Origin of the sequence: Pseudoalteromonas gelatinilytica, assembly GCF_001641615.1 — a bacterium.
GTDB classification, from domain to species: domain Bacteria; phylum Pseudomonadota; class Gammaproteobacteria; order Enterobacterales; family Alteromonadaceae; genus Pseudoalteromonas; species Pseudoalteromonas gelatinilytica.
The window spans coordinates 778908-836578 of sequence record NZ_LRRU01000020.1 but is presented as its reverse complement, the minus strand read 5'-3'; the positions used below and the strand labels follow the sequence as shown (position 1 = coordinate 836578).

Genomic DNA, 57671 nt, shown 5'->3' with positions numbered 1-57671 from the left:
CATCTCGCCCAAGACGTAAGCCCGCTGCGGATAGTTAATAGCAGTAAAAACAAAAAACGCGCAATTGCGCGTTTTTTGTTTTAAATGAGTTTAATGCAATATAAGGTGGCGACACCAATAAAGAGTGTCACGGTGACACTTAACAAAGTGCCCAGCATGACATACTCAGTAAGTTGTTTTTCGCTACTTTCTTTTAAATCACCGAATCGAAAGATAGATTTGGCCGCCAGTAGAAAGCCCACGCCGCCGTATTCACCTAACAAGATAAAGCTCAACATTAACACTCGCTCGAGCAAGCCAATAAAATGCCCCGCGGCAGGAATGCTGCCTTCATTGTTTATCTGAATATTGATTTTCTCTAGCATCATGCGAATAAACACAGAGCTTGGGTTAAGCACCAATAAATAAGCTGCAATAACAAACAAAGTATCGAGGGCAATCAGCTTTTGCCACGCTAAGCTATAAAATTCATTCTTATCACTAAGCCAAATGCTTAGCATTACAATCACAACAAGATGCGCCAACTGGTCGAGTAAAAACGGCACCACGCCTTTATTTGAATATGACTTTGCCAAGTCAATGACATAGTGGCTTAGCATAATCGCAACCGTTGCTAACAATACACGAGAGAACTCTTGCCAGCCATAAGTGTATTCCCATAGTGTGAGCACAGCTAAAGAGGTCACGCCGTGTGTTAATACGTGCAAATAGAGTTTACTGGCACGAAAGTGACGGTTGTTTCTGTCGTGTACCCAGCTCATTGGTTGCCAATAAAAGTCTGCAAGTAAGTGGCCCAATACTAATGCGGTGAGTAATAGAGCAAAACTGGTCATAACAATCCTTTGAGTGTGGTTTGGCTGTAATTTATAAAGCGCTCGATAAGTTGATAATGCGCCAGGTTGAGTAACTTCGTGACATTCTCTCGGCTAGTATTAAGCTCTTTAGCAAGCTCTGCATGGCTGTTGTTCTCGGCGGTTAAATAATAAAACAGGGCATTGGCCTGCTTTTGACTCATTTTTTCAAGCAGGACTTCGACAAGCGCAATATTAAGCGCAAAGCCTTCTTCAAGGGCGTTATTTTCAATATTTAACACTAAGCGTTGCTGGCCGATGTTATCTAAACCACGACCAGATAAGGTATAAGCACTGCCTGTGGCTGTTTTTATATCGGCGCGGGGGTTGTCGAGTGAGCCAATGGCCAAGCTTTGTCGCAGTTCGTAATTGGCTGCTTTCATTTGCAAATACAACAAGATTGCTGCATGACACACCAGTTCTGGCTCTGTTAGCTGTACTTGTAATGCATCGCCACGGTAAATGGTAAAGCTTGCATTAAAACGCTTGGCAACAAAGCGTAAGCTTTGATCAAGCTGATAAAGCATAGCGTCGTATTCTTGTTGTGGAATTTTTTGTGATTTAATTAAATCACCGCTGATCACCGCAATCATTATGATCCCTTAGATTAAGTAACTTAATTTAGTTACATCGCGATAAGTAACCAAATTTGGTTACTTTTTTTTATGTAACCAATTTAGGTTACTTTTTCGTAAATATCAACCTAGATATGCTACAGTGAACACAAATCACTAAAGAACAGAAAACTATGTCAGCAGTTGATAAGCCAAGAGTCGGTATTTTTGTAGATGTACAAAACATTTATTACACCTGTAGAGAAAGCTACAAGAAAAACTTTGACTACAATGCCTTTTGGGCACAAATGAGCGAACGCTATCAAATTGATTGCGCCATTGCATATGCAATATATCGTGGCGATGAAAAGCAATCGCAGTTTCAAAATATTCTGCGCGCAATTGGTTTTGAGGTAAAACTGAAACCTTTTATTCAGCGCAAAGATGGCAGTGCAAAAGGGGATTGGGATGTTGGCATTACCATTGATATGCTAGAGCATGCCAAGCAGCTCGATAAAATGGTATTGCTTTCGGGTGATGGTGATTTTGCCTTATTACTTGGTCACTTAGCGAATAAGTATCAGCTACCGTGTGATGTCTATGGAGCAGAGCAGCTTACCGCTGATATTTTAAAGCAAGCCGCCGCTGAATTTCATTGTATTGACGATTCACTGCTACTATCAAGGTGAAAAAATATTCCTATAAAAATAAAATGTTTAACTAAAGTATTATTTCAGCTAAGCTAACATTAGCTACACTTTATGATAAATAAAGGAATAGTCACGCACAACGCACTAAATTATGCAAAAAAGCATAAATAAAGGTGTAATAGGACATTGTTGATGTGGTTTCTAATTTTCTTGTCTGTTAAATAAAACGTTTTAATTCAATTAATTAAAAATAAATATGAAAGATATACGAATTTTTATAAAAAATATAATGACAACGCTGTCATTTGTTGTGTAACATTAAATCAACAAAGGTTGAGATGATTTCGCATTCTGATAAGAAAAATAATGCGATTTAGACAAAAACTAAACGAAGGCTAGGGGTCGTTAAATGATGGCGAAGAGTGTGAATGAGGACCAATTGTTTATTGGTATTGATGGTGGCGGAACGAAATGTCGAGCAACTATCTACTCTGTTAAACAAGGTGTATTAGGAACTGGCCTAGGTGGTCCTGCAAATCCATTACATGGTTTGGAACGTACTCTCGAATCAATTATGGTCTCAACACAATTAGCACTTCGTGATGCGGGTTTACCGCTTGAAACCGTTCATCAGCTTTATGCCGGCTTAGGTTTAGCAGGTGTAAACCTACCAAGTTTGTACGACAAGATTATGGAATGGGAGCATCCATTCAAACAAATGTTCCTCACCACCGACTTACATACAGCCTGTATCGGCGCACACGAAGGGAGTGATGGTGCGGTGATCATCACAGGCACTGGCTCATGTGGTTTTTCATGTGTAAATGGTCGCACAACTAACTTTGGCGGTCATGGCTTTGCCTTAGGTGATAAAGGCAGCGGCGCCTGGATGGGTCTTGAAGCAATAAAAGCGACCTTGTTAGACCTTGATGGCCTAGGCGAAGCAACAAACCTAACTAACGTGATCACCGAGCATTTTGAAGCTGACAATGCGATGGCAATTGTTGAACAAATGTCTGGTCAGCCTTCGAGTAGTTTTGCCAAATTAGCCCGTTATGTATTTGAAGCAGCCAATAATAATGACAAAGTTGCTATCTCCATTGTGAAAGAAGGGGCTGATTACGTTAGTAAATTAGCGCAGCGCTTATTAGAGAATAACCCGCCACGGTTATCTATGATTGGCGGTTTAGCCGAGCCATTAAATAAGTGGCTTGCAGAAGATATTGCGAAACGCGTTGAATCTCCTATTCAACCACCGGAAATGGGCGCGGTGTATTTTGCTCAGCAATCTGTTCTTGAACAAAACCAAGAGGTAAGTTTGTAATGACGATTTATCATGCAAGTTCATTGTTTACCGGTGACGAATTTTTATCTGATGTGTATTTTAGCGTCGATAATGGTGTGTTTAAGCGTGTTGAAGCAGATGCTAATGCCGTTGCATTAACGGGTTTAGTGGCCCCCGGTTTTATTGATGTACAAGTAAATGGCGGTGGCGGGGCGTTTTTTAACGCTGAACAAACGCCAGATTGCTTAGATAGAATAGCCAAAGCACATGGTCAGTTTGGTTCAACAGCGATTATGCCAACCCTGATCACTGACCAAGTCGAAGTCATGGCAAAAGCGGCCGATGCCACTGCACAAGCAATTGCTGAAGGTGTTCCGGGCATAATGGGTGTGCACTTCGAAGGCCCGCACCTTTCATTAGGGAAAAAAGGCACCCACAGCGAGCAATTTATTCGTCCAATCACAGAACAAGAATTTGCAATTTACGCCCGCCAAGACTTAGGCATTAAAATGGTTACCTTAGCACCTGAAAATGTCAGTGCTGATGATATCGCACGCTTAGTGGAGAGTGGTGTAAAAGTGTGTATTGGCCACACCAATGCAGACTTTGCGACCACCAATGCTGCACTTGCTGCAGGGGCTGATGGTTTTACCCACTTATTTAATGCCATGTCAGCATTTACATCACGAGAGCCAGGTGTTGTTGGTGCTGCACTTTGGGATGATAACAGTTGGTGCGGCTTAATTGTTGATGGTCACCATGTACACCCATCATCAGCAAAATTAGCTATTCGCACCAAACAGCGCGGAAAAATTATGTTAGTCACAGATGCAATGCCACCTGTGGGGACTGATGACATGGAGTTTGATTTCTTTGATGGTCGTAAAGTTATTCGTACTGGCGATCGATTAAATTCAACGACCGGTGAATTAGCAGGCAGCGTACTTGATATGGCAAGTGCGGTGCGCAACACAGTGAACACATTGGATGTTAGCCTTGCTGAGAGCTTACGTATGGCATCACTTTATCCTGCACAATATTTAGGTTTACATAAAAAAGGTCGCTTACTGAGCGGGTTTGACGCTGACTTTGTGGTGTTAGACGCACAGCAAAATGTACAAGCCACCTTTATTGCTGGAAAAGTGCTATAACAAGCTTCCCTGGTAAAAACCCCGCCGTTGTATCGCGGGGCTTTTTCTATTTAAGGTAATACAATGACAACAACACAACCAACAAGAAAACGTTTGGCATCGCTGGATGCGCTGCGCGGCATGGATATGTTTTGGATATTAGGCGGACAGTCACTATTCGCTGCGCTCTTCGTTTTAACTGGCTGGACTGGCTGGAAAGTTTTTGAAGCACACACCGTGCATAGCGTTTGGCATGGCTTCACATTTTACGATCTTATTTTCCCATTGTTTATATTCTTATCGGGTGTGGCGATGGGACTAGCTCCGAAACGCATTGACCATTTACCGTTTGATGAGCGCAAAGTGTATTACCGCAAGGCGGGTAAACGTCTTTTACTATTGTGTTTATTAGGTATTTTGTATAACCACGGCTGGGGCACAGGGATGCCGATGGCGTTAGATGAAATTCGCTATGCCAGTGTGCTTGGCCGCATCGCTATTGCATGGTTCTTCTGTGCAATGTTGGTTTGGCATACTAGTTTACGAACACAAATTATTACCGCTGCGGCTATTTTAGTGGGTTATTGGTTACTACTTTGTTTTGTTCCAGTGCCGGGTGGCAGTGCTGGTGACCTTTCAGCAGCAGGGAGTTGGAATGCATGGTTTGATGCACACTTACTGCCGGGTATTAGTTATCAAAACCGTGTAGTAGACCCAGAAGGTGTGTTGTCGAATATCCCTGCGATAGTCAATGCATTAATGGGTGTGTTTGCAGGTCAATTAGTGGCTCGAGCTCAGCAAATTGGCGAGTGGAAAATGACCGCCTTGTTGTTCGCAGCAGGTGTGGTAAGTGTATGCTTAGGTTGGTTATGGGATTTACAGTTCCCAGTAAATAAAGAACTTTGGACCAGCTCATTTGTGCTTGTAACCGTTGGCTGGAGTGCCATATTGCTCGCCGTTTTTTATGCACTGGTTGATATTTTACCGGGGCAACGCGCTGCGTATCCATTTGTGATCATAGGTGCAAACTCGATTATTATTTATTTAGCGTCAAGTCTTGAGAATTGGGGCTATGTAAGCCAAAGCGTATTTGGTGGGGTGATTCGAGCTGTGCCAGAGGCGTGGCAACCCCTGATGGCGGTCATTGCGTTATTAGCAGTACAAATGCTGGTATTGCATTGGATGTATCGCCGTAAGATCTTTGTTAGTGTTTGATAATTATTAAACACTAACAGAAAGAGTAATTTTTTATTCACTTTTACTTTACAAAGATAAAACTAGAAGTGATAATGACAGCGTTGTCATTGTGGTTATAGCTACTGCATCGTATCCTGGCAGTGGCTTGATCTAAAACCCAGCTCGATTGCACGTGGGGTTGGGTTTTAGGTCCCATTTTTTTCCAACTTATAATTAGAGCTAATCGATATGCAAATAGTGATTCTTGATGATGCAGCCCAAGTTGCAGCGTATGGTGCCAACATCTTTGCGAAACAATTACTAAAAAAACCAGCCTCGGTTCTTGGTCTTGCCACAGGTTCAACACCTGTTGCTTTGTACCAACAACTGATCGAAAAAAATAAAGCTGGCGATATTTCGTTTAGCCAAGCGACAACATTTAACTTAGACGAATACTTAGGTTTAACTGGCGAGCATCCACAAAGTTACCGTTACTTTATGAATGAGCAGCTGTTTAACCATGTTGATATCGACAAACAAAACACCCATGTACCGCCGGGTGATGCAGTAAATCCGCTTGTTGCTTGTACTGAATATGAGCAAAAAATCACAGCCGCTGGTGGTGTTGACGTACAACTACTTGGTATTGGCCGTAATGGTCACATCGGTTTTAATGAACCTTCATCAGGTTTGACATCACGCACCCGTGTAAAAACACTGACGAAAGCGACGATTGAAGACAATGCGAGATTTTTTGCAGAAGGCGAATATCAACCGCATTTATCAATCACTATGGGTATTGGTACTATTTTAGAAGCCAAGAAAGTAGTGCTTTTAGCTACGGGTGCAAGTAAAGCGGATGCCGTTCACGCCATGGTAGAAGGCCCGTTAATGGCTAAATGCCCAGCTTCAGCATTGCAACTTCATAAAGATGCGGTGATCATCATTGATAAAGCTGCCGCAAGTAAATTAGAAGATTTAGAGTTCTATCAGCATATTGAAGCTGAGAACCAAAAACTACAAGCGCACCTAGCGACCTTGTAAAATTGTGAGAGAGAATAAAAAAGCCCAGTTTGGGCTTTTTTTATGCCTGTAATAAATTGGGTTTATCATCTGCTTATGGTAGTTTTAGCGAGTAAACTATTTTCAAGGAATGCCATGCTGAATTACTCTCAAATGCCATTGGATCGTGCATCAAATCGCCGTAAAGATCCAAAGTGGTTAAAGGCTCAAATGAATTCTCAGAGTCGCTGGTTATTGGTCAATAACAATCAAAGTTTATTTGTTAAAGACAGTCCTGAAGTGTGTTATTTACGCTTATCTCAAGTGGATCATCTCGATTTATCAAAAGGCATTTTATTGGGTTTAGACGACGATGATGTGGCTCATTTTGCTTTAGATGTCAGCCATGTTCCAGACTCACTCATTGAGCCTATGCTTAATGGCGCTGAATTTGTTGATATTCGCAAGTTAGGCCCACTAGTTGAGCTAAAACAAGGCTCGATTGCCGCACTGGCAAGGGGCTTGTGTTTTTGGCACGCAACGCACCGTTTTTGTGGTCGTTGTGGTCATGAAAATAACATGGTTGAAGCAGGGCATTCACGTTTATGTGAGAACCAAACTTGCCAGCATCAAACTTTTCCGCGAACCGATCCTGCCGTGATAATGATCGTGACTAAAACCTTTTCAGATGGGGTTGAGCGCTGCTTGCTAGGCCGTCAAGCAAGCTGGCCTGACGGTGTTTTTTCAACTCTTGCTGGTTTTGTTGACCCAGGTGAAACACTAGAGCAGGCCGTTGCCCGCGAAGTTATGGAAGAAGCTGGTGTTGCGGTGACAGATATTCAATATATCGCTTCACAGCCTTGGCCATTTCCATCATCAATTATGTTTGGCTTTATGGCCACAGCAGTTTCAGAAGATATTCAAGTAGATAAAGACGAGTTAGACGATGCAAGATGGTTTAGCCGTGCTGAACTTAATGAATTTGGCCAATGGCATGAGCAGGGCAGTCATCTTAAACTAACCCGACAAGATTCTATTTCTCGATTTTTGGTTGAGCACTGGCGCAACCTGTAAAGCACAGCTTGGACAAATTATGACAAAGACAAATAAAAATACCCAAATCGTCTCTGCAGGGCGTAAAAAAGCATATACACAAGGAGTTGTGAACCCTGTGGTGCAACGCGCATCAACAGTGGTATTCGACTCGGTGGCTGATTTAAAAGAAGCGGCTAAGAAGCGAGGTGACAAAACGTTATTTTATGGCCGTCGCGGTACGACCACACATTTTGCTCTGCAAGAAGCGATTACTGAACTTGAAGGCGGCGAAGGCTGTGCGCTATATCCATCAGGGGCGGCTGCAATAAGCAATGCGCTACTCTCGTTTGTGAAAACGGGTGATCATATTTTAATGGTGGATACTGCTTACGAGCCGACCCGTGATTTTTGTGACAAAATACTGGCTGGATTAGGCATTGAAACAACCTATTACCCGCCGGGAATTGGCGCAGGAATTAGTGAGCTTATCAAAGATAACACCCGCGTATTGTTTTTAGAATCACCAGGTTCAATCACTATGGAAGTGCAAGATGTGCCAGCCATGGTTGCTAAGGCTAATGAGCGCGGTGTAATGACCATGCTAGATAACACCTGGGGTAATGGTCTGCATTTTAGACCGCTTGAGCATGGCGTTGATATTAGTATTCAAGCTGCAACAAAATACATCGTGGGTCACTCTGATGTGATGATGGGTGTGGCGGTTGCCAATAAAAAGTATTGGCCAACCCTTCGCGAAAATTCATACCTACTTGGTCAATGTACCTCTGCGGATGATGCCTATTTAGCACTACGTGGTCTGCGTACTATGGCTGTGCGTTTAAAACAGCATGAACAAGCCGCCATCGAAGTGGCTAAATGGCTTGAAACACACCCATTGGTTGATCATATTCGCCATCCCGCTTTTGCAACGTGCCCGGGTCATGAGTTCTTTAAACGAGATTTTGATGGCAGTAATGGCTTATTTTCATTTGTAATGAAGCAAGGTAATCAACAAGCGATTGATGCGTTTTTAGATAGCCTCCACCATTTTAAAATGGGATTTTCTTGGGGAGGTTATGAGAGCTTAGTCACGGCAAACCTCAGCATGAAAGGGCTTCGCTCTGAAACGGGTTGGTCGCAAGGCCCAGTAATAAGACTTCACATTGGCCTTGAAGATGTAGCAGATTTACTAGCTGACCTTGACCAAGCGCTTGCAGTATACGAAAGCCACCTCTAGGTTAAAAGTTTATACTTTGTTACATAAGACCCGCTTGTCGGGTCTTTTTTTTCTGGTAATTCAAGCTGTTTCAACTTAGTGTAATTCTAATAATAAAATTCATTAAGGATTATGAGTGACGCAGTTACATCCTAAACGACTTGCACAAATTGCACAATTTGAGCTGGTACGACTATTTCTAACCAAACGTGGTTTGTTGGCGGTTGCCGCTTTTGCCATTTGTTGGCTACTTATTTTACGCTATCCCATTGCCCAATCTGTGACCTTGATTAGCTCACCTGATTTTGCCGATTTTGCTAGGCAAGCATTTGGCGCCATTGGCATCAGTAAATTACTTGATTGGCCTGAATCTGAACTGGCCGTTTATTGGTTGATTGCTTTATTTAGTTTTCCAAGTTTTTGTTTGTTTTTATGTAGTGACCAAACAGTGGGCGACAGACAACGAGGTACGTTGCGCTTTTTATCACTTAGAGCGACTCGTTCAGAAATTATTATTGGCCGCTTTTTAGGGCAGCTACTCATTTTAGCGGCATTGTTATTTGTTACCTTGATGGCAACGGTTGCAATGCTTGGCTATCGTGAGCCAAGTTTGTTGCTTTCTGGCTTATCGCGAAGCTTTATGTTGTTATTTTATTTGCTTGTTGCGGTTATGCCATTTATTGCCTTGATGAGCTTTTTGAACACGTTTGCCCGTTCATCGCGTCTTGCTTTTGTATTGGCTATTTTGTTCTTTGCTGGCGGTAATATTGTGATTGGCTTACTGACGTGGCAATGGCCTGCATTTGAGGTTTTAAATTACATATTTCCCGGCTATCAACTTGATTTAATGGCAGGTCAACGTGCCGGCGTCACACTGGCTCTAGGTTTACCACTTTTACAAACGGCAGTGTTACTGCTTGCTGGAGAACGAATTTTTGCAAGGAGCTCATTATGACCGTTTTAATTCAGGCACAAGGCTTGTCAAAAAACTACGGGGCTAAACGAGCGCTCGATAACGTTAGCTTTGAAATAAAGAAAGGAGCGCCGGTAGCGCTAGTTGGCCCAAATGGGGCGGGTAAAACAACGTTATTCAGTTTGTTATGTGGTTATATTTTACCAAGTTCAGGAAAATTATCGGTCATGGGGCACAGCCCAGGCAGTGCGGCGTTATTTGGTAAGCTAACCGCGTTACCACAAGATGCCCAGCTTGATCCTCGTTTTAGTATTGCGCATCAACTTAACTTTTATGGTCAATTACAAGGGCTCAGTGGTGCGGTTCGAAAAAAAGAAACGGCTCGTGTTCTAGAGCTGGTTGGTTTGTCAGAAGTGGCTAAGCAGCGACCGGATGATCTTTCTCATGGTATGCGTAAGCGAGTGACGATTGCACAGGCATTAATTGGTTCACCTGAAATAGTGATGCTTGATGAAGCAACTGCAGGCCTTGATCCAATTCATGCTCGTGAGGTAAGGGAGCTGGTAAGTTCTTTAAGTAACGAAGCAACATTTATTTTAAGCTCCCATGACTTAACTGAGCTTGAGCGATTATGCTCTGGGGTTTTACACCTAGATAAAGGGGTGTTAAGTGAGCATCAAGCCCGTTCTAGCACGCAAGATAATAAACACTTTATTACACTGCAGTTAAATCAACACTATGATGATGTCGAAGCAAAGCTTGCAAGCCTTGCCCATGTACATCATGTTTATATGAGCCAAGCAAAAGAATATGTGATCGAGTTTGAGAAAACCGCAGAGCCTTTTGATATCAATCTTCTACACTTTTGTTATCAACAAGGTTGGCAGTATCGTCAACTAGTGAATGGTCACACACTCGAAAATCAAATTTTTCATAAGGAGAGCTAATTATGGGTTTATTAAGCGGATTAATGGGTAACGCAAGTGAAGTCGATAATGATGATTTAGAAGAACTACTTGCCAATACGCTGATTGATGGTGAAACAGTACAAAAAGCCTATAAAGTTATTCGAGATATGTTCATCTTTACCAATAAAAGATTAATTATTATTGATAAACAAGGTGTTACTGGCTCTAAAGTTGAAATGCTGAGCATTGCTTACTCAAAAATCACTAAGTTTAGTAAAGAAAGTGCTGGGCATTTTGATCTGGATGCTGAACTGAAAATTTGGGTTGGTTCAGATCCAACGCCAATCAGTAAAGACTTTAAAGCAGGAGATAACATTAATGAGGTTTATAGAATTATAAGCCAATTCGCTTTATAAGGTACTGAGAGGCTTTACTTTTTTCTCTAAAAGTTGGCTGGGAGACGTAAGTTTCGGCCAACTTTTTCTTTACATTTGCCGACACTTTATTACAATTAATCAAGTAAAAACAACTGCTTAGTTAAGTATCCATTCAGTTTTCTCACGTTAGCATGTGCCCAACTTAGCCATCAGGCTAGTTTTCAACAGCAATGAAACAATGTTAATAGGGAAATCTGTTTATGAAAAAGTTAGCAGTTATTATTTCGAGTATGCTTCTGTCAACTGCCGCGACTGCTGCGGATAGTTACCAATCAATTAGCCATTTAGGGTACATGGACACCGATGGCAACGACACTGTAAGCGTTGATTCAACGTATTACTTCGCACCAAAGAAAACAATGGGTCCTTACGACCAGTTTGAATACATCAACAGAACAACCAACGTGTTTGGTTCGTACGCAGATGATGACTTTGGTGATGTAACTAACATCGGTGGTGAATACTTCGTACAAGATTTTGTATTTGGTGCGGGTTATAGCAACTACGATTACGGTTCAGATACTGATTTATTCAATGTATCTGCAGGTTACTTCTTTAATCCTAACCTTCTTCTTAAAGCAACATTTATCGACGTAGAAGACGGTGACAACACTGTAATGTTCGACCTTAAATACAATCACCAGCTTAACAGCACTGATTACTTAGGTTTCACATTCACAGCTGACGATGAGTTTGATTACCGTGCAGTAAATGCAAAATACTTCATGGATCTTCAACAAGGTAACTACCTAACAATTGAAGGTACAATCTCAGATACAGACGATAGCGGTAGCTCTTGGGAACTAGGTTCTAACTACTACTTCTCTAAAGCAACGTCAGCATTTGTAACGTTTAATAAAGAAGATGACTACAGCTTTGGTGCACAGCACTTCTTTAACAAAAACGTAGGCTTAAAAGCTGGTTATGCAAACAACTGGGATGACTCAGATTACGATGCATACTTTGCAAACGTAAGCTTACAGTTTTAATCATTAATTTGATGATATAAAAAAGCCCGCATAATGCGGGCTTTTTCGTTTTTATAATTACCAACCGCACTGGCGGTCTTTATTTTGCTCATCAAGGTATTTTTGTAACGGTGCAAAGTAATCTAAGATTGCTGTTGCATCCATTTCTTCTTTACCAGTGATCGTCGCAAGAGCTTCTTGCCATGGGCGACTTGAACCCATCTCTAACATTGCATTTAGTTTTTCACCCGCCTCAGCAGAGTTGTAAACTGAACAACGATGAATCGCTTCTTTGTTACCAGCAATTTCACATAAACTTCTGTGGAAGTCGAATTGTAAAATGTGCGCTAAGAAATAACGTGTGTAAGGCGTGTTACCTGGTACGTGATACTTGGCACCTGGATCGAAGTCTGCTTCGCTACGTGCGATAGGCGCTTGGACACCTTGATATTTTTCACGTAATTCCCACCACGCTTTGTTGTAGTTCTCTGGCGTTACTTCACCTGAGAAAACTTTCCAGCGCCATTGGTCTACCAATAAACCAAATGGAATAAATGCTACTTTGTCTAAAGCCATTTTCATTAACAGGCCAATATCTTTTGACTCATCAGGCACCTCGTCTAATAAACCAATTTCTTTTAAATAACCCGGTGTAACAGAAAGCGCAATGGTGTCACCAATTGCTTCGTGGAAACCATCGTTCGCACTTTCTTGGTAGTAAACAGGCTGATCTTTATATGCGCGTTGATAGAAGTTATGGCCTAGCTCGTGGTGAATAACAGAGAACTCTTCACCTGTACGTTGAATACACATTTTAATGCGTAGGTCATCTTTGCTATCGATATCCCATGCTGATGCATGACACTGCACATCACGGTCTTGTGGTTTAGTGAAAAGTGAGCGCTCATAGAAGGTATCTGGTAGTGGTGCAAAGCCCATTGATGTAAAGAACTTCTCGGCACCACGTACCATTTTAAGTTCGTCGTAATCGTGCTCAGCTAATAGTTCAGTTACGTCATAACCAGGATCGGCATTTTCTGGTGCAACAACATCGTAGATGTTACCCCACGTTTGTGCCCACATATTACCTAGTAAGTGTGCAGGGATAGGTTGGTCTTGTGGTACTTTATCTTCGCCATATTTTTCACCTAGCTTGGCACGAACATGACAATGTAATGAATCATAAAGTGGTTTAACTTGGCCCCAAATGCGGTCAAGTTCTTTCGCAAAATCATCGGCTGGCATGTCGTATTTACTACGCCACATAGCACCTGTATCTGCATAACCTAGCTCTTTTGCACCTTCATTGGTGAGTGCAACTTGTTGCTCATAAAGCGGGCGCATAGGCTTTGAAACTTGACGCCAGCCTTGCCATAAATCAAGCAATTCATTGTAATCACGGCTCGTTGCCATTTTCGCAGTCATCTCGCCAAGGCTTAAACAGCTACCATCTTCTTTACAGTATTTACCTTTACCATAAATACCCCCTAGCTCAGCCACTAGCTGTGAAAGCTTAGCTGTTTTTTCAGCATCTTGTGGCGCAGGTAAGGTGAGCGCTAGTTTAAGTTTATCGAGTTTACGACGCGCATCGTAATCAAGCTCTAAACTATCGAATTTTGCAGCTTCATTAGCAAGGCGAACAACAGCTTCAGTCATCTTGCGATTTACTTCAGCAGATAGTTCAGCAGTATCATGGGTGATGAAGTTGGCATAAATCCATTCAGCACGGCTTGCTTCTAAATAAAGCGCGCTTAATTCTTTTTCAGTATCGGCGATAAATTTAGTGGCATCTTGTGCTGTTACTTGGCTTGTTTTGACTTCAGCAGTCGTTGTTTTAGTGCTTGCAGCGTCATCATTACAGCCAGTAAGTGCTAGTGCACTTGCGACCATAAGTGCGCTCATGCTGAGCTTAAATGGAGTCTTTTTCATAACGTTCCCTAGAAGTTTATTGTTATTTATTGCCCATGCATAATAGCAGTGTCTTAGTAAACAACAAACTGCATCGGTAAAAACAACCTAGGTAAGAGCCGCTTACGTTGTATTTATGGCACGATCAGTCATACTTGAACCAGTTAATTAAAATAAAAGGATTGCACAATGACGACCGTAATCATTCTGTTACTGGTTGCTGTGATTGTAATTTTTGCTGTGAAAGACATTCGCATCAATCTTGTCACACGACCTACGTTTAGTATGTTTAAAAAAGTTTTGCCGCCGTTATCGCAAACAGAACGTGAAGCTATGGAAGCGGGTGATGTTTGGTGGGATGGTGAACTATTCAGTGGTAACCCAGATTGGCAAAAACTGCATCGTTTTCCTAAACCTGAATTAAGCGAAAAAGAACGCGCATTTATGGGCGAGCAAGTCGAAACCTTGTTAGCCATGCTTGATGATTATCAAATCGTACAAAAAGATAAAGACCTACCAAAAGTAGTGTGGGACTACCTAAAAAAAGAAGGGTTCTTTGCGTTAATCATTCCTGAAAAGTTTGGTGGTCGCGAGTTTTCGGCGATTGCAAATTCAACCATCGTATCGAAAATTGCCACTAAGAGTTTAACCGCTGCGGTTACCGTAATGGTACCAAATAGCTTAGGTCCAGGCGAATTACTCCTTCATTATGGAACTAAAGAGCAACAAGAGCGTTGGTTGCCAAGCTTAGCTAAAGGTGATGATGTACCTTGTTTTGCATTGACGGGCCCTGAGGCGGGTTCGGATGCAGGCAGTATTCCTGATACAGGCGTTGTGTGTAAAGGCATGCATGACGGTGAAGAAGTGATTGGTTTAAAACTTAACTGGTCAAAACGTTATATCACCCTTGCACCCATTGCCACCGTGCTGGGTCTTGCATTTAAGATGTACGATCCTGAGGGTTTATTAGGTGATAAAAAAGAGCTTGGTATTACATGTGCGCTTATTCCGACAGACCATGAAGGTGTTCAAACAGGTGAGCGTCATTACCCTTTAAATATGGCATTTATGAATGGCACAACGTACGGTAAAGATGTGTTTATTCCGCTTGATTGGATCATTGGTGGTGAAAAAGGCGCTGGTCGAGGCTGGCGTATGTTAGTTGAATGTTTAAGTGCTGGCCGTGGTATTTCGTTACCAGCGCTTAGTACAGCAACTGGCCACTTGGCTTCAAGAATGACATCTGCCTATGCAACCGTACGCCAACAATTTGGTGTGTCGATTGGCCAATTTGAGGGTGTTCAAGAGGCGCTTGCTCGCATAGGTGGTTTGACTTACACCTTAGAAGCGACACGGTTAATGACTGCAGGGGCGATTGATTTAAAACTAAGTCCGTCTGTGGTTACCGCCATAGCTAAGTACCATATGACTGAAATGGGTCGTACAGTTATGAACGACGCTATGGATATTCATTCAGGTAAAGGTATTCAAGTTGGGCCGAATAACTATTTAGCTCATGGTTATATGGGGATCCCAGTTTCGATTACCGTTGAAGGTGCAAACATTTTGACTCGTAACTTGATGATATTTGGTCAAGGTGCCACTCGCTGTCATCCGTTTGTTTTAAAAGAAATGGAAGCGGCTGCAATGGAAGACCATGATGTTGCCTTGAAAGAATTCGACTCATTACTGCTGCAACATATTTTATTTGCAGGTAGTAATGCAGGTATGGCATTTGTTCACGGTTTAACGCGTAGTTACTTCGCTAAAGCCCCTGTATGTGGCGCAACCACTGTTTACTACAAACAGTTGAGCCGGATGAGTCGTGGTTTAGCGTTTTGTACTGACGTTGCGATGTTAGTGTTAGGTGGTGAGTTAAAACGTAAAGAGATGATTTCGGCTCGTTTAGGTGATGTGCTTAGCCACTTATATCTTGCTTCATGTGTACTGAAACGTTATGAAGATGAAGGACGCCAGCAAGCGGACCTACCTTTTGTGCAATATGCAGTAGAGCATTCGTTATTCTGCATTGGTCAGGCATTCGATGGCTTCTTTAAAAACTTCTCTAATCCTGTGGTTAATTTTTTACTCAAACGTATTGTCTTCCCACTAGGTAATCATTACCACCGTCCAAGCGATGAGTTAGCTCAAACAATGTGTGAGCACATGAGCAAACCAGGGGTCTTTAGAGACAGATTAACCCATCTTTGTTATGTCGATGAAAATGCAGGCACGGGTGTCATGGAAAATGCCTTTTTAGCCATGATTGATACCCATGAAGACTTTAAGCAGCTTCGTAAATGGCAAAAAGAAGGCACTATTGCGAAAACCCTTGAGCTTGAGGGCGCAATTGCTGCAGCGAAAGAGAAAAACTTGATTAACGAAACCGTTGCAGAGCGAATGAATCAAGCCAATGAGCTACGTAAACAAGCAATAGCCGTTGATAACTTCGCCCCCGGCGAGCTGTAAACTCTTGTTAGAATAAACAAAGCCTTGCATTTGCAAGGCTTTTTTATAGGCCGTGAGTAATGACTTTCTCTGCTTCGCTGGCTGGCATAGGTTTCGCTTTTAAGAAGCCTTGACCAAACTTACATTGAGTTTGCTTTAAGATTGCTAATTGTTTTTCTGTTTCAATCCCTTCAGCAACAACATCGAGATTTAACGATTGAGCTAATGATAAAATGGCATCAACCAATGGGTTATGCGCTTTATTTAAATGATCGATAAAGCTTTTATCGATTTTTAAAATATGGATAGGTAATTGGTGTAAATAACCAAGCGCAGAGTAGCCAGTACCAAAATCATCTAAACATAGCTTTACTTCAAGAGGCTCAAGGCCTTTTATGATTTTTGTAGCGAGCTCTAAATTACCAATTAGTCCTGACTCGGTAATTTCTAAGCACAGCGAGCCCAAAGGAAGCTTGTATTTAGAGTACAAAGCATGAATTTGTGCCACAAAGTCGAGGCTTGCAAAATGACGTGATGATACATTTACGGTAATTCTGCCAAATGCTTTACCTTCACTCGTCCACTTTGCGATTTGCTTTGCAGCAAGCTCAAGCAAATGTAAATCTAGATTAATAATCTGGCCTGTGTCTTCAGCAACGGGAATAAAATCATTTGGTGAGACAAAGCCTTTACTTGGGTGATGCCAGCGCACAAGTGCCTCAAAACCAACAACCTGTGCATCTTGAATAGTAAAAATTGGTTGGTAGTAAAGTTCAAAATCGTTATGCTCAATACCATGCTGTAAATCATTTTCTATATCTGCATGATTTTTAAGTTTTTTACGCATTGTATTGTTGAAAAACTTAACCTTGCCTCGACCTGACGACTTTGCCTCGTACATTGCAGCATCGGCATGTTGCAATAGCTTGTAAGCTTGATCGCGACTGCTTTCACAAAACGCAACACCAATACTTGTTGATGCTTGCAATAAATGACCATCAATATCGAGGGGCTCAGCGAGAACCTGTTGAATGCGTTCAAGGGCATCATTAATTTGTTGTTTATCGGTGATGTTTTCCATAAATATGGCAAATTCATCGCCCCCCAAACGGGCAAAGGTATCGGTATTGCGAATGGTACCTAAGATCAACTCACAGATTTTTACTAAAAAGTGGTCGCCAACCTCATGACCTAATGAATCATTGATACTTTTAAAGCGGTCAAAGTCTAGATAGAGCAGGGCATGTTGGTGACGTTTATCTGCTCTTGCCAGACGCAGAATGGCATGTTTAATACGCTCAATTAACAACGAGCGATTGGCAAGACCGGTTAATTCGTCGTGAAGAGCACGGTGCTCAAGCTCTTGTCTTGATAATTGACGGTCTATTGCCATGCTAATTTGGCGGCTGACATACGTAAGTAAGGCACGGTCATGTTCGTCATAGTGATAGCTTTTACTGTAACTTTGTACGGCGATAACCCCACTAATACGCTCATTTACTTTAAATGGTACACCCAGCCAAGATTCGGCCTGACGACCAACCATTTTAAAATGACCTGCATCAATGTGCTGTTGAAACTCTTCTTTAGTAAAAAGTAAGGATTGGTCGATGTTTAATAAATAATAAGATGCGGTGTCTTTTAGTTGTTCTTTCGATATTTTCTTATGCGCGTTAGAACGCACGCCTTCTTCGATAATATAAACTAAATCAAGCACATCTAGTTGCTTGTCATATAGGCCAATAAAGAAGTTATCTGCCCTCAGCAAAGAGGTAATAATGCCATGTAAAGACTCAAAGAAGCTATCTAGCTCGCTTGATTGATAGGTTAAGTTAGCGATTTGCAGCATGCAGCGTTCAAGTTTTTGCGCGTCGTTTAACTGCATCACGGTTTGCTGTAAGTCTTCTACGGTGCGAACTTGATTTATCTTAGCACTTAATAGATGCGCCACTGTTGATAAAATCTCTAAATGCGCATCATTGTAATAATGTTTTTGTGGGTGCTCACAGTCAATGACACCCAGAACTTTTTCTTTGTAAACTAATGGTACGCAAAGCTCAGAAAGAGCAGGGCGAGAATCTGCGATATAACGCGGATCTTGACTGACATCGCCAATCATTAACGGCTTACCAGTGCTTGCGACATACCCCGTAATACCCTGATCAAAGCTGATTTCTGTACGGTCAATATGATATGTATCATGGCTGCTTGCTGTGCCAATAGACGCCATTTCTTTGAGGGTACGCGTTTTATCATCTGCTAAATAAATGACACATTCTATGAAGCCTAAGCGGCTTACCACTTCAGACGTGACATATTCTAACAATTCTTCAACTGTGTCTAATTGCATCACAGATGATGAAAACTGATTAATAATATGTAGTTGGTCTGTTTTGACCTCAAGTGCAAAAGCAGCGTCTAAACTCTTAGGCATAGATTAAAAGGTAACCGAAATGTTGTATTAATTTATTACGTTAACCTACTATCAAACTATCCACAAAGTTATTTTCAAAAAAAACTGGAACTGGTGTAAACTAGGCACCTGAATATGGACTTGAGTGAATAAGCGAGGTTATTTGCTCAACGTTTACGCTATCCCCCTAACTTTAGCCGTGGAAACCAGCAATGTCAGATTTAAATTCGATGCAAACTCTAACAATTACACGCCCTGATGATTGGCACATTCATTTACGTGATGGCGAGCAACTCGTTGATACCGTTCGTGATGCAAGCCGTTACATGGGCCGCGCGATCATCATGCCTAACCTTGTTCCACCGGCAACCTGTACAGACACTGCGTTATCTTACTATGAGCGAATTAAAGCTGCGGGCCCGCAAGGTAACTTTGAGCCATTAATGGTGCTCTACCTAACAGATAAAACAACACCAGAAGAAATCAAAAAAGCGAAAGCAACAGGTAAAATTGTTGCTGCTAAGTTGTACCCAGCTGGCGCGACGACCAATTCAGATTCAGGTGTGACATCAATCAAAAACATTTACCCAGTACTTGAAGCAATGCAAGAAGTGGGTATGTTGCTATTAGTGCATGGTGAAGTAACTGATTCATCAATCGATATTTTTGACCGTGAGAAGGTTTTCCTAGAAACAATTCTAGCGGACGTAGTAAATGACTTTCCTAGCCTTAAGATTGTGCTTGAGCACATCACCACAAAAGATGCGGTTGAGTTTGTGAATAATGCACCAGAGAATGTAGCTGCAACCATTACAGCTCATCACCTTCTTTATAACCGCAATCATATGTTGGCGGGGGGCATTCGCCCACATTATTACTGCTTGCCTATTCTTAAGCGTAACATTCATCAGCAAGCGCTAATTGGTGCTGCAACAAGCGGTAGCAAAAAATTCTTCTTAGGTACTGACTCTGCACCGCATTATAAAGACAAAAAAGAGGCGGCGTGTGGTTGTGCTGGTGCATATACTGCTCACGCAGCTATTGAACTTTATGCAGAAGCTTTTGAAGAAGCCGGTGCTTTAGATAAGCTTGAAGGTTTCGCAAGCCACTTTGGCCCAGACTTTTACGGAATGCCTCGTAACCAAGATACGATTACACTGGTAAAAGAGAGCTGGACAGTACCTGCAAGCTATAAATTAGGTGATTCAGAAGTAGTACCAATCAAAGCTGAAGCGCAAATGGATTGGCAAGTTAAATAAGTTTTAGCAAGCGATAAATTTAGAATTAAAAGCCCATCAATTTGATGGGCTTTTTTCATTGAATATTAATTGTTTATAAATAGTACTGTCATATATTTTTGTTTAGGCGGTTGACCTTAAAATTATTTTCGATTATTAGAGCTAAAAACTATTTAATGTGTTAGTCTTAAATTGCTTTGAGTTTTTGCGTATTGAATTTACGGATAATGTGCGGCTGTACGGTTACCGGTTTGGTTATTGGTTCTTCCTGTACTTTACCCCAAGTTTATTGGGCATTCACTCAGGGAGGATAGAGCCATATTGGCTGAATTTTAATAATTGACTTACAGGAAAATTTGGTATGTCAAACACGGTTACTGGTAAAGTTAAGTTCTTCAACGAAGCTAAAGGTTTCGGTTTTATTGAACAAGAAAATGGCCCTGACGTATTCGTACACTTCAGCGCTATCACAGGTACAGGCTTCCGCACTCTTAGCGAAGGTCAGCAAGTATCTTTCGGCATCAAACAAGGTCAAAAAGGCCCTGAAGCTGAGAACGTAGAAGTAGCATAATTATTTATGTGAACCTGAGCATTTTGGTGAAACAGTTTCTGTTTCACCAAAATTCATTTTAATACCTAACAACCCCACGTTTACCCTTCACCATATATCACTCTAATTGTACCGAAATTATATTCCTCCAAAGGCATTGAAAATGACTAATTTAGTCAGCCCTTAAGCTAGAAGTTCACGATCTATGCCCTAAAAGCTACTCTCCATAACTAAAGTATTATATGCTGTACCGATGGGATTTTATTTAACATGACATCAGCTGTTATGTTTAGTTAGTAGTTTTGATCAAACATGAAAGTTAACCGCGAAGGAAAGTTTACAGTTATTTTTCACCAATCTAGAAATAACCCGCTAAACTTAACCTATCCACATATGGAAAAAATGCTGAGTAACTTATACTGGTTTGATGAAATATAATGAAGGTTTGCTAATCGATGAGCATAGGAAACAATATACTTTTGGTAGACGACCACCCGATGGTGGCAACAGCAATTAAGATGGTACTTGCAAAGTCTACTCTGGTGAATGAAGTACAAGCTGTTGGAAGTCAAAAGGAAGCATTGCAGTTTTTAAAAAGTAATAATGTAGCGCTGGCGATTTTAGACATCGAGTTAGAAGACTCCGATGGCTTTAGCTTATATAAGCGTGCAGTCAGTAGTGGCTTTACTGGCAAAGTATTGTTTTTATCTGCAAAGCAAGACAAACACATCATCCGCACAGCTGCGAAACTAGGCGCACAGGGATTTGTTAATAAGGCTGAAAGTCTTGAAGATATTTCTTCTGCTGTTGAAATGATTTTGCGTGGTTATACATTCTTTCCGCAAGAGCATCTTATTGCCTCTGAAAAAGACATCGATGAGTTACTAACAGAACGTGAGCTCGCGGTGATGAATTATTTGCTCCAAGGCCTATCGAACAAAGATATTGGTGAAAAGCTTTTCATTAGTAACAAAACGGTAAGTACATACAAAGCGAAAATATTTGAAAAGCTTGAAGTTGATTCAATTATCTCACTTGCAAAGCTGGTAAAAGACCGCGCTGTATTTTAATTCTCTCACCCATAGCGGTGAGAGAATTCAACTCTCTCATTCTTGTGTTTAGTGTCTGTTTTGCCTGCATATTGAGCAGTAATGTAAGCTCGGTGCATAAAAATTCTGCAAAATAGATTTTTTAGATGAATAAACTGAATTTTTTTTCATTTTTCTTTAGCTCTTTCTGTTTTCATAAAATGTTACATTTATGTTTAAGCTTGAACCTAACATGAATGCAATGTTCGCCAGTAAAGGGCTATAGAAGTAGCAGTTGAATACCTCTGTTATATTTTTGTTAATTCGTTGTTTTGGTTATTTTCATCTCAACGACGAGTCACCAAATTTTTCCGATGAAAGCCGAACATCAAGTTGACAGACTCTGATGCATTTAGCATTATTGGAGGGTTGATATCTATTAAAAGATATCAGGGTTGTCCTCTTCGGAGGGTAATTAAATTATAAAAGTAACATTACTTAATTGGTTGGGAACTATGTCTGTTAAAATCAGAAAGAGTCTTGTAGCATCAGCGTTGGTTGGCGCTTTTGCATTTGCAAGCAGCAATGTGATTGCAGATCCTTTGAAAGATGTGCAAGATGCAGGTCAACAAATTCAAAAGGCTGCTGTTAAGTCTCAAACTAAAATTGACAATGTATATGGTCAAACTCAAGAGCTAATCGCTGAGTACCGTAGCGTTGTTGACGAAACTGAGCTAATGAAGGTTTATAACGATCACGTAGCACGTTTGGTCGCTGACCAAAACGCTTCAATCGAATCGTTTGACCGTCAAATCGCAACTATCGATAACACGAAACAAAACGTTGTGCCTTTGATGTATCGCATGATCGATACGCTTGAGCAATTCATCAAAGCGGACGTTCCGTTCAATCTTGAAAACCGTTTAACACGTGTTGAAAGACTTCGTGACATCATGGCGTCAGCATCAGTTACTACATCTGAAAAATTCCGCCAAGTTCTTGAAGCTTACACTGTTGAAACTGCATACAGCTCAGCTGTAACTGCTTCTCAAGGTACTCTTGAGATCGATGGTAAGAGCATCAACGTTGACTTCGGTCGTTTAGGTCGTATCACATACGTAGCTCAGTCTTTTGACCTTAAGCACGCGTGGGTGTGGGATAACAACACTAAACAGTGGAAAGAATTAGGTGAAGAATACCTAAAACCTGTTAAAGAAGTTATCCGTATGGCGCGTAAACAAGCGACATTAGAACTTGTTAAACTACCAATCTTCGGCGCGGAGTAATCAATAATGAAGAAACTATTTAAAGGTTTTGCTGTTGCAGCAGTACTATCTGTTTCTGCAGGTACCGCGCTTAATGCACACGCAAACACTGATGCTTTAGACAAAATTCTTGAGCAAGTTAAGCAAGAACGTATCTCTGAAGGCAAATTAAACAAGCAACGTGAACAAGAGTTCCTTTCAGCTCGTGCTGACAAGCAAGCGTTACTTAACAAAGCGAAAAGCGATCTAGCTGCTGAAAAAGCACGTGGTGATCGTTTATCTAAAGAATATGCACAAAACGAAAATACTTTAGCTGAAAAAGAGCAAGCTCTTTTAAACGCTCAAGGTACGTTAGGTGAGATGTTCGGTGTTGTACGTCGTGCAGCTGCTGATGCAATCGGTTCAATCGAAGCATCACTTGTTTCTGCTGAAAAACCAGGACGTGCTGAAGTACTTCGTTCACTAGCTGCAGCGAAAGAACTTCCAACTGTACGTGAATTAGAAGAGCTTTGGATTTCTCTTCAAACTGAAATGACTGAATCAGCTAAAGTTTCAACTTTCGAAACTGAAGTTGCAGGTCTTGACGGTTCATCTTCTGTGAAGAAAGTAACGCGTATCGGTAACTTCAACTTAGTAACTGACGACGGTTATTTAATCTACTCTCCAGAAACTAAAGCGATCCAACCTCTAGGTAAGCAACCTGATAGCTACATCCTAGCTGGTATCAGCGATTTAGAAAAAACTTCTGCAGACAACTACGCTGGCGTATACATCGACCCGACTCGTGGCGCGATCTTACGTATCAACACGCAGAAAAAATCGTTAATGGAATACTACGAGCAAGGTGCTGAAGTAGGTTACATCATCACAGTATTACTTGTTGTTGGTCTACTTATCTTCATCGTTCGTTTCATTGATCTTGCGCTTACTAGCACTAAGATTAAGAGCCAGCTTAAAAACCTTTCTACTCCGAATACAAACAACCCTCTGGGTCGTATTCTTAAGGTTTACGCTGACAACAAGAATCAAGACGTTGAAAACCTTGAGCTTAAACTTGACGAAGCAATCCTACGTGAAACGCCTCGCATCGAAGCTGGTATCAACATCATCAAGATCTTGGCAGCAATCGCTCCATTACTAGGTCTACTAGGTACGGTAATCGGTATGATCCTTACGTTCCAAACAATCACATTGTTCGGTACAGGTGATCCGAAGATCATGGCTGGTAATATCTCTCTAGCACTTGTAACTACAGCGTTAGGTCTAATTGCAGCTCTACCACTTATCCTACTTCACTCAATCGTTGCGGGTCGTAGTAAGTCGGTTCTACATGTCCTTGATGAGCAAAGCGCAGGTATCATCGCTGCTCACGCGGAGAAGGAGAAAGCCTAATGCTAGTCCTGATGGAGATCTGGGAATCTATCAGGGATTTTGTTGGCACAGGCGGCCAGGTTTTATACGTGGTCGCGATAGCACTCTTTCTTATGTGGGTTTTAATGATTGAGCGCTATTGGTTCCTACTAGCTGAGTTTCCTCGTATGACGAAGGACATCGTAGCTCAGTGGGATGCCCGCCAAGACACTACGTCTTGGTACGCACACAGAATCCGTGAAGCATGGATTTCTGAAGCGTCTGAAAAATTAGATCAGCGTATGTTGTTGATTAAGACATTGGTAGCTATTTGTCCTTTAATCGGCTTACTAGGTACTGTAACGGGTATGATCGCGGTTTTCGAAACCATGGCTACTCAAGGTACAGGTAACGCACGTTTAATGGCATCAGGTATTTCAATGGCAACAATCCCAACAATGGCTGGAATGGTTGCGGCACTATCTGGAGTATTCTTTAGCTCACGCCTTGAGGCAAGAGCGAGAATGGCGAAAGCTAAACTTGTAGATAGCATGCCTCATCACTAGAGAGAGAATTAAATATGGCACGTAAACAACGTTTTCGTGAAGAAGAAGAAGCAGCGGTTGATATGACGCCAATGCTTGACATCGTATTTATCATGCTTATTTTCTTTATCGTAACTACATCGTTCGTTAAAGAGGCTGGTATCGAAGTCAATAAACCTAAAGCAGCTGCAGCTACGAAGCAAAAAAATGCAAACATTTTTGTTGCTATCCGTGCTGACGGTGCGATCTGGATTGATAAACAACAAGTAGACGTTGAACGTGTATCAGCTAAGCTTGAAAGTTTATTAGCAGAACAACCTACAGAAGTTGTAATTTTGCAAGCTGATAAAGAAGCAAAACACGGCGTAGTAGTTAAAGTTATGGACCAGATCAAAGCGACGGGTGATAACCTTAAAATTTCAATAGCTGGAGATCAGTAATGATTCGTTTTCTGTTTTCACTGATTGCAGGTGGGGCAGTTACTTTCGGCTTGTTCTACTTCATGGCGTACCTCATCTCCGGTGGAGCTGATCGTGCGACTGAACAAAAAGAACAGATCGTAGTCGAAATTATGACGAATCCGCCTGAATCTAAGGTGCAGGAGAGGAAGCGTGTTCCGCCTCCGCCTCCGCCACCGCCAAAGCAGCCGCCTAAACCGCAGCCGCCTCAGCCGGAAAACAGCAACCCGAACACTGGTGGTTTGTCATTTAATATGCCAAGCATCGATGTGGGTAGCACAGCTGGTGGCCTAAGTGGTCCAGGTGCATTTGGACGTGATGGTGACGCGACACCTATCGTTCGTATTGAACCAAAATACCCAACGCAAGCAGCGCGTGATGGTAAAGAAGGTTGGGTACAACTTTCATTCACTATCAACGAAGTTGGTGGTGTAGAAGATATTCAAGTGATCGACGCTGATCCTAAACGTATCTTCGACCGTGAAGCTAAGCGTGCGTTATCTAAGTGGAAATACCGTCCTAAAGTTATTGATGGTAAGCCACAAAGACAACCGGGTCTTCAGGTTCAATTAGACTTTAAACTTAACCAAGGCAACTAAGGAGGCGAGTAATGAGAAATTTATCTAAAGTAACTGCTCTTGCGCTTCTTATGTCACTATCAGGTGTGGCATTCACTGCACCTGCTTTAGCTGCGCCAGATTACGCGAAGATTGAAGCGCGTAAGAAAGCAAAAACTAAAGTTATGGGTGAGCGCGTTGGTAAGAAAGTAATTAAAGCGTTTGACTTGTATAATGAAGAAAAGCTTGACGAAGCGATTGCATTACTTAAAGAAATTGATGCATCAGATGACTTCGACAAAGCGACTGTTGACCGTTATTTAGGTCAAATGTACGCTCAAAAAGAGCAGTATCAGTTAGCTATCAAGCACGTTCAAGCAGCTGTTAAACCTGACGTTTTAAACTTTGCTGACCAAGAGCAAGGCCTAAAACTATTAGGTGATATGTACGCAGGTACAGAGCAATATGCAAAAGCGAAAGAAGCTTATGCAGCTTGGATGGACTTCACAGGTGAGGAAGACGACAAAGTTTATACACGTATTGCGCAAGCAAACTACGAGTTAAAACTTTATAAAGACGTACTTCCTGCTGCAAACAAAGCAATCGAATTGGCAAAAGAGCCTGCTAAAGCCTCTTACCAATTAAAGCTAGCTGCCTATTTTGAACTTAAACAGTACAAAAACATGGTAGAAGTAGCTGAAGAGATTGTTCGTGTTTGGCCTGAAGACAAAAAAGCCTGGGTTGGTTTAGGTAAATATTACCTACAAACCGAAGACTTCAAGAAAGGTCTTGCGACCATGGAAGTTGCCTATAAAAATGGCTATTTTGAAAACGAAGTTGAATACAAAGTACTTTCTAACTTTTATTCGTTAAACGATATTCCTTACAAAGCAGCTGTAGTGCTTGAAAAGGCAATCAACGAAAACAAAGTTAAGCGTAACAAGCAAAATATCAGTGCAGTGGCATCTAACTACCACCGCTCAAAAGATATTGAAAAAGCAGCTAAATACTATGAAGAAGCGGCTAAATTTGATGACGATGCAGAGCTTTACCGCAAAGCTGGTTCATTACTTTTACAATCGCAAAACTATAGTGCAGCCGTTGTTCGTTTGAACAAGGCGTTAGAGCTTGGTTCTGATAAAAAAGGAACTATTTACTCTGACTTAGCTGAAGCTTACTACTACCAAGAGAAGTATAAGCAAGCTTACAACGCTATCACTAAAGCAATGGATGATCCGCGTACGCGTAAATTCGCGAAGAGCTGGTCAACCTTCATCAAAGATAAAGCGAACCGTAATGGCGTGAAAATCTAATTGATGTTGTTTTAAATTAAAAAGCCCCTCTGGGGCTTTTTTTATGGAATTTTATAATGCTAAGACAGATCGTATTATTACTTGTCGCCAGTGTGATGCTGATAGCTTGCTCTGAGCAAACTACAAAATTCAACACGGTTCACGAAGGACAGCAAGAACTTCGAAACATTAATAATTTATTATCTAACCAAAATGAACATAGCAAGGTAACAAGTTGGCCTTTCTCTGAGAGCTATTTACAGGCACGACACCTAGCTTATAAAGGGCTACAAGAAACAGAGTTAACTGACTCTCAACGAGCGCAATTGAACTATTTGATCATCGCTGAGCGTTACCCTGAGCGTTATTTTGTATGGCCAATTCAACGTGATGTTATTAGCAACGCTCGTCTACAAGGTGATTTCAGTGAGCAGGGATTAGCAGCCTGGTTAGAATTGGTTGAAACACGTTTAATTGCAGCTGAGCAGAGTAATCTTAAACTGAATAAAATCGAATTAACCTTGTTACATAATATGGTTACAGCTCATTTAAATAACAATGATAACCACGTGCAAACAGCGCTCAATAAACTTAATCAATATTTAACCCAATATAAGCCACGCACAAAACTGGGTTTGGTTGGCTTGGCGAATGGGAAAGATTGGTATCAGAGTAAATTAAATTACTTTAGTGGTGTGACTAAACCACCGTTAGATTGGCTTAGCGAGATACAACAGGCTTTAAAGCAGCCTCACAGTGCTGATTTTTTACTACCTTTAACTGATTCGCATACTAAACCATTAGTAATGAGCTATTTTACTCAAGAACATCAGCACGATGGTTTTGATTGGCAGTTAGAATTCATTGATCCGCTGAAAAATAAACGTGAATTATCAGAAGGCGAGCAATACTTTTGGCAAGTAATGATGGAAACTGATGTGGGGATCCATTATCACACGTGGAGTGAACAGCAAGCTCGTGTCAACTTAATGAAGCGTTTGAATGTTGATCAGCTGCAAGCTGATTGGTTAATTGAGGATATTGTCCTTTATCCTGCGATGAGTTTTATATTTGTAAATTAATGTGCTGCGCTCTAAGGAGCGCATCGCCGACAGCGCTGACTTGCTGGATCTGCAAGTAAACGTTCATCATCAATTTTCTCTTCACAATCACAACAATAACCATATTGCCCAATATCAATCTGGCATAGAGCTGCTTCTAATTTTTCTATGCGAGCAATTAATAGTTGATACTCAGGGCCAAGATTATTCGCTGTCAGCTCTAACCACTCTGAAGGGGGATTATCCTTGAGTTGCGATAGCAGTTGCTGATGGTAGCCTTGATCAGATTTAGCCAGCATATCCAGTAAACGTTGTCTAACCTGCGCAAGTTCCGCAGATAACTTTGTTTGAATTTCAGTATTGTTCATCGCGTTTCTTCCAAGTGGGCAATACTGGTATTATCAAACAAAAATCGTTAGCTAATTATGATTTGTATCAATACTCGGCGCTTTGGCGTACTTTCTTAGTACGTCAGCGACTTCATCTTTCGCTTTTAAACGTCTGATCTCATCAAAAAGTGCGTTGGCTTGTGGGTATTGGCGCTTTAAATAACCAAGCCATTGCTTGGTTCGAGAGGCAAAATACTTCTCACATTTACTTTCTTCTTGATGCATCGAAGAATGGATGATGTGGTATATCACATGTTCCCAAAGCATCGGACTGTACTGCTCATTTTCTACATGCGATTTTATTTGTTTTGCTAAATCAGGCATTGCTAGCGCACCACGACCTAGCATTAGGTCTTGGCAATGGCTGCGTTTTTGGCACAACATAGCATCCTCAACTTGCCAGATTTCACCGTTGGCAACCACAGCAATGTTTTTGCCTTCAATTAATGGTGGAATTTTTTCCCAGTATGCCGGTGGGTTGTAACCATCTCTTTTAGTTCTGGCATGAATAGCAAGACTTGATGCACCTGCACTCACCACAGCATCAACAATTTCTTGACTGTTGCTGTCATCATCAAAACCAAGTCTAATTTTTGCACTCACCTCATGACGCGGATCGACAGCATCACGAACGGCTTTAATAATTTCGTACATATGTTCTGGATCTTTTAAAAGTACTGCACCACCTTTACTTTTGTTTACCGTTTTAGCCGGACAACCAAAGTTTAAATCGATACCATGAGACCCTAAATTGATAGCTTTAACTGCATTTTCAGCTAGCGCATTGGCTACTTGACCAAGTAACTGAATACGCACAGGGGTGCCTGCACGGGTATAGCCAGCAGTTTTTAACTCAGGACAATAGCGATGAAATACGCGCTCGGGCAGTGTGTCTTCAACGACACGAACAAACTCAGTTACGCATAAATCGAATCCACCTAAATCAGTTAGGAGTTGTCGCATTTTAAAATCTACAACGCCTTCCATCGGTGCTAAAACTAGTCGCATGATACCTGTTAACTCATCAAAAATTAGGACGCGTATTCTAGCTGTTCTTGATTGTTTTATAAATCGTAATTTGCAATCTTGGCACTTTCAGAAAATAATTATAAAAAATTTGAAAGTAATTTTTAGTTCTCGGGTCTTGTTAAATAACCCTTTATAAAAAAGAGAGTCATCGAATGAACACAGTTAAGAAAAATTCAATTGCATTAACATTAGGTGCAGTTGTAGTAGGTGCATCAAGTTTTGTAGCGACTGATGCCAGTGCAAACCCATTTGAATTTCAGCAAATGCAAGCTGGTTATCAGCTAGACGCCGCTGAAGGTAAGTGCGGCGAAGGTAAATGTGGCGAAGGTAAATGTGGCGCAGACAAAAAAGCCGCGAAAGAAGGCAAGTGCGGCGAAGGCAAATGCGGCGCAGACAAGAAAGCTGAAAAAGAAGGTAAGTGCGGCGAAGGTAAATGTGGCGCAGACAAAAAAGCAGCTAAAGAAGGTAAGTGCGGCGAAGGTAAATGTGGCGCAGACAAAAAAGCGGCTAAAGAAGGCAAGTGCGGCGAAGGTAAATGTGGCGCAGACAAAAAAGCCGCGAAAGAAGGCAAGTGCGGCGAAGGTAAATGTGGCGCAGACAAAAAAGCAGCTAAAGAAGGTAAGTGCGGCGAAGGTAAATGTGGCGCAGACAAAAAAGCAGCTAAAGAAGGTAAGTGTGGCGAAGGTAAATGTGGTTCTAACCACTAAACGCTCACTTAGCTTTTGAAAGGGCCGTAAAGGCCCTTTTTAGTAGGAGGTAGTATGTTAAATAAATCAGCAGCAGATTTTGGGCAAATAGGATTAGGTTTGCGCCGAGAAATGCTTGATGAAATGCTCATCGATGTTCCTAAACCCATTGAGTTCTTAGAAGTTGCGCCTGAAAATTGGCTAAAGCTTGGGGGGCTTTTTGGTAAACAATTTAAACAGCTTACTGAACAGCACGCCTTTGTTTGTCATGGCTTATCGTTATCAATTGGCTCACCAGAAGCGCTTGATATTGAATTTGTGCAATCGCTAAAAGCTTTCTTTAAAGAGCATAATATTCGTTTATTCAGCGAGCACTTAAGCTACTGCTCTGGTGAAGGGCATATGTATGATTTAATGCCTATTCCGTTTACTGAAGAGGCTATTAAACATGTGGCCTCTCGTATTAGGCAAGTACAAGATATTCTAGAGCAGCCAATTGCTATCGAAAATGTCTCTTACTATGGCGCGCCTGGCCAACAAATGACTGAACTTGAGTTCACTAATGCAGTGTTAGAAGAAGCCGATTGTCAATTACTGCTTGATGTGAATAACATTTACGTTAATTCGATTAATCATGGTTATGATGCTGAGCAGTTTTTAGCTGCATTACCAACAAAGCGCATCGCCTATGGACATGTTGCGGGTCATTATACTGAAGCTGAAGATTTATTGGTTGATACCCATGGTGCGCCTGTCATTGACCCTGTTTGGCGATTGCTTGAAAAAGCTTATGACGTTCATGGGGTATTTCCCACCTTATTAGAACGTGATTTTAATATTCCGCCGATGAGTGAGTTATTAGTAGAGCTTAAAACCATTGAAACACTGCAGCACACAGCCAATAAGCAAAATCAAGTAACGGTGAAACACAGTGCCTAATCATTTTATGCAAGTACAGCAAGCGTTTATGGCGCATATCCGCGACCCTGAGCAACATGCTAAGCCCAGTGATGTTTCAGAGCGCCGTATGGCAGTTTATCGCGACTTATTTTTTAATAATGTGGATGGGTTTGTCAGCTCTGCCTATCCTGTTCTAAAAAGTTTATATTCAGAGCAAGCGTGGCACAGACTCGTTAGGCAGTTTTTTAGTCAACATAATTGTAAATCGCCTTATTTTTTAGATATTGCCGGGGAGTTTTTGGCCTTTCTTGCAGATGACTATGAAATGCAAAGTGATGATCCTGCGTTCATGTTAGAACTGGCGCATTATGAGTGGGTTGAGCTCGATGTGTCGGTTGCGAAGGAGCTGGAAAACGAAACGAACTTATCGGCTCATCAAGTCACCAGTTCTGCATTGTATTTAAGCTCCCTTGCTCGCAATTTGAGTTATCGTTTTCCAGTTCATACCATCAGTGTCGATAACCAACCAAGTGAGCCCGCAGCTGAGGCAAGCTATTTTGTGGTATATCGGGATAGCGATGACGAAGTGCAGTTTTTATCAACTAATGCGATGACCGCGTTACTGCTAAACATGATTGAATCTCAGCCAGGAATCGATTTAAACCATGTGTGCCAAGTAGTTGCAGAGCATGCACCTCAGTTTAGTCAAGAACAGCTTTATCAAGGAGCGCTTAATACCTTAAGTGCCATGGCTGAACGAGGCATTGTGGTGACTAATACATTGGTTTAAAAATCGGCTAAAGCTCTTTATTGATGAGGGCAGTTCGACTATTATGTCCGCCTTATTTTGTCGTGCTTAAATAAAGGTAGTAACTATGTCGAATGATAAAGACTTTAAAGATCCGTTCAATGCAACTTATTTCATTGCGTTTTTAGCTGTATTCGGTGGCATTGGCTGCCTTAACGCTATCCTTGGTTGGATCACTTCTTTATCTTAATCTGCGTAAGCAAATTTAAGACAATAGGCTGCATTATGCAGCCTTTTTTATTGCTACTTATATTATTTCGAAACTTGCTACCGACTTTCTACTAAGGTGATGTTATACTCTCGAGCTTTGTTAGATAAACTTTTTGAGCAGTATAATTATGACTCAAGCAACTTCAACGCTCATCAAACAGAGCATTGCAACGATCGCTGATTACCCTAAGCCGGGCATTATGTTCCGCGATGTAACCACTTTAATGGCTAACGCTGAGGCATTTAAAGCAACTATCGACAGCTTTATTGCCGCATATAAAGACCAAGGTTTTACAAAAATCATTGGTACTGAATCACGTGGCTTTATTTTTGGTGCGCCACTGTCATATGCACTTGGTGTTCCGTTCATTCCAGTTCGTAAACCGGGCAAACTTCCTCGCGAAGTGATTTCACAAAGCTACCAATTAGAGTATGGTGAAGATACTCTTGAGCTTCATACAGATGCAATTGTCCCTGGCGATAAAGTGTTATTAGTAGACGACTTACTGGCTACAGGTGGCACAATCGAAGCAACGGCAAAATTAGTCGCTAAGCTAGGCGGTAACGCAACTGATGCTGCATTTGTTGTTTCTTTACCTGAACTGGGTGGTGAACAACGTGTTGCTGATATGGGCATCAAAATCTTAAAGTTGGTTGAATTCGAAGGCGAATAATTAATGAGTTATCAGGTTCTAGCAAGGAAATGGCGACCACAAACCTTTCACGAGTTAGTGGGGCAGTCTCATGTTAAACAAGCATTAGTTAATGCATTAACACAAAATAGACTCCATCATGCTTATCTCTTTACTGGAACCCGTGGGGTGGGTAAAACAACCATCGCACGTATATTCGCAAAAAGCCTCAACTGCGATAAGGGTATCTCTGCTGAGCCATGCGGCCAATGTTCAAGTTGTACTGACATCGAAGCAGGTCGTTATATTGATTTATTAGAAATCGATGCGGCATCGCGTACTAAAGTAGAAGATACCCGCGAAATCCTTGATAACGTTCAATACGCTCCAACACGTGGACGTTACAAGGTATACCTAATCGATGAAGTTCACATGCTGTCAAAGCATAGTTTCAATGCTTTACTAAAAACATTGGAAGAGCCCCCGGAGCATGTGAAGTTTTTATTAGCGACAACCGATCCGCAAAAACTGCCTGTGACGATCTTATCGCGTTGCTTACAGTTTAATTTAAATGCTTTGTCGCAATCAGAAATTCATGATCAACTTGCCCATGTTCTTAATCAAGAACAACTAAGTTTTGACGATAAATCACTGTCTATTTTGGCGAAAGCAGCTGACGGCAGTATGCGTGATGCACTGAGCCTTACAGACCAAGCAATTGCGCAAACCAATGGCAATATTAATCATCAGGCTGTGCAAACCATGCTTGGCTTGATGGATACCCAATATAGCCAAACCATGTTAGCAGCGTTACTGTGCCAAGATGGCGATGCATTACTTCAAGAAGTAAAAGCAGTTGTTAGCCGAAACCCTAATTTTGTAGCCTTGCTCGACGATTTAATTGCACTTACGCATCTTATTCAACTTGTGCAACTCGTGCCTAGTGCAGCGGCACTTGATGATACTAACCGAGATTTTATTGAGCAGGTGGCACAAACCACTGATGCACAGCAGATGCAGGTTTACTACCAATTACTATTAAATGGTAAAAAGGATTTGCAATGGGCACCCGATGCTAAACTTGGCTTTGAAATGATCATGTTGCGACTGCTCGCATTCCAACCTACTCAATTTGCACAAAGCCAAACTCCAGCGAATACCCAGCAGCAGGTTAAGCCAACAGGCGCCAGTGCTCTGCGCGATATTTTAAAAAAATCAACGGCGCAACGTGAACAAGCTGCATCAGCCCAAGCACCAGTAACGCAAAGCTCTGAGCATACAAATCCTGTGCCTTCAGAGGCTCAGCAAACACAAGCAGCACCTATTCAAACAGCTAGGGCAGAAACGGCACAAAGCCAAGAGTCTGATCAGCAAGTTGAAGCTAAGCCTTTAGAACAATCTGCTCAACCAGCTGAAACTGCAATGGCCGCTGACGTTAAACCAGTGCCACAACAGCAAGAGCAAAGTAATTCAGAACAGATGCCTGCTGCTGATTATTCTTCACAAGCTTACTCTACACCAGAGTACTCTTCGCAAGATTACATGGATGATGATGCAGAAATGGATCCATCACTTGCTGCGCAATACGATGATGTGATGAATAGCGCCTATGATCAGGGCTTTACAGCAAATGAAGCTGCTGCGTCCCAGCAACAGCAAACTGCACCTGCACAATTGCAACAGCAGCAAAGCCAAGCGCAATCGGCTATTGCACGTATTTTACAAGACCGTAATATCTCAGGAGCCGGGCGTTTAAGTGGTGCGGCGACGCAAACGGATGTAAAAGCAGAGCCACAGCCTGAAGCAAAGCCGGTAGTAGAGCCGCTCAGGCAACAAAACCAAGCCACGACCAATATTCAGCCTCAGCAGCAAGCAATGGCTGCTGAAGTAAAAAAGCCCATCCCCCAGCAAACGGGGGAGAGCACTAATAAAGTAAAAAAAGTCGACTTTAGAGAAAAGCATCAAACAATCACCGAAAATTTAGCGCCAGAGCTGCTTGAGCAGATCAATCCGCAAAAAGCGCCAGAGCCAGTCGTTGAAGAAGCTAGTATTCCGGTACCCGATGATTTTGAAAGCCCGATCAGCAGTATTAAATTTGCACACGAACAAGATGAATGGGCGTATTTAATAAAACGCATGGGACTGGGTGGGCGCATGCGCCAATTTGCGTTGCATTCAATCTTTACCAAGCAGAATAATCAGCTGCACATTGAAGTTGATTCATCACAGCGCCATTTAGATAGCGCTGTGCTAAGACAAAAGCTCAATGCCGCATTAAGTGAAATTTACGGCCATAATGTTGAGCTTAGTATCGAGTTTGCTGATGGCGTAATTGATTCACCGTATTTAATTCAACAAAAAATTGATGCGGGACGTCATCAACAAGCGATTGATGTAATAAATAGCGATGAAAATATAGTGCAATTTCAGCAGTTATTTAGCGCTATAATCGATGAAAACAGTATTCAGGCATTGTAATTAGTTACAATAGCCCTTATCTTCATGCCAATTAAAGTAGTTTAGAAAGAGAGACAGTTATGTTTAAAGGTGGAATGGGTAACATGATGAAGCAAGCGCAGCAAATGCAAGAGCGCATGCAAAAAGCCCAAGAAGAAATCGCAAACCTTGAAGTTGTAGGTGAAGCAGGTGCAGGCCTAGTTAAAGTAACTATGCTTGGTAACCACAATGTTCGTCGTGTTGAATTAGATGACAGCCTAATGGAAGACGACAAAGACATGATCGAAGATTTATTAGCGGCAGCGTGTAATGATGCTGTTCGTCGTGTTGCTGAAGAAACTCAAGAGCGCATGAGCAAAGTAACTGGCGGTATGCAATTACCACCAGGTATGAAAATGCCATTCTAAGTGATTTTGTATGCAACTATCTCCTAGTTTAACACAGCTAATTGAAGCGCTACGATGTCAGCCGGGCATAGGTCCTAAGTCGGCACAGCGCATTGCTTTTCATTTGCTTGAGCGTGACCGTCAGGGTGGTAAACAGCTTGGTCATGCATTAACCAAGGCAATGGATGAAGTAGGGCACTGTCAATCTTGTCGTACTTTTACAGAGCAAGCTGTATGCGATATTTGTTCAAGTGTTAAACGCCAAGATAGTGGTTTATTGTGTGTGGTCGAATCACCAACCGATGTACTCGCTATTGAGCAAACTGGTCAATATCAAGGGCTTTACTTTGTTTTAATGGGTCACTTGTCGCCAATTGATGGCATAGGACCAAAAGAAATTGGCCTTGATATTCTTGAAAGCAAGTTGCAACAAGGCGGTATTAATGAGGTGATCCTCGCAACAAATCCAAGTGTTGAGGGGGAAACCACCGCTCATTATATTGCTGAGCTTTGCCACAAGTACCAAGTGAGTGCATCTCGTATTGCTCACGGTGTGCCTGTTGGTGGTGAGCTCGACTTACTTGATGGCATGACCCTAATGCATGCATTTAGTGGACGACGCGCCGTAAACCAAAACTAATACCTGATATGGTATCAAAAGCCTGCTTTAAGCAGGCTTTTTTGTTTGTAAGATGTTACTTAAGTGGGGACGGTTTAATTTGTGTTTTAATTGTAGTATTGTCTTATTAAGTGGTTTGATAAGGATTTTAAACAATGAAAATACTGATAACACTTAGCTTTTTATATACATTCTCTTCAGTTGCATTTGCTACAGATACAAAATGCAATCTGGTTAATCAGAAACCTGAATTTTACAAAGAATGCCCATTAAAACTTTTGGTCACTGCTAAAGATACACTCACGGTTGAGGGTGAGCGTATAAATGAAGGGAATAAATTAACCATAAAATATTTCTTCACAGTTACTACAGAGTCTAACTACAAAGGCGCTTGGTTACTGAGTAATAAAGAAAGTATCAAATTAAATAATATTAACATTGAATTGCCACAGAGAAACTGTGTATTTAATGAATGTAAATTTTCAGATTACATTCATTCTTTAGAGTTAAATTCTTTTGAGAAATCAGTAGCTAATAATATTGATAGACAAGTACTAATTAAAAAAGTTGATGAGAAGCTAGTTGAATTAGGAGCTGAGCTTACGCCTACTGATGTGCAAACCTCGCTTGATGTTTTCTTAAAAGATTCAAACAAACCAGTGTTCTTTAAGTTTCTAAATTCGCAAGGGGATTTTACTGCTTACTTCAAGTCTAATATTGACTCTGATGGAAAAATGTATCCTTCTGAATTTATATATAAAGTTTATAGTCAAGGTGAAAATACTTGGCTAGGGAACCGAAATTATGATCTTGAAGCAAGTCATGCTATGTGGACTTTTCTTGGTGAAAAAAATTTAAGAAGAGTTAAAGAGTGTTCTCATTTGAACGTTTCTGTATTGCGCTCGAACAAAGAATTACAGACCTTACCTGCTACTCAGTGCTCATATTTTTGATGCAATTGTTTATTCATTAATAGATTAAGTATCACTTATTAATTAGAGATCTTGTTTTAGGTTGGAATCAGTATTGAAACCTCCAATGTTAATATCTTAAATATAATTGATAAGTTTTACTCGTAATAGCCGATATGAAAGTTGCTAATTAGATGGAGCAACCTCAATTTTCCCCGCAAATTTAATTTTTTGCCTTGAAGTTCAAAAAGCCTGCCCCATATAAAGAGTCATAGTGCAGATTAGACACTTTGTTAATTGGAGATTTACACAATGACTGCAGCACAAAAAGAAACATTAGGCTTTCAAACAGAAGTCAAACAACTATTAAACCTGATGATTCACTCTCTTTACTCTAATAAAGAGATTTTCCTACGTGAGCTTGTATCAAACGCGTCAGATGCAGCAGATAAATTGCGTTTCCTAGCGCTTTCTAATGGCGATTTATACGAAAACGATGCAGATTTGAAAGTCCGTATCAGCGCCGATAAAGACGCAAACACGGTCACCATTACTGATAACGGTATTGGTATGAGCCGTGAAGATGTGATCAATTCACTGGGTACGATTGCCAAATCAGGCACCGCAGAATTTTTCCAGAACCTAACAGGCGACCAAAGCAAAGATTCACAATTGATTGGTCAATTTGGTGTGGGTTTTTACTCAGCATTTATCGTTGCTGATAAAGTAACCGTACGTACGCGTAAAGCAGGTGAAAGCCAAGGTATCGAATGGCAATCTGCAGGTGAAGGCGATTACACCTTACAAGAGATTGAGAAACCAACACGCGGTACCGAAATTATTCTTCACCTTCGTGAAGACGAAACAGAATTTGCTGATGAGTTCCGTTTACGTAGCATCGTAACTAAATACTCTGATCATATTTCGATTCCTGTTGAAATGTACAAAGCAGAAGTACCAGAGTCAGAAGGTCCAGATGGCGAAAAAATTCCTGCGCAGCCAGGCGAGTGGGAAGGTATTAACCGCGCTACAGCACTATGGACTCGTGATAAGTCAGAAGTCACAGACGAAGAGTACAAAGAGTTTTATAAGCATATTGGCCATGATTGGGAAGAGCCGTTAAGCTGGGCACATAACAAGGTTGAAGGTAAAACTGAATACACGAGCTTGTTATATATTCCTAAAAAAGCGCCTTTTGATTTATGGAACCGTGACCGCCAAACGGGTTTAAAACTATACGTACAACGCGTTTTCATTATGGATGACGCAGAGCAATTCATGCCAAGTTACCTTCGCTTTGTAAAAGGTCTGCTTGATTCAAACGACTTACCACTTAACGTGTCGCGTGAAATCTTACAAGATAACAAGGTAACGCAAGCAATCCGTAAAGGTTGTACATCGCGTGTACTGAAAATGCTTGAGCGCATGGCGAAAAATCGTGAAGAAGATTACCAAACGTTCTGGAATGAATTTGGTCAGGTGTTAAAAGAAGGTCCAGCTGAAGATATGGCAAACAAAGAAGCCATTGCTAAGCTATTGCGTTTTGCTTCTACACACACTGACGAAAGCACACAAAATGTATCGCTTGAGCAATACATTGAGCGTATGAAGCCAGAGCAAGATAAAATCTACTATGTGGTTGCAGATTCGTTTGCAGCAGCGAAGAGCTCACCACATTTAGAGATCTTCCGTAAGAAAGGCATCGAAGTATTGCTACTAAGCGACCGTGTTGATGAGTGGATGATGAGCTACTTAACTGAGTTCAACGAAAAATCATTCCAGTCAATCACCCGTGGTGACTTAGATTTAGGCAACATGGATGACGAAGACACGAAAAAAGCGCAAGAAGAGTCAGAAAAAGAAGTTGCTGGCCTAGTTGAGCGTATTAAAACTGCGTTAGGTGATAATGTTAAAGATGTACGCTTTACGCATCGTTTAACAGACTCACCAGCTTGTGTTGTTGCTGATGAGCATGATATGAGCTCGCAAATGCAAAAGCTAATGGAGTCTGTAGGTCAAACTGTACCTGAGCAAAAGCCAATTTTTGAGCTTAACCCTGAGCATCAGCTTGTTAAACACTTAAACGTTGAACAAGATGAAGACAAGTTTGCCCAGTGGTCACATGTACTTCTTGACCAAGCATTACTGGCCGAGCGCGGTACGTTAAAAGACCCAGCAGGCTTTGTAACTCGTTTGAACAAACTTATGCTAGATTTAAGCAAATAAGCGTTTTAACTGAATGAGTTGAAAAAGGGAGCAAGGCTCCCTTTTTTATTGCTGCTAATATAGGCAATTGGTATAAGTTACTTGAGGTATAGCCTCAGTTGTGGAAGAATTCAGGCTCTAAAAACAAAACTCCACTGATCGACCATTTTTAAGATTAGTATCACACAGAGGACAATGATATGCGCATTATTCTTTTGGGCGCGCCGGGTGCAGGTAAAGGTACTCAAGCTCAGTTTTTGATGGACAAATACGGTATTCCACAAATTTCTACGGGCGATATGCTGCGTGCAGCAATCAAAGAAGGTACACCACTTGGCCTTGAAGCTAAAAAAGTAATGGATGCAGGTCAATTAGTATCTGACGAAATTATTATCGGTCTAGTTAAAGAGCGCATCGCTAAGCCAGATTGCGAAAAAGGTTTCTTACTAGACGGTTTCCCACGTACGATCCCTCAAGCTGATGCAATGAAAGAGAATGGTGTGGTTGTTGATCACGTTATCGAGTTTGACGTTGCTGACGAAATCATCGTTGAGCGTATGGGCGGCCGTCGCGTACACCCAGGTTCTGGTCGTGTTTATCACGTTGTTTATAATCCACCAAAAGTTGATGGCAAAGATGATATCACAGGTGAAGACCTTATCATTCGTGATGACGACACTGAAGAAACAGTGCGTAAGCGTTTAGGTATCTACCACGACCAAACTAAACCATTAGTTGATTACTACCAAGCTGAAGCAACAGCAGGCAACACTCAGTACCACAAGTTAGACGGTACACAAGCTGTTGAAGCTGTTAGCCAACAACTTGGTGAGCTTTTAGGTTAATAGCCTAATTGCAGATATGAAAAAACCGCCATTTGGGCGGTTTTTTTATGCGAGTTGATATTGAGTTTTTACAGTTTTTTCAACGCAGCAATAGCGCTGTCGTAATCAGGCTCTTTTGAAAGGTTATCAACGAGCTGTTTGTAAACGATTTTATGCTCTTTATCTAATACAAATACCGCACGGGTTAGTAGGCCCATATCCTTGATAATCAAACCGTAGTTCTTACCAAAGTCATGCCATACAGAATCCGATAAAGTCACCACTTTGTCGATATTCTCTGCTTTACAAAAACGTTTTTGAGCAAATGGTAAGTCAGCGCTTAGAGTAAGCATGGCTACACTTGGGTATTCTGAAGCTACCTTTTCATTAAAGTGTTTGGTTTGAATACTGCATACACCGGTGTCTAAACTTGGCACTACGCTTAAAAGCACCGCTTGGCCTTGGTAGTTGTCTAGTGTGACGGGTGTAAAGCTACCATCTACTACTTTAAAATTAGGTGCATTTTGACCAACTTCAACACCTTGTCCTAGTAAGGTGACAGGCTTTGACTGCGCAGAAACCTTACCAGCATCTAAACTATTTTCTGATAAATCACCCGCATAACTAAACGTGCATACTGCACCAAGTGCAAATATAAGTGGACGTAACATAATAAGATTCCTTCAAATTAACGCATTTAACATCAGTGTATTATACTCAAGGAGTCGGTCCAAGGATTAGTACAATTTAAAATTGTAAATAACCAATAGTTTGATTAACATGTGTTCGTGACCCTATTTTTTATATATAAAAATAAGAATAAAGTTACTAGTCAAATTTGTGTCTAGTTAAAAAGTGCGGATTTAGAGAGAGAGTATGTCAACATCGGTATTAGTTTGTGATGATTCAAAGTTAGCTCGTCGACAATTAGCGCGCTCTTTACCCGATGATTGGGATATTAAAGTTGAGTTTGCTGAGGACGGTGTGCACTGTATTGAGCAAATCAAAAAACTCCAGCCAGAAATTCTATTTCTCGATTTAAACATGCCTGAAATGGATGGTTACGAAGTACTTCAAGCCATTCAAGATCAAGGCCTTCATGTGCTTACTGTCGTTGTTTCTGGTGATATCCAGCCTAACGCCCATCAACGTGTGCTTGAGTTAGGTGCTATCGATTTTATTCAAAAACCGTGTTCTGCAGAAAAGCTTGCCAATATCATCGAGCATCATGGCATTAAAGACAAAGCCATGCGTGAACGACTTGCTAATAAGCTAGGTGAGCAAGTTGACCCTGATGTACGTGACATCTATCAAGAACTCACAAACGTGGCTATGGGGCAAGCAGGGGACTTATTAGCGCGTCTTCTTAATGTATTCGTAAAACTTCCAATCCCTAATGTAAATGTATTAGAAGTAAATGAGCTAGATATGGCTCTACGCTCAATTGATGCTAACGCAACGACATCAGGTGTATGCCAAGGATTTATTGGCGGCGGTGTGTCTGGTGAAGCCTTATTACTGCTAAATGATTCAAGCTTTAAAGAAATTGCATCACTAATGAATTACGAAGGTGAGCTTAACGATAAAGTTGAGCTTGAGCTGTTGATGGATGTCAGCAACATTCTGATAGGTGCAATACTATCAGGGCTTTCTAAACAGCTCGATATGCGTTTTAGCCAAGGTCATCCTGTGGTACTAGGTCAGCATTGTGATGTGACCGATTTAGTAAAAGCCAATAAATCTCGCTGGCAACGAACGCTGGCGATTGAGATCAGCTATGGCATCGAAAATCACAATATCAACTGTGATTTGATGTTGCTGTTCACCGAGGACTCATTAAAAACCCTTAAGTACAAAGTAGCTTATTTATTAGAAGACTAGACTATGCCTGCAGCCGATTTTAATATGAATGAACTCCATTGGTTAATGGATATGTTTAATACCGTTGATGTAGGCCTAGTAGTGCTCGATAGAGACTACAAAGTATGCATATGGAATGGGTTTATGGAAAACCATTCTGGCTTATTGCCCAGCGCGGTGAAAGACAAAGATCTGTTCGACTTATTTCCATCAATCGATGAAAAGTGGTTTCGCAGCAAATCAGAGTCTGTGTTCATCTTAAATAATCGCTCGTTTACTATCTGGGAGCAGCAGCCGTATATTTTCCGCTTTAAAAATTACCGCCCAATTACAGGTAAAGCGGATCATATGTATCAAAATGCCACCTTTATACCACTGACGACGACCACAGGCGAAGTATCGCATATCTGTATCATTATCTATGATGTAACCGATGAAGCGGTGAATAAAAAAGAGCTAGAAGAAGCCAACAGCAAGCTTGAACAAATGAGCCGCACTGATGCACTTACCAAGCTAACCAATCGCGGTTATTGGGAAGAAAAGTTACGCAAAGAATATATGCGTATTGTTCGTAGTGGCGGGTGCAGCACCTTATTGATGTTCGATATTGATCACTTTAAAAAGGTCAATGATGAACATGGTCACCGCGGTGGGGATGAGGCGTTGCGTCATATTGCAGACTTGCTTCGTAAAACTCTACGTGAAACAGACTTAGCTGGACGCTACGGTGGGGAAGAGTTTGCGGTAACTTTGCTCGATACTGATCATGAAGGAGCGCATATCTTCGCTGAGCGATTAAGAACGCTGATTGAGAATTCATCGATTTACTTTGGTGGCAAACAAATTCAACTGACGGTCAGTATTGGTTTTGCGTGCTTTGACGAAAAATTTGATCGTTACGAAAAATGGGTTGAAGCGGCAGATAAAGCCTTGTATCACTCTAAAGAAAATGGCCGTAACAGGGTGACAGCTTATACAGATTTATAAAGAAGGGGCTAATAAGCCCCTTTTTCATAACAATTCTATTAAGTGATACGAGTTAAACGCCAAGCGGCGGTAAAACGAGAATATCTGTTTTAAGTAGTTTCATAACCTTTTCTGCGGTATTACCAATTAAATGACCTTTAATTCCGGTATTGCCCACCGAACCCATAATCACTAAATCGGCATTTAATTTTGCAGCAATACTTGGGATCACTTGTTCAACGACACCCGCTTTAATCTCAAGTTTATCTTTTAAGTCATGTGCTTCAATTAAGGCACGCTGCGCTATCGGTAGCTTTTCGAACGCATTAATGACTTGCTCATCTGAAAATACAATCCCCAAATCACGTAAAAACGGAGATACATGCACGGTATAACAGGCATAAAACTCGCTGTCGTAGTCATTAGCATAGGCTAATCCCGCTTTAATAATCGCTTCGTTTAAGCGGTATTTGGTTGCTTTTTCGCTGCCCAAATCAAGCGCAGCTAACACATTGGTATTGTTTCGCCATTTGTTATCAGCAGCTAAATAAAGCGGTAACGGACTAAAGCGAATAAGTTGCCAGTCAAGCTCTGTAAATTGCGTTTGTTCGTCAATATGGCGAGTTTTAATCACCATTTCATAATCTGACGTATCAAGTTCATTGGCAAGCCACTGCACTGGGTTTTCATGCCACAGTGTTTGCAACGTATAGCTGCTAGCGTCTAAATGCTCGCTAATAAGAGGGCTTAGCGCATTACGAACTTTTGCGAGCTCCTTATCTTGAATAGCGAGCGCTTCATCGGGTGGAATAGAATATAAAATACTGTTGGTGTCTTCATAGCTAAAGGCGACGATATCAATATGCTTCACTCCTTTGGCTTTTTGTTTTGCGTGTAATATTGACGTTTTAGCATCGGCTATCGAGTCGATGATCACCAGTATTTTTTTATCCATTTTGCCTACTCTGTTGTGTGTCGGGTATCACTGCTTGGGCATTCACCCAATAATGAAACTTCACCTGTTGAGGTTTCTTGTTCCAGTTTTACCTTAAAGCCCCATAGCCTGTAAAGGTGTTTTAGTACTTCATCTTTTGATTTCGCTAATGGAATATTGTTATGGGGTACATAACGCAGGGTAAGTGAACGATCTCCTCTAATATCAACGTTATAGACTTGAATGTTTGGTTCGTGATTACTTAAGTTATATTGTGCAGAAAGCGTTTCACGAACCTTGTGATAGCCCATTTCATCATGAATAGCGCCGACATTAAGGGTTGGCTCTTTTTCATGATCAATAATGGTAAAGAGCTTAAAATCTCGGATAATTTTTGGCGATAAAAACTGGCTTATAAAGCTCTCATCTTTAAAGTTTTGCATTGCAAAATGTAAGGTTTCTAACCAATCACTGCCGGCATACTCCGGAAACCATTTCTTGTCCTCTTCGGTTGGGTTTTCGCAAATACGGCGAATATCAACCATCATATTAAAGCCAAGAGCATAAGGGTTGATCCCTGAATAATAATTGCTGTTGTAGGGCGGTTGATACACTACATTGGTGTGGCTTTGTAAAAACTCGAGCATAAAGGCATCGGTGAGCTTACCTTCATCGTACAGGTGGTTCAAAATGGTGTAATGCCAAAACGTAGCCCAGCCCTCATTCATCACTTGAGTTTGTTTTTGGGGGTAAAAATATTGCGAAATTTTACGCACAATACGAATTACTTCACGCTGCCATGACTCAAGCAGCGGCGCATTTTTTTCGATGAAATATAAAATGTTTTCTTGTGGCTCAGCAGGGAAGCGGCGCTCACGTTTTTTTGATTCTTGCTGCGAAGTAGGGATTGTGCGCCACAACTCGTTGACTTGCGATTGTAAGTAATCTTCACGTTCTTGCTGGCGCTTTTGTTCTTCGTACAGTGAAATACGTTGCGGGCGTTTGTAGCGGTCCACACCGTAATTCATTAACGCATGGCATGAGTCGATGAGATTCTCAACTTCATTGATGCCGTATTTTTCTTCGCATTTAGCAATATAATTTTTGGCAAATAATAAGTAATCGATGATTGAACTGGCATCAGTCCAAGTTTTAAAAAGGTAATTACCTTTAAAAAATGAATTGTGGCCATAGCAAGCGTGCGCCATTACCAAGGCTTGCATTGGCAGGGTGTTTTCTTCCATTAAATAAGCAATACACGGATCTGAGTTAATCACAATCTCATAAGCAAGACCCATTTGCCCACGTTTATAGTTTTGTTCTGTTTGAATGAATTTTTTACCATACGACCAGTGGCTATAGCCAATCGGCATACCCACACTCGAATAGGCATCCATCATTTGTTCAGCAGTGATCACCTCAATTTGATTTGGGTAGGTATCGAGTTTATAAATTTTCGCTACCCGTTCAATCTCAGTTTGATACTCTGCTAATAAATCAAATGTCCAATCAGGACCGTCGCTAATACGTTTATCGGCCATACTTTACCTCACTCGCAAGGCTATGCGACGCCTTGCTGCTGACGATTCTTTTTAAATAATTCACGGAAAATTGGGTAAATGTCCTCAACGCCACGAATGTGTTGCATGGCAAAATTGTCGTGGGTTTGTGCTATCGATTGATACTCACGCCATAAGCTTTGATGAGCACGGGCGGTAATTTCAATATAGGCGTAATAGCGCACCGCCTTTAACAGTTTATTACGTAAAATTTCGCCACAGTTTGGCGAGTCATCGGCCCAGTTATCGCCATCAGAGGCTTGTGCTGCGTAAATGTTCCATTCTTCAGGGTTATAACGCTCGGCGATGATTTCATTCATCAGTTTCAATGCACTTGAAACGATGGTGCCACCCGTTTCTTGAGAATAGAAAAACTCTTGCTCATCGACTTCTTTCGCTTGAGTATGATGGCGAATATAGACAACCTCGATATTTTTGTAGCTACGGGTTAAAAATTGATACAGCAAAATATAAAAGCGTTTTGCCATGTCTTTGGTCGCTTGATCCATCGAGCCTGACACATCCATTAAACAAAACATTACGGCTTTGCTTGTAGGGTGTGGTCGTTTTTCATAGTTACGAAAACGTAAGTCGTAATTATCAATAAAAGGCACCGCTTTAATGCGACTTTGTAGTTCCTCAATTTGACGTTCAAGTAAAGCGATGGCCGCTTTATTAGGTTGCTCTTCTGCTTTGAGTAACGCGAGTTGTCCTTCAAGCTCTGCAAGGTGACGTTTTTTGCCTGCGGTCATTGCCACCCTGCGGGCGAGTGAACCTTGTAATGAACGAACAATATCAATATTACTGGGCATGCCGTCGTTACAAAAACCAGCACGATGGGTTTTCATTTGCACCAGTTTATCGAGCTGGTTTTGTTGCAGATTAGGCAGTTCAAGGTCTTCGAACAATAAGTCTAGGTATTCATCTTTTGAAATAGAGAATACAAAGTCGTCTTGTCCTTCACCAGAATCACTGGCTTCACCTTCGCCACTGCCACCCCCTTGACCGCCTCCTTGCGGGCGCTTAATTCTGTCGCCCGTAGAGAATTGGTCATTACCAGGGTGGATCTGTTCACGGTCGCCACCACGTCCTTGATGAAAAATAGGCTCACTGATATCACGTTGCGGAATCGAGATACTCTCGCCGCTAGTGGTATCGGTTACGCTGCGCTTATTAATGGCATCAGATACCGCTTCTTTAATCTGTTTTTTATAACGCCTGATGAACCGTTGACGATTCAAGGTACTTTTGTTTTTTCCATTCAGGCGTCGGTCAATAAAATGCGCCATAACAACCCCCTTAAAACAAACGTTTTTTTACTGCGATTTTCTAACGCGTAAATACCATTCAGAAAGTAAACGTACTTGTTTTTGGGTATAGCCTTTCTCAACCATACGATTGACAAAGTCTTCGTGTTTTTTCTGATCTTCAGCCGAGGTTTTCGCATTGAAGGAAATAACCGGCAGCAGATCTTCGGTATTTGAGAACATTTTCTTCTCAATAACCGTGCGAAGTTTTTCGTAGCTGGTCCAAAGCGGATTCTTGCCTTGGTTGTGCGCACGCGCACGCAGTACGAAATTGACTATTTCATTCCGGAAATCTTTAGGGTTTGAAATACCCGCAGGTTTTTCAATCTTCTCAAGCTCTGCGTTAAGTGCAGCACGGTCAAATAGCTGGCCAGTATCTGGGTCGCGGTATTCTTGATCTTGGATCCAGAAATCAGCATACGTCACGTAGCGGTCAAAGATGTTTTGCCCATATTCAGAGTACGATTCTAAGTAGGCCGTTTGTAACTCTTTACCAATAAACTCCACGTACTGAGGAATGAGATACCCTTTTAAGTGGCTTAAGTAACGCTCTTCAACGTCGGCGGTAAATTGCTCACGCTCTATTTGCTGCTCAAGAACATAGAATAAGTGCACTGGGTTGGCCGCCACTTCAGTGGTATCGAAGTTAAACACTCGCGATAGAATTTTAAACGCAAAGCGGGTAGAGAGCCCGGTCATGCCTTCATCAACACCCGCGTAGTCGCGGTACTCTTGATACGACTTCGCTTTCGGGTCGGTGTCTTTTAAGCTTTCACCATCATAGACGCGCATTTTTGAATAAATACTTGAGTTTTCAGGCTCTTTCATACGAGAAAGGGTGGTAAATTGTGCCAGTGTTTTTAATGTGCCCGGTGCACAAGGGGCATCATGTAATTCACTGTTTTCAAGCAATTTATTGTAAATCTTAACTTCTTCAGAAACACGTAAACAGTAAGGCACTTTGACGATGTAAACACGGTCTAAAAATGCTTCATTGTTTTTGTTGTTTTTAAATGTTTGCCACTCAGATTCATTTGAGTGAGCTAAAATCATGCCGCTAAACGGCAGGGCACTGATACCTTCTGTGCCGTTGTAGTTACCTTCTTGCGTGGCTGTAAGTAGTGGGTGTAGCACCTTGATTGGCGCTTTAAACATTTCCACAAACTCCATTAAGCCTTGATTTGCTAAACAAAGCGCACCTGAATAGGCATACGCATCAGGGTCGTTTTGCGCAAAGTGTTCAAGCTGGCGAATATCGACTTTACCGACTAGCGCTGAAATGTCTTGGTTGTTTTCATCGCCCGGCTCGGTTTTAGCAATCGCAACTTGATTTAAAATAGATGGATAGCGCTTAACCACTCTAAATTGGCTAATATCACCATTAAATTCACTTAAGCGTTTTGCAGCCCACGGTGACATCACCGTTTTTAAATAACGCGGTTTAATGCCGTATTCTTTTTCTAAAAGCTCAGCGTCTTCATTTGGGTCAAATAACGCTAAAGGGTGGTCGTTAACAGGCGAGCCTTTAATCGAATAAATAGGTACCTGCTGCATTAAGTATTTAAGCTTTTCAGCAATGGATGATTTACCCCCACCTACCGGGCCAAGTAAATACAGTACTTGCTTACATTCTTCTAAGCCTTGCGCAGCATGTTTTAAATAAGAGACGATTTGCTCAATGGCATCTTCCATACCATAAAAATCGTGAAATGCAGGGTAGCGTGCGACTACGCGATTAGAAAACAGCCTGCTTAAGCGCGCATCGGTTGAAGTGTCGATAATCTCCGGCTCACCGATGGCCATTAATAGCCGCTCTGGTGCGCTGGCATAAGCTGATTTATCCTTCTTACAGATCTCGAGAAATTCCTCAATACTGTATTCTTCTTCTTGCGCTGCTTCGTATCGTGATTGGTAATGCTCAAAAATACTCATAGAGACCTCCGAAAACCCGCTAAAATGACGTGTAATTAGATTAAGAGAAAAGCAAAGGCTAATTAAAGCTTAGTCACGATTTTGAATTTTTGCGCAAGAAAATTAAGAATTTAATTGAAAAAAGCTCATCTTGATTACGCTTTTTGGCTGAGGGCTTGGCTGCGACTTAGAAGGGGCGTGCACTGGCAATAAAAAAGACGCCGAAGCGTCTTTTTTTGATTACTGCTAGTAACAGAAGATTAAGCGAAGTTAGCGTTCGCGAAGTCCCAGTTAACTAATGCCCAGAAACCTTTTAGGTAATCTGGACGAACGTTACGGTAATCGATGTAGTAAGCGTGTTCCCAAAGATCCACAGTTAGGATTGGTGTAACACCTTCATCAGTTAATGGCGTTGCAGCATTTGATGTGTTAACGATATCAAGTGTGCCGTCAGCTAGTTTAACTAACCAAGTCCAGCTAGAACCGAAGTTGTTAACTGCTTTGTCGTTTAACGCTTCTTTGAATGCGTCGAAAGAACCCCATTTAGCGTTGATCGCGTCAGCGATTGCGCCTGTAGGCTCGCCACCACCGTTTGGAGATAGGCTGTTCCAGTAGAACGTGTGGTTCCAGATTTGTGCAGCATTGTTAAATACGCCACCTTCTGAAGAACATACGATTTCTTCTAGAGATTTGTTTTCGAATTCTGTGCCTGGGATCAGACCGTTTAATTTCACAACGTAAGTGTTGTGGTGTTTACCGTGGTGAAACTCTAGAGTCTCTTTTGAAATATGTGGCTCTAATGCATCGATTGCGTATGGTAGTGACGGTAGTTCAAATGCCATTTTTTATCTCCATCTTCTTGGTTGATAGTCCACTCAGTTATAGGTAATAGCAAGGTAAACAGCGTACTTCCCTATACCAAGTGGTATTATAGTGTTACTATAATTGTTGAGTATTTTACTCAAGTTTTAGCAAACAGCAATGCTATTGCTAAAGACTATTTAAAATTGTGGCTACGAATGCCGATTTTAAGTTATATATCTGAGGCCACAGTGAAACTTTTTCAAGGCCAATGTAGTAAGCCAATGTCTTTTTTGAGGTTGTAAATGGAAACCATCGATAAAATTAAACAGCAAATTTCTGAAAATCCAATCCTTCTTTACATGAAAGGATCACCAAAGTTACCTAACTGTGGTTTTTCTTCACAAGCATCACAAGCACTTATGGCGTGTGGTGAGCAGTTTGCTTACGTTGACATTCTACTTAACCCAGATATCCGTGCAGAGTTACCTGCATACGCAAACTGGCCAACATTCCCACAACTATGGGTAGAAGGCGAGCTTATCGGTGGTTGTGACATTATCATCGAAATGTTTCAACGTGGTGAATTACAGCCACTAATCACTGAAACAGCTGCAAAGTACAAAGAAAAAGACGCTGAATAATTATATTTAGTGTAGAGAAAAGCCGCTGATTGCGGCTTTTTTTATATCCATTTGCTTAGTTAGGCACAACTTTAAAATAAAATGCATGTTCAAATTTCTGCTGGGTTGGTTATTAAATGAAATGTGAAGCTCCATCACTTGTTGTGTCTGATGCGCTAGTAAAACAGGAAAGTTCCTACTTTTTCAAAGGAGCGCCCTTTACGGGCGTTGCTATTTATGCTGAAAGTGGGGTTGTTGTTAGCAAAAAGCAATTTTTTAATGGCGAAATATTGGGAGATTACAATTTCCCTTATATCGATATTAAAGGGCTTGAGTTATTAGATAGCATCATTGATGAAGAATGGGATGGAAACTTACAGCTTTTTCATGAAGGTAAGCCTTTTAATGGTGTTGTCTATGAGGCTGCTTATGGCTGGGTGTGTGATGTACGCTGTATCGTCAACGGATGGATTGCTGATGCAATGGCACAACATTTTCAAAAGCATGATTGTTACTCTGAACTATTTTACGGTGTTGGTCCTATTCAGTATGAATATGAATGGAATGAGCCTTCAGTGTTGTCTTATTATGAAGCTAGGTTTCAAGCAGGGGATAAAAGAAGTTTAAAGTTATCATTTAATAAAGAGAATAAGCTTCGCGGTATATATATCTATAAGAGTATTGACGATATCTTTTCTTTGAATGCTAAGGTTGATGACTCACCGCTAAAAATCACGAGTTTTAGCGATATAAAAAAATTGCTTTCTGATAATGTTATAGAGCTTAGCTTACAAGACGTAACGGATATAACATTTTCAGAACTACTGCCGTCGCTGTTAGAGTTCCCAGTTAATACGCTTTTAGTTTCAAATATTAGCTGGGGTGTTTTATACGAGCTGAAAAAACATGCTTGGCTGGAGCTAGAAGAGCTAAGCTTTCACCATTTAGTTAATTTAACATTAGATGAGGTCATTTCTTTTCGAAATGATAATTTTCAGAAGGTAAAAATATTATACAAACTTAAGCTTTATTAATGAGTTAAGATTTATGTTTTTTCATAAGTCTTTTCTCTATGTTCTTTTAAAGTTTTATTTACCAGTTGATCAGCTTGACGTGTTGTCTCGGGAAGTCGGTATTTAGGCGTTAGCTTGAGGACCCACTCAACTGCTGTCTCTAAAGATACTTTATGGCCAATAGATACATAAACAGGTTTAATGTTATCTTGTGTGCGTAACACTTTGCCAATAACTTCGTCGTTATCTAATAAATCTGCCGTTGCGCCGCGGTGTTCTGCAAGTTCATTAAACTCGCCTAATAACTTGGTTTTTCCGCAACCTATGGTGGGGATATCTAATATGACACCCAAGTGGCAAGCAAGACCAAAACGCCGTGGATGTGCAAGGCCATGGCCATCGCAAACAATTAAATCAGGTTTTATGGTCAGTTTGTTATATGCATTTAAAAGTGGTGGCACTTCACGAAATGAAAATAGCCCTGGTATATAAGGAAAGCTGATGGGCTCAATACTAGTTTGTGCTTCAAGTACTTTTAATGTATCAGCATTCAGTACCGTAATTGCGCCAACAACTTCAGATAATTGTTCGTTATAAGCAACATCGACACCAGCAATTGTTTTAACACACTGCTTTTCATCGGATGCTCTTACTTTTTTAGAGAGCGACAGCTGTGCTTCTTTTAAACTATTGATATACATAACATCTTAAAAATTCTAAGTATAATGTGAGATTTTATCATAATAAAAAATGCTAGTTGTATGAAAAATAAAGTTTATTATTACTCATCAAAAAAGCAGTGACATGTTAATAATGAATAAAAAATTAGAAAAATTTTTACGAAAGCGTAAGCGTGCAATCAAAGGCCCGGAAAAGTATAAAAATATTTTTGAGGATAATATTGTTAGAATTACTCACTATATTGAGCATGGTAAAACCCAGGGAGAAGAGTTTTCTAATGAGCGATTACCTTTTGCTCCTTGGGAAAAGCTTAATATTGAACTGTCAGGCCAATGTAAAATTTACGAAAATATTGCACAAGCTAGTTTAGTTAAAGACAGCGTGATTGATGCAGAGCACTTAAGTTATTATTTAAATTATGGATACTATGAATTAGCAATTGCGCATATAAAGCAAAAACGCTGTTTTATTCGTTTTGGAGTTGAAAACGAAGGAGTTATTTCACCTGGTAGTGTATTTCAATTAGCTACAGCTGTTTTATTACATCAGTATGATTATGCGCGGCAATTTTATAGATTATTCGAAAACGGTTATATGAAAAACTGGATAAACCGCTCAAAAAGTCATATTGGTGATTTTATCATCTTGTTGTTTGATCGGGCGAAAGGTGATAATACCCTAAAACCGATTGTAGATGACTTTGCTTACCAAGCTATTTTAGATAACTGGAATAGTACTGACTTAACAAAAGTCACCGCTTATCTAAATCAGTTATGTGACGATCAAGTCACTCAGGTAGCATCACCACCGAGTAAGATGTTTTTTGAGTTCGATAATATGAACTGGCAATTTACACCTTATGCTGCACTTATGCTGTTAACGCTAAGAGCACAACATGGCCTTGAGAACCCTGATTTTGATCACCCAGGTTTTGGCAATGTGACTTCTTTACTATTAACACAGCCTGTAGCCCCTCAAAAAGATGAGGAGCTTGAACAACTCGTTGCCAAGTTACATGAGCAAGGTTTCAACGAAAAGGCTTTATTAGCATAGAGGTTTAAATAAGTGGTAATTTAATCAGTATGATACGGCTTAGCATTGCAAAAGCTCATATTATGTTACGGGTTTCTTTGTTAATCATGATCCATATCGAATGTGTTAAAGGCTATTAGGGCAGCAAAACATGCACGCTTAATCCACCTTGCTCACGGTTATGTAAGCTAATTTGCCCGTGGTGTGCTTCAACTATTTCTCTGCACAGTGCTAGCCCTAAGCCACTGCCTGTTGCTTTAGTGGAGTAAAAGGGAATAAGTGCGTTTGCCATTACAGCTTCACTCATACCTTTACCTTTATCACTCACCGTGATGTGTGTGCCACTTGCTTCTTGTTGCACTGTTAAGCTGACATCTTCGGGGTTTGACCCTGACTCATAGGCATTTTTTAATAAGTTTATAAGTAATTGTTCGAGCTGAGTGTGATCAGCATCAGTTGTCACTCGCTCATCAAGTGAGACCTCAACCTGCCACTGACTTTTTAATTGCTCAATCAGTGTCGGCCAGTTAATCGTTGATAGTTGAGGGGTGGGTAACTTGGCAAATTTACCATAACCTTGCACAAACTCATTAAGGTGTTTAATGCGGTCTTCAATGGTGGTAAATACCCGTTTTAAGCGTGGTTCATCGACTTCTTTTGTTAAAAGTTGCGCGCTATGAAGCATTGATGACATTGGCCCAAGGGAGTTGTTAAGCTCATGGCTAATAATACGAATAACTTTTTTCCAAACCTCTACTTCTTGGCGGCTTAGTTCGCGGGTCAGCTGTTTAAAGACAAACAGTTGGTGAAACTGATTATTAAGTAATAATCGACCTGTTGCCATATGCCAAGTTTGTGATTCTTGATCTGCTTTGTCGAGGGTAAATAAGCCATCAACGCCTTTGTGAATGGCACGCGTTAATTGCTCGCAGCTTGAATCTAATAAGCTTTCAAGCTTGGCGCCTTCAAGGGCTGATTTAGCATCGAGTAAGCTGCGGGCACTGTGGTTGCTATACACAATAAAGCCTTGGTCGTTAGTCAAAAGCACAGCTTGTGGCGAGCTTTGCAGCACTTTGTCGAGCATCAACTCACGCTGATAAATCCATTGTTTTTCTTGGCGAAGTTGTTTTGCGGTTTGGTTATAAAGCCGGCATAAATCGCCAAGCTCATCACTGCCATCATAGGCTAATAATGTGGCCAGCTCACCATCTTTAAAATTAAGCAGCCCGGTTTCGAGCGAGTTCATACCATCAATGAGCGGAGCTGATAATTGCCCGGCAAAAAATCCGCTGATCAAGGCGCAAGCGAGCAGGGCTAATAGGCTGTAAAGCATGCTTATGCCCGCAAAATAACACACCAACACAAGCGGCAATGCAGACGCTGCAATACACAAAGTTATGATTTTATATCGAAACGAAGAACGCATTAGTATTCAATCTTAAATTTATCAAGCCTGCGATAGAGCGCTTGGCGGCTTAAGCCAAAATGGCGAGCCACTTTAGCAATCACACCTTTGTATTCGCGCATGGCAAGTTCGATCTCTTGTTTGTTAGGCTCTGCTCTTGTTTGTGTTGGGCTGTTTGTTTCAACTTGTAAGCCAAAATCAGCAAGCTCAATCACCCCTGTGGGTTTTAAAACGCCAGCGCGTTTACAGGCATTTTCAAGCTCACGAACATTACCCGGCCAGCTATGGGCTAGTAGGGCTTTTTCCGTACTTAACGACAGTGTGCGCTCAGGTAAAAAGTGTGCGACTAAAGCTAAAATATCATCTGGGCGATGGGCAAGGCTTGGTAAATTTAACTCAATCACATTTAAGCGGTAGTAAAGGTCTTCTCGAAATTGACCTGTTTTAATTGCATGGCTTAAATCTTCATTGGTAGCTGAAATCACCCGCACATTCACTTTACGTGTTTGTGTTGATCCTAAACGTTCAAATTCACCGGTTTGTAAAATGCGTAATAATTTCATTTGCCCAGAAAGTGGCAAGTTTCCAATTTCGTCTAAAAATAGGGTGCCACCATCGGCCGCTTCAAAGCGACCAATGCGCTGTTTTGTAATACCAGTATAGGCGCCAGCTTCGGCACCAAATAATTCAGCCTCAATAAGCTCGCTTGGCAAAGCACCGGCATTAACAGTGATAAAGGGTTTATCTGCTAATAATGAATTAGCCTGTATTATTTGCGCAATGCGCTCTTTACCACTGCCGTTAGGGCCTGTGATCAGCACTGAAATATCCGATTTAGCCACTTGAATCGCAAGATTAACAATGTGCTCCATAGGGGTACTTTTATAAACCAAGCCCACCAAATTTGCTTGTTGTACAGATGCGTCACGCTCTTGCTGGTGGCGGGTAAAAGTCTCGTTTTGCTGTTTTGCTTTACCCAGCTCGATTAGGTTATTTACACAAGTAAGTAGCTTGGCATCGTCCCATGGTTTTGGTAAATAATCAGCAGCCCCTGCTTTGACAAGTTCAACGGCAGTAGAAAGCTCTGTCCATGCGGTGATCAAAATAATCGGTAAGTGAGGATTAATGTCTCGTAAGGCATAAAAAAGTTCTTTGCCTTCTTCGCCGGAAGTGGTGTCGGCGGTAAAGTTCATGTCTTGAATAACAAGCGCTATGCGTTGGTATTGTACGGCTTGAATTGCTTCAAACGGGTTACTTGCCGTAACAACATCAAAACCGTGAATTTCGAGTAATAACGACAATGCATCCAAAATTGCTGGGTTATCGTCGACGATAAGTATTTTTTCCATATTATTGTTTTAGTTATTTTCCTAATAAGGGTGCAAGATGAATGCTACACTGTTAATCCAGTGTAGCATAGGTTGGGAGAACTAAATTGTTCGAGTTGCAATGCTCGGTGAGATATTCGCCGCCCGTTTTGCAGGTGCAAGTACTGCTAATAAACTCATAACGAACACTGCCAGCGCCGTAGCAAGCACGTAGCTAATATCAAGTTGAGCAATTGAAAAGTGCTGCATAAGCAACTGGCCTAAATACACGGCAGCAATCACACCAATCACTAAACCAACTAAACATATCATGGCGTTTTCAACTAAGAAGTAGCTGATGATGGCCGATTTTCTGGCGCCTAAAGCGCGGCGAGTGCCTATTTGTTTAGTACGCTTACTGATATTGAACAGCGTTAGGCCGAAAATACCAAGGGCCGTCACCAACACTAAAATAGTAATAAGTACAATCAACATGCGCATCATTAATGTATCTTCAGCCATGTATGACTCTTTATCGTCATCTAAGCCACGAATGCGAGAAATAACGCGTTTGTTGTAGTTTTTCAGCATGGCTTCTTCAACACGATTCATGACTGATTGACGTTGACCAGGCTCTGTTCTAACCACAAAGCGTGCATTTGTACCAGGCTTAATAAAAGGCAGCAGTGCTACGTTATCTGGGCGGCTGTCTTTAAGCCATGGGCCTTTCATAAGTTCAACAACACCAATTACTTTCATTGGAATGTCACCAAAATAGACAGTTTGACCTAAACCATTGCCGTCAGGGAACAGCTCATCGAGTAGGGTTTTAGTGACAACGGTTACTTTTGAAAGCTCATCATAGTTATCGGTAACGATCACTTCGTCTTCTGTGTAGTTACGCCCAGCAATGAGTTTTACACCATAAGTATTAATGCCATGCTCATCGATAAACATGTAAGAGCTACGCGCTGATTTACTCTCTTCAGGTGCTGGCTTTAAACTAAAATCTGACGAAGAGCCACTGCCCGAAAGCGGTGTGTTACTCGAATAAGCAGCATCAACTACACCAGGTATTTGACGAAGCATGGCTTCATCAAGCTCATATTGCTGAGATGGCGACACATCTTTGCCAAACATCATGACATTAAAAACGAAAATGTCTTGTTCAGGGTAGCCAGTCTCTTGGCTTAAATAGCTAATTCTGTCTTGAATAATAAACGCTGCGTTACTGACAATCGCAGTGGTGATGGCAATTTGGATCAGTAATAAAATAGCGCCAACTTTTGAGCGGCATAAGGCGTGAAAGATAGGTTTAATTTCTAACATGGGTGTCTTCCTTATTGGCTCTTAAGATAAATAGCAGGGTTGGTTTTACATACCAGCCAAGCAGGGTACAGACCCGCTATCACACAGGTGCTAATTGCAATCACAGGTGCGCTGAGTAGCATGGTTAAATCCATAGTGGCTAAGCTTTGGTAGTAGCTATAGCTTTGACGTACGCCTAATAAGCCCACTTGCGCCAAAATAATTCCGAAGATGCCACCTAAGAAACCTAACATCGCGACCTCAACAATATGTTGAAAGAATATTTGGCGTTTGCTGGCACCTAATGCTCGGCGCACACCGACTTCCGGAGCGCGGCGTAAAAATTTCGCTAGTAATAAACCTAAAATATTGGCAAGGCATACTGCTAAAAACATAAAGCTTAGGCCAACCAGAATTTCGTTGTCTTCGCTAACGACATTGTTGTATTGCATCCACTCATTTACATCGCGTAAGGTGGCGGTTAATTTTTCGCGGTTAAAACGACCTAGCTTTTGTTGCTCTTGCATATAGGCCATTAAAAAGTCTTGGTAAGCTTGTTTTTCTGCAGGTGTTTTTAGTTCAACCCAAAATTGTAACCACACCATTTCAGAATTGAGTTTGTCGTTAAAGGTATTGGTTTTTTCGTGCTTCCAACCATTGGTATTACCCC

56 protein-coding genes (2 of these 56 cut by a window edge) are annotated in these 57671 nt (G+C 41.3%); 39 read left to right on the top strand and 17 right to left on the bottom strand.

All coding sequences use genetic code 11. The annotated features are described in order from the left end of the window. A protein-coding gene (locus NH153_RS16740) for a DEAD/DEAH box helicase (protein ID WP_063705959.1) crosses the window boundary here: on the top strand, positions 1-38 show its 3' portion. Its footprint begins 1411 nt before the window's first position; 38 of the gene's 1449 nt are visible here — the last part of the coding sequence; its start codon lies beyond the left edge, outside the window; it ends in the stop codon at positions 36-38. Positions 39-80: 42 nt separating this feature from the next. Here the strand turns inward: NH153_RS16740 and NH153_RS16735 are convergent, their stop codons facing one another. Together NH153_RS16735 and NH153_RS16730 are read right to left on the bottom strand one after the other, a co-directional pair. Beyond that, on the bottom strand, positions 81-833 hold the full coding sequence (locus NH153_RS16735) for a DUF3307 domain-containing protein (protein ID WP_063705957.1): 753 nt from the start codon (positions 831-833) through the stop codon (positions 81-83). Further along, positions 830-1444: a hypothetical protein gene (locus NH153_RS16730; RefSeq protein ID WP_062564219.1), complete on the bottom strand. Its 615-nt coding sequence runs from the start codon at positions 1442-1444 to the stop codon at positions 830-832. Before NH153_RS16730 ends, NH153_RS16735 begins: the two co-directional genes overlap by 4 nt. 155 nt (positions 1445-1599) lie before the next feature. On the opposite strand from NH153_RS16730, the gene NH153_RS16725 reads away from it, so the two are divergent. The 11 genes from NH153_RS16725 to NH153_RS16675 all read left to right on the top strand — a co-directional run bounded on the left by NH153_RS16725 (position 1600) and on the right by NH153_RS16675 (position 12146). Continuing rightward, positions 1600-2094 carry a LabA-like NYN domain-containing protein gene (locus tag NH153_RS16725; protein WP_063705954.1) on the top strand — a complete coding sequence of 165 codons (495 nt, stop codon included), beginning with the start codon at positions 1600-1602 and terminating at the stop codon, positions 2092-2094. 370 nt (positions 2095-2464) lie between these two features. Next, positions 2465-3379, top strand: a complete 915-nt coding sequence (gene nagK, locus NH153_RS16720; protein ID WP_063705952.1) for an N-acetylglucosamine kinase — start codon at positions 2465-2467, stop codon at positions 3377-3379. Next, complete coding sequence (gene nagA / locus NH153_RS16715; protein ID WP_063705950.1) at positions 3379-4491, top strand: N-acetylglucosamine-6-phosphate deacetylase; 1113 nt, start codon at positions 3379-3381, stop codon at positions 4489-4491. Before nagK ends, nagA begins: the two co-directional genes overlap by 1 nt. 63 nt (positions 4492-4554) lie before the next feature. Next, a complete protein-coding gene (nagX, locus tag NH153_RS16710) occupies positions 4555-5685 on the top strand; it encodes a transmembrane glucosamine N-acetyltransferase NagX (RefSeq protein ID WP_063705948.1) in 1131 nt (376 codons plus the stop codon). Positions 5686-5895: 210 nt separating this feature from the next. Continuing rightward, positions 5896-6690, top strand: coding sequence for a glucosamine-6-phosphate deaminase (nagB, locus tag NH153_RS16705; RefSeq protein WP_063705946.1), 795 nt, complete (start codon positions 5896-5898; stop codon positions 6688-6690). Positions 6691-6804: 114 nt separating this feature from the next. Continuing rightward, a complete protein-coding gene (gene nudC, locus NH153_RS16700) occupies positions 6805-7722 on the top strand; it encodes an NAD(+) diphosphatase (RefSeq protein WP_063705944.1) in 918 nt (305 codons plus the stop codon). Between the two features lie 19 nt (positions 7723-7741). Continuing rightward, on the top strand, positions 7742-8920 hold the full coding sequence (locus NH153_RS16695; protein WP_063705941.1) for a cystathionine beta-lyase: 1179 nt from the start codon (positions 7742-7744) through the stop codon (positions 8918-8920). A 115-nt stretch (positions 8921-9035) separates the two neighbouring features. After that, the gene (locus tag NH153_RS16690; protein WP_063705939.1) at positions 9036-9854 is read left to right on the top strand and encodes an ABC transporter permease; all 819 of its coding nucleotides are present in this window, start codon (positions 9036-9038) and stop codon (positions 9852-9854) included. Next, positions 9851-10759 carry an ABC transporter ATP-binding protein gene (locus NH153_RS16685; RefSeq protein ID WP_063705937.1) on the top strand — a complete coding sequence of 303 codons (909 nt, stop codon included), beginning with the start codon at positions 9851-9853 and terminating at the stop codon, positions 10757-10759. The genes NH153_RS16690 and NH153_RS16685 overlap by 4 nt, the downstream gene beginning before the upstream one ends. 2 nt (positions 10760-10761) lie before the next feature. Next, positions 10762-11136: a PH domain-containing protein gene (locus tag NH153_RS16680; RefSeq protein ID WP_054551567.1), complete on the top strand. Its 375-nt coding sequence runs from the start codon at positions 10762-10764 to the stop codon at positions 11134-11136. A 221-nt stretch (positions 11137-11357) separates the two neighbouring features. Beyond that, positions 11358-12146, top strand: a complete 789-nt coding sequence (locus NH153_RS16675) for a putative porin (protein WP_062564210.1) — start codon at positions 11358-11360, stop codon at positions 12144-12146. A 57-nt stretch (positions 12147-12203) separates the two neighbouring features. Here NH153_RS16675 and NH153_RS16670 read toward each other — a convergent pair whose 3' ends face one another. Continuing rightward, positions 12204-14054, bottom strand: a complete 1851-nt coding sequence (locus NH153_RS16670; RefSeq protein WP_063705935.1) for a M2 family metallopeptidase — start codon at positions 14052-14054, stop codon at positions 12204-12206. A 168-nt stretch (positions 14055-14222) separates the two neighbouring features. Here NH153_RS16670 and NH153_RS16665 point away from each other — a divergent pair, with 168 nt between their 5' ends. Next, positions 14223-16502: an acyl-CoA dehydrogenase gene (locus NH153_RS16665; RefSeq protein WP_063705933.1), complete on the top strand. Its 2280-nt coding sequence runs from the start codon at positions 14223-14225 to the stop codon at positions 16500-16502. A gap of 43 nt (positions 16503-16545) precedes the next feature. Here NH153_RS16665 and NH153_RS16660 read toward each other — a convergent pair whose 3' ends face one another. Next, positions 16546-18915 carry an EAL domain-containing protein gene (locus tag NH153_RS16660; RefSeq protein WP_063705931.1) on the bottom strand — a complete coding sequence of 790 codons (2370 nt, stop codon included), beginning with the start codon at positions 18913-18915 and terminating at the stop codon, positions 16546-16548. A gap of 191 nt (positions 18916-19106) precedes the next feature. Between NH153_RS16660 and pyrC the strand changes: the two genes are divergently transcribed. From pyrC to NH153_RS16610, 10 genes are all read left to right on the top strand, one after another. Further along, positions 19107-20153, top strand: coding sequence for a dihydroorotase (pyrC, locus tag NH153_RS16655; protein ID WP_055196831.1), 1047 nt, complete (start codon positions 19107-19109; stop codon positions 20151-20153). Between the two features lie 340 nt (positions 20154-20493). After that, positions 20494-20703 carry a cold-shock protein gene (locus NH153_RS16650; RefSeq protein WP_036967526.1) on the top strand — a complete coding sequence of 70 codons (210 nt, stop codon included), beginning with the start codon at positions 20494-20496 and terminating at the stop codon, positions 20701-20703. Between the two features lie 434 nt (positions 20704-21137). After that, positions 21138-21752 carry a response regulator transcription factor gene (locus NH153_RS16645; protein ID WP_063705929.1) on the top strand — a complete coding sequence of 205 codons (615 nt, stop codon included), beginning with the start codon at positions 21138-21140 and terminating at the stop codon, positions 21750-21752. 473 nt (positions 21753-22225) lie between these two features. Continuing rightward, the gene (locus tag NH153_RS16640) at positions 22226-22996 is read left to right on the top strand and encodes a DUF3450 domain-containing protein (RefSeq protein ID WP_063705924.1); all 771 of its coding nucleotides are present in this window, start codon (positions 22226-22228) and stop codon (positions 22994-22996) included. 6 nt (positions 22997-23002) lie between these two features. Next, entirely contained in the window at positions 23003-24367 is a 1365-nt protein-coding gene (locus NH153_RS16635; protein ID WP_063705921.1) for a MotA/TolQ/ExbB proton channel family protein, read from the top strand. Then, entirely contained in the window at positions 24367-24891 is a 525-nt protein-coding gene (locus NH153_RS16630; RefSeq protein ID WP_036967538.1) for a MotA/TolQ/ExbB proton channel family protein, read from the top strand. The genes NH153_RS16635 and NH153_RS16630 overlap by 1 nt, the downstream gene beginning before the upstream one ends. A 14-nt stretch (positions 24892-24905) precedes the next feature. Next, positions 24906-25310 carry an ExbD/TolR family protein gene (locus tag NH153_RS16625; RefSeq protein ID WP_054551557.1) on the top strand — a complete coding sequence of 135 codons (405 nt, stop codon included), beginning with the start codon at positions 24906-24908 and terminating at the stop codon, positions 25308-25310. Then, a complete protein-coding gene (locus NH153_RS16620; RefSeq protein WP_063705919.1) occupies positions 25310-25927 on the top strand; it encodes an energy transducer TonB in 618 nt (205 codons plus the stop codon). Before NH153_RS16625 ends, NH153_RS16620 begins: the two co-directional genes overlap by 1 nt. A gap of 11 nt (positions 25928-25938) precedes the next feature. After that, positions 25939-27198 carry a tetratricopeptide repeat protein gene (locus tag NH153_RS16615; RefSeq protein ID WP_063705917.1) on the top strand — a complete coding sequence of 420 codons (1260 nt, stop codon included), beginning with the start codon at positions 25939-25941 and terminating at the stop codon, positions 27196-27198. Positions 27199-27254: 56 nt separating this feature from the next. Further along, complete coding sequence (locus tag NH153_RS16610) at positions 27255-28259, top strand: hypothetical protein (protein WP_063705915.1); 1005 nt, start codon at positions 27255-27257, stop codon at positions 28257-28259. Between the two features lie 11 nt (positions 28260-28270). On the opposite strand, the gene NH153_RS16605 is transcribed toward NH153_RS16610, so the two are convergent. Next, the gene (locus NH153_RS16605; protein WP_063705913.1) at positions 28271-28606 is read right to left on the bottom strand and encodes a TraR/DksA family transcriptional regulator; all 336 of its coding nucleotides are present in this window, start codon (positions 28604-28606) and stop codon (positions 28271-28273) included. A gap of 51 nt (positions 28607-28657) precedes the next feature. After that, positions 28658-29635 (bottom strand): tRNA-dihydrouridine synthase, encoded by a 978-nt coding sequence (locus NH153_RS16600; protein ID WP_063705911.1) that lies wholly within the window; start codon positions 29633-29635, stop codon positions 28658-28660. A gap of 173 nt (positions 29636-29808) precedes the next feature. Between NH153_RS16600 and NH153_RS16595 the strand changes: the two genes are divergently transcribed. The 11 genes from NH153_RS16595 (at position 29809) to adk (ending at position 40315) form a co-directional block, all read left to right on the top strand. Continuing rightward, a complete protein-coding gene (locus NH153_RS16595; RefSeq protein ID WP_063705909.1) occupies positions 29809-30363 on the top strand; it encodes an HvfA family oxazolone/thioamide-modified RiPP metallophore in 555 nt (184 codons plus the stop codon). Between the two features lie 54 nt (positions 30364-30417). Then, positions 30418-31281, top strand: a complete 864-nt coding sequence (locus NH153_RS16590) for an HvfB family MNIO-type RiPP peptide maturase (RefSeq protein WP_063705907.1) — start codon at positions 30418-30420, stop codon at positions 31279-31281. Between the two features lie 7 nt (positions 31282-31288). Beyond that, complete coding sequence (locus NH153_RS16585) at positions 31289-32032, top strand: HvfC family RiPP maturation protein (RefSeq protein WP_063706196.1); 744 nt, start codon at positions 31289-31291, stop codon at positions 32030-32032. A gap of 85 nt (positions 32033-32117) precedes the next feature. Beyond that, the gene (locus NH153_RS22020; protein ID WP_254907726.1) at positions 32118-32240 is read left to right on the top strand and encodes a hypothetical protein; all 123 of its coding nucleotides are present in this window, start codon (positions 32118-32120) and stop codon (positions 32238-32240) included. A 148-nt stretch (positions 32241-32388) separates the two neighbouring features. After that, the gene (gene apt, locus NH153_RS16580; RefSeq protein ID WP_063705905.1) at positions 32389-32934 is read left to right on the top strand and encodes an adenine phosphoribosyltransferase; all 546 of its coding nucleotides are present in this window, start codon (positions 32389-32391) and stop codon (positions 32932-32934) included. Positions 32935-32937: 3 nt separating this feature from the next. Beyond that, positions 32938-35370: a DNA polymerase III subunit gamma/tau gene (gene dnaX / locus NH153_RS16575; RefSeq protein WP_063705903.1), complete on the top strand. Its 2433-nt coding sequence runs from the start codon at positions 32938-32940 to the stop codon at positions 35368-35370. A gap of 59 nt (positions 35371-35429) precedes the next feature. Beyond that, a complete protein-coding gene (locus NH153_RS16570) occupies positions 35430-35756 on the top strand; it encodes a YbaB/EbfC family nucleoid-associated protein (protein ID WP_054551547.1) in 327 nt (108 codons plus the stop codon). Positions 35757-35766: 10 nt separating this feature from the next. Beyond that, on the top strand, positions 35767-36375 hold the full coding sequence (gene recR, locus NH153_RS16565) for a recombination mediator RecR (protein ID WP_063705901.1): 609 nt from the start codon (positions 35767-35769) through the stop codon (positions 36373-36375). A 134-nt stretch (positions 36376-36509) separates the two neighbouring features. Beyond that, positions 36510-37307 carry a hypothetical protein gene (locus tag NH153_RS16560; RefSeq protein WP_063705899.1) on the top strand — a complete coding sequence of 266 codons (798 nt, stop codon included), beginning with the start codon at positions 36510-36512 and terminating at the stop codon, positions 37305-37307. Positions 37308-37577: 270 nt separating this feature from the next. Beyond that, complete coding sequence (gene htpG / locus NH153_RS16555; protein WP_063705897.1) at positions 37578-39491, top strand: molecular chaperone HtpG; 1914 nt, start codon at positions 37578-37580, stop codon at positions 39489-39491. Positions 39492-39670: 179 nt separating this feature from the next. Then, the gene (adk, locus tag NH153_RS16550; RefSeq protein WP_063705894.1) at positions 39671-40315 is read left to right on the top strand and encodes an adenylate kinase; all 645 of its coding nucleotides are present in this window, start codon (positions 39671-39673) and stop codon (positions 40313-40315) included. 68 nt (positions 40316-40383) lie between these two features. Here the strand turns inward: adk and tpx are convergent, their stop codons facing one another. After that, positions 40384-40965 (bottom strand): thiol peroxidase, encoded by a 582-nt coding sequence (gene tpx / locus NH153_RS16545; protein ID WP_063705891.1) that lies wholly within the window; start codon positions 40963-40965, stop codon positions 40384-40386. 205 nt (positions 40966-41170) lie between these two features. Here tpx and NH153_RS16540 point away from each other — a divergent pair, with 205 nt between their 5' ends. Then, positions 41171-42175, top strand: coding sequence for a response regulator (locus NH153_RS16540; RefSeq protein ID WP_063705889.1), 1005 nt, complete (start codon positions 41171-41173; stop codon positions 42173-42175). Positions 42176-42178: 3 nt separating this feature from the next. Further along, positions 42179-43141, top strand: coding sequence for a sensor domain-containing diguanylate cyclase (locus tag NH153_RS16535; protein ID WP_063705887.1), 963 nt, complete (start codon positions 42179-42181; stop codon positions 43139-43141). Positions 43142-43193: 52 nt separating this feature from the next. On the opposite strand, the gene NH153_RS16530 is transcribed toward NH153_RS16535, so the two are convergent. From NH153_RS16530 to NH153_RS16510, 5 genes are all read right to left on the bottom strand, one after another. Further along, positions 43194-44075 (bottom strand): universal stress protein, encoded by an 882-nt coding sequence (locus NH153_RS16530; RefSeq protein WP_063705885.1) that lies wholly within the window; start codon positions 44073-44075, stop codon positions 43194-43196. A 5-nt stretch (positions 44076-44080) separates the two neighbouring features. Beyond that, complete coding sequence (locus NH153_RS16525; RefSeq protein ID WP_063705883.1) at positions 44081-45595, bottom strand: SpoVR family protein; 1515 nt, start codon at positions 45593-45595, stop codon at positions 44081-44083. A 20-nt stretch (positions 45596-45615) separates the two neighbouring features. Then, a complete protein-coding gene (locus NH153_RS16520) occupies positions 45616-46902 on the bottom strand; it encodes a YeaH/YhbH family protein (RefSeq protein WP_063705881.1) in 1287 nt (428 codons plus the stop codon). A gap of 27 nt (positions 46903-46929) precedes the next feature. Then, the gene (locus NH153_RS16515) at positions 46930-48852 is read right to left on the bottom strand and encodes a PrkA family serine protein kinase (RefSeq protein ID WP_063705879.1); all 1923 of its coding nucleotides are present in this window, start codon (positions 48850-48852) and stop codon (positions 46930-46932) included. A 239-nt stretch (positions 48853-49091) separates the two neighbouring features. Next, positions 49092-49673: a superoxide dismutase gene (locus tag NH153_RS16510; RefSeq protein WP_054551537.1), complete on the bottom strand. Its 582-nt coding sequence runs from the start codon at positions 49671-49673 to the stop codon at positions 49092-49094. A gap of 264 nt (positions 49674-49937) precedes the next feature. Here NH153_RS16510 and NH153_RS16505 point away from each other — a divergent pair, with 264 nt between their 5' ends. Together NH153_RS16505 and NH153_RS16500 are read left to right on the top strand one after the other, a co-directional pair. Next, complete coding sequence (locus NH153_RS16505) at positions 49938-50276, top strand: Grx4 family monothiol glutaredoxin (protein ID WP_054551536.1); 339 nt, start codon at positions 49938-49940, stop codon at positions 50274-50276. 116 nt (positions 50277-50392) lie between these two features. After that, positions 50393-51289 (top strand): hypothetical protein, encoded by an 897-nt coding sequence (locus NH153_RS16500; protein ID WP_063705876.1) that lies wholly within the window; start codon positions 50393-50395, stop codon positions 51287-51289. An 11-nt stretch (positions 51290-51300) separates the two neighbouring features. Here NH153_RS16500 and nfi read toward each other — a convergent pair whose 3' ends face one another. Then, entirely contained in the window at positions 51301-51969 is a 669-nt protein-coding gene (gene nfi / locus NH153_RS16495; protein ID WP_063705874.1) for a deoxyribonuclease V, read from the bottom strand. 112 nt (positions 51970-52081) lie between these two features. Here nfi and NH153_RS16490 point away from each other — a divergent pair, with 112 nt between their 5' ends. Beyond that, the gene (locus NH153_RS16490; protein WP_156503652.1) at positions 52082-53002 is read left to right on the top strand and encodes a hypothetical protein; all 921 of its coding nucleotides are present in this window, start codon (positions 52082-52084) and stop codon (positions 53000-53002) included. A gap of 115 nt (positions 53003-53117) precedes the next feature. Here the strand turns inward: NH153_RS16490 and NH153_RS16485 are convergent, their stop codons facing one another. The 4 genes from NH153_RS16485 to NH153_RS16470 form a co-directional block, all read right to left on the bottom strand. Next, positions 53118-54407, bottom strand: a complete 1290-nt coding sequence (locus NH153_RS16485) for a sensor histidine kinase (protein ID WP_063705869.1) — start codon at positions 54405-54407, stop codon at positions 53118-53120. Then, positions 54407-55735: a sigma-54-dependent transcriptional regulator gene (locus NH153_RS16480; protein WP_063705867.1), complete on the bottom strand. Its 1329-nt coding sequence runs from the start codon at positions 55733-55735 to the stop codon at positions 54407-54409. Before NH153_RS16480 ends, NH153_RS16485 begins: the two co-directional genes overlap by 1 nt. A gap of 81 nt (positions 55736-55816) precedes the next feature. Then, the gene (locus tag NH153_RS16475; protein WP_063705865.1) at positions 55817-57022 is read right to left on the bottom strand and encodes an ABC transporter permease; all 1206 of its coding nucleotides are present in this window, start codon (positions 57020-57022) and stop codon (positions 55817-55819) included. An 11-nt stretch (positions 57023-57033) separates the two neighbouring features. Beyond that, positions 57034-57671 carry the final stretch of an ABC transporter permease gene (locus tag NH153_RS16470; RefSeq protein ID WP_063705863.1) on the bottom strand. The gene runs 676 nt beyond the window's last position, so 638 of the gene's 1314 nt are visible here — the last part of the coding sequence; its start codon lies beyond the right edge, outside the window; its stop codon occupies positions 57034-57036.

Bases quoted from the DNA above. Each gene is read 5' to 3' on its own strand.
- NH153_RS16735 (WP_063705957.1), bottom strand. From the start codon at position 833: ATGACCAGTTTTGCTCTATTACTCACCGCATTAGTATTGGGCCACTTA.
- NH153_RS16730 (WP_062564219.1), bottom strand. From the start codon at position 1,444: ATGATTGCGGTGATCAGCGGTGATTTAATTAAATCACAAAAAATTCCA.
- NH153_RS16725 (WP_063705954.1), top strand. From the start codon at position 1,600: ATGTCAGCAGTTGATAAGCCAAGAGTCGGTATTTTTGTAGATGTACAA.
- nagK (WP_063705952.1), top strand. From the start codon at position 2,465: ATGATGGCGAAGAGTGTGAATGAGGACCAATTGTTTATTGGTATTGAT.
- nagA (WP_063705950.1), top strand. From the start codon at position 3,379: ATGACGATTTATCATGCAAGTTCATTGTTTACCGGTGACGAATTTTTA.
- nagX (WP_063705948.1), top strand. From the start codon at position 4,555: ATGACAACAACACAACCAACAAGAAAACGTTTGGCATCGCTGGATGCG.
- nagB (WP_063705946.1), top strand. From the start codon at position 5,896: ATGCAAATAGTGATTCTTGATGATGCAGCCCAAGTTGCAGCGTATGGT.
- nudC (WP_063705944.1), top strand. From the start codon at position 6,805: ATGCTGAATTACTCTCAAATGCCATTGGATCGTGCATCAAATCGCCGT.
- NH153_RS16695 (WP_063705941.1), top strand. From the start codon at position 7,742: ATGACAAAGACAAATAAAAATACCCAAATCGTCTCTGCAGGGCGTAAA.
- NH153_RS16685 (WP_063705937.1), top strand. From the start codon at position 9,851: ATGACCGTTTTAATTCAGGCACAAGGCTTGTCAAAAAACTACGGGGCT.
- NH153_RS16680 (WP_054551567.1), top strand. From the start codon at position 10,762: ATGGGTTTATTAAGCGGATTAATGGGTAACGCAAGTGAAGTCGATAAT.
- NH153_RS16675 (WP_062564210.1), top strand. From the start codon at position 11,358: ATGAAAAAGTTAGCAGTTATTATTTCGAGTATGCTTCTGTCAACTGCC.
- NH153_RS16670 (WP_063705935.1), bottom strand. From the start codon at position 14,054: ATGAAAAAGACTCCATTTAAGCTCAGCATGAGCGCACTTATGGTCGCA.
- NH153_RS16665 (WP_063705933.1), top strand. From the start codon at position 14,223: ATGACGACCGTAATCATTCTGTTACTGGTTGCTGTGATTGTAATTTTT.
- NH153_RS16660 (WP_063705931.1), bottom strand. From the start codon at position 18,915: ATGCCTAAGAGTTTAGACGCTGCTTTTGCACTTGAGGTCAAAACAGAC.
- pyrC (WP_055196831.1), top strand. From the start codon at position 19,107: ATGTCAGATTTAAATTCGATGCAAACTCTAACAATTACACGCCCTGAT.
- NH153_RS16650 (WP_036967526.1), top strand. From the start codon at position 20,494: ATGTCAAACACGGTTACTGGTAAAGTTAAGTTCTTCAACGAAGCTAAA.
- NH153_RS16645 (WP_063705929.1), top strand. From the start codon at position 21,138: ATGAGCATAGGAAACAATATACTTTTGGTAGACGACCACCCGATGGTG.
- NH153_RS16640 (WP_063705924.1), top strand. From the start codon at position 22,226: ATGTCTGTTAAAATCAGAAAGAGTCTTGTAGCATCAGCGTTGGTTGGC.
- NH153_RS16635 (WP_063705921.1), top strand. From the start codon at position 23,003: ATGAAGAAACTATTTAAAGGTTTTGCTGTTGCAGCAGTACTATCTGTT.
- NH153_RS16630 (WP_036967538.1), top strand. From the start codon at position 24,367: ATGCTAGTCCTGATGGAGATCTGGGAATCTATCAGGGATTTTGTTGGC.
- NH153_RS16625 (WP_054551557.1), top strand. From the start codon at position 24,906: ATGGCACGTAAACAACGTTTTCGTGAAGAAGAAGAAGCAGCGGTTGAT.
- NH153_RS16620 (WP_063705919.1), top strand. From the start codon at position 25,310: ATGATTCGTTTTCTGTTTTCACTGATTGCAGGTGGGGCAGTTACTTTC.
- NH153_RS16615 (WP_063705917.1), top strand. From the start codon at position 25,939: ATGAGAAATTTATCTAAAGTAACTGCTCTTGCGCTTCTTATGTCACTA.
- NH153_RS16610 (WP_063705915.1), top strand. From the start codon at position 27,255: ATGCTAAGACAGATCGTATTATTACTTGTCGCCAGTGTGATGCTGATA.
- NH153_RS16605 (WP_063705913.1), bottom strand. From the start codon at position 28,606: ATGAACAATACTGAAATTCAAACAAAGTTATCTGCGGAACTTGCGCAG.
- NH153_RS16600 (WP_063705911.1), bottom strand. From the start codon at position 29,635: ATGCGACTAGTTTTAGCACCGATGGAAGGCGTTGTAGATTTTAAAATG.
- NH153_RS16595 (WP_063705909.1), top strand. From the start codon at position 29,809: ATGAACACAGTTAAGAAAAATTCAATTGCATTAACATTAGGTGCAGTT.
- NH153_RS16590 (WP_063705907.1), top strand. From the start codon at position 30,418: ATGTTAAATAAATCAGCAGCAGATTTTGGGCAAATAGGATTAGGTTTG.
- NH153_RS16585 (WP_063706196.1), top strand. From the start codon at position 31,289: ATGCAAGTACAGCAAGCGTTTATGGCGCATATCCGCGACCCTGAGCAA.
- NH153_RS22020 (WP_254907726.1), top strand. From the start codon at position 32,118: ATGTCGAATGATAAAGACTTTAAAGATCCGTTCAATGCAACTTATTTC.
- apt (WP_063705905.1), top strand. From the start codon at position 32,389: ATGACTCAAGCAACTTCAACGCTCATCAAACAGAGCATTGCAACGATC.
- dnaX (WP_063705903.1), top strand. From the start codon at position 32,938: ATGAGTTATCAGGTTCTAGCAAGGAAATGGCGACCACAAACCTTTCAC.
- NH153_RS16570 (WP_054551547.1), top strand. From the start codon at position 35,430: ATGTTTAAAGGTGGAATGGGTAACATGATGAAGCAAGCGCAGCAAATG.
- recR (WP_063705901.1), top strand. From the start codon at position 35,767: ATGCAACTATCTCCTAGTTTAACACAGCTAATTGAAGCGCTACGATGT.
- NH153_RS16560 (WP_063705899.1), top strand. From the start codon at position 36,510: ATGAAAATACTGATAACACTTAGCTTTTTATATACATTCTCTTCAGTT.
- htpG (WP_063705897.1), top strand. From the start codon at position 37,578: ATGACTGCAGCACAAAAAGAAACATTAGGCTTTCAAACAGAAGTCAAA.
- adk (WP_063705894.1), top strand. From the start codon at position 39,671: ATGCGCATTATTCTTTTGGGCGCGCCGGGTGCAGGTAAAGGTACTCAA.
- tpx (WP_063705891.1), bottom strand. From the start codon at position 40,965: ATGTTACGTCCACTTATATTTGCACTTGGTGCAGTATGCACGTTTAGT.
- NH153_RS16540 (WP_063705889.1), top strand. From the start codon at position 41,171: ATGTCAACATCGGTATTAGTTTGTGATGATTCAAAGTTAGCTCGTCGA.
- NH153_RS16535 (WP_063705887.1), top strand. From the start codon at position 42,179: ATGCCTGCAGCCGATTTTAATATGAATGAACTCCATTGGTTAATGGAT.
- NH153_RS16530 (WP_063705885.1), bottom strand. From the start codon at position 44,075: ATGGATAAAAAAATACTGGTGATCATCGACTCGATAGCCGATGCTAAA.
- NH153_RS16525 (WP_063705883.1), bottom strand. From the start codon at position 45,595: ATGGCCGATAAACGTATTAGCGACGGTCCTGATTGGACATTTGATTTA.
- NH153_RS16520 (WP_063705881.1), bottom strand. From the start codon at position 46,902: ATGGCGCATTTTATTGACCGACGCCTGAATGGAAAAAACAAAAGTACC.
- NH153_RS16515 (WP_063705879.1), bottom strand. From the start codon at position 48,852: ATGAGTATTTTTGAGCATTACCAATCACGATACGAAGCAGCGCAAGAA.
- NH153_RS16510 (WP_054551537.1), bottom strand. From the start codon at position 49,673: ATGGCATTTGAACTACCGTCACTACCATACGCAATCGATGCATTAGAG.
- NH153_RS16505 (WP_054551536.1), top strand. From the start codon at position 49,938: ATGGAAACCATCGATAAAATTAAACAGCAAATTTCTGAAAATCCAATC.
- NH153_RS16500 (WP_063705876.1), top strand. From the start codon at position 50,393: ATGAAATGTGAAGCTCCATCACTTGTTGTGTCTGATGCGCTAGTAAAA.
- nfi (WP_063705874.1), bottom strand. From the start codon at position 51,969: ATGTATATCAATAGTTTAAAAGAAGCACAGCTGTCGCTCTCTAAAAAA.
- NH153_RS16490 (WP_156503652.1), top strand. From the start codon at position 52,082: ATGAATAAAAAATTAGAAAAATTTTTACGAAAGCGTAAGCGTGCAATC.
- NH153_RS16485 (WP_063705869.1), bottom strand. From the start codon at position 54,407: ATGCGTTCTTCGTTTCGATATAAAATCATAACTTTGTGTATTGCAGCG.
- NH153_RS16480 (WP_063705867.1), bottom strand. From the start codon at position 55,735: ATGGAAAAAATACTTATCGTCGACGATAACCCAGCAATTTTGGATGCA.
- NH153_RS16475 (WP_063705865.1), bottom strand. From the start codon at position 57,022: ATGTTAGAAATTAAACCTATCTTTCACGCCTTATGCCGCTCAAAAGTT.